Annotated in this window: 45 protein-coding genes and 1 riboswitch (2 of these 46 cut by a window edge); of the genes, 35 read left to right on the top strand and 10 right to left on the bottom strand. The window is 72.8% G+C overall.

Annotated features, from left to right (window positions below; all coding sequences use genetic code 11):
* The 3 genes from ACY8FT_RS02085 to ACY8FT_RS02095 all read right to left on the bottom strand — a co-directional run.
* Positions 1-489, bottom strand: the 5' portion of a protein-coding gene (locus ACY8FT_RS02085) for a hypothetical protein (RefSeq protein WP_462417291.1). It extends 318 nt beyond the left edge of the window; only the first 489 of its 807 coding nucleotides appear in the window; its start codon is at positions 487-489; its stop codon lies off the left edge, out of view.
* A gap of 149 nt (positions 490-638) precedes the next feature.
* On the bottom strand, positions 639-1901 hold the full coding sequence (locus ACY8FT_RS02090) for an Nramp family divalent metal transporter (protein WP_462417292.1): 1263 nt from the start codon (positions 1899-1901) through the stop codon (positions 639-641).
* Between the two features lie 100 nt (positions 1902-2001).
* Positions 2002-2598, bottom strand: a complete 597-nt coding sequence (locus ACY8FT_RS02095) for a TetR/AcrR family transcriptional regulator (protein WP_462417293.1) — start codon at positions 2596-2598, stop codon at positions 2002-2004.
* 155 nt (positions 2599-2753) lie between these two features.
* Here ACY8FT_RS02095 and ACY8FT_RS02100 point away from each other — a divergent pair, with 155 nt between their 5' ends.
* The 3 genes from ACY8FT_RS02100 (at position 2754) to betT (ending at position 8509) form a co-directional block, all read left to right on the top strand.
* Positions 2754-4244, top strand: a complete 1491-nt coding sequence (locus tag ACY8FT_RS02100; protein ID WP_462417294.1) for an aldehyde dehydrogenase family protein — start codon at positions 2754-2756, stop codon at positions 4242-4244.
* Between the two features lie 46 nt (positions 4245-4290).
* Positions 4291-6045, top strand: a complete 1755-nt coding sequence (gene betA, locus ACY8FT_RS02105; RefSeq protein ID WP_462417295.1) for a choline dehydrogenase — start codon at positions 4291-4293, stop codon at positions 6043-6045.
* Between the two features lie 139 nt (positions 6046-6184).
* The gene (gene betT / locus ACY8FT_RS02110) at positions 6185-8509 is read left to right on the top strand and encodes a choline BCCT transporter BetT (protein WP_462417296.1); all 2325 of its coding nucleotides are present in this window, start codon (positions 6185-6187) and stop codon (positions 8507-8509) included.
* Between the two features lie 87 nt (positions 8510-8596).
* Here the strand turns inward: betT and ACY8FT_RS02115 are convergent, their stop codons facing one another.
* Positions 8597-9277 (bottom strand): hypothetical protein, encoded by a 681-nt coding sequence (locus ACY8FT_RS02115; protein ID WP_462417297.1) that lies wholly within the window; start codon positions 9275-9277, stop codon positions 8597-8599.
* Between the two features lie 168 nt (positions 9278-9445).
* Positions 9446-9536: riboswitch (SAM riboswitch) on the top strand.
* Positions 9537-9747: 211 nt separating this feature from the next.
* Here ACY8FT_RS02115 and ACY8FT_RS02120 point away from each other — a divergent pair.
* From ACY8FT_RS02120 to ACY8FT_RS02135, 4 genes are all read left to right on the top strand, one after another.
* Positions 9748-10701: a methionine ABC transporter ATP-binding protein gene (locus ACY8FT_RS02120; RefSeq protein WP_462417298.1), complete on the top strand. Its 954-nt coding sequence runs from the start codon at positions 9748-9750 to the stop codon at positions 10699-10701.
* Positions 10698-11351 carry a methionine ABC transporter permease gene (locus ACY8FT_RS02125; RefSeq protein WP_462417299.1) on the top strand — a complete coding sequence of 218 codons (654 nt, stop codon included), beginning with the start codon at positions 10698-10700 and terminating at the stop codon, positions 11349-11351. Before ACY8FT_RS02120 ends, ACY8FT_RS02125 begins: the two co-directional genes overlap by 4 nt.
* A gap of 147 nt (positions 11352-11498) precedes the next feature.
* A complete protein-coding gene (locus ACY8FT_RS02130; RefSeq protein WP_462417300.1) occupies positions 11499-12350 on the top strand; it encodes a MetQ/NlpA family ABC transporter substrate-binding protein in 852 nt (283 codons plus the stop codon).
* A 79-nt stretch (positions 12351-12429) separates the two neighbouring features.
* The gene (locus ACY8FT_RS02135; RefSeq protein ID WP_462417301.1) at positions 12430-13245 is read left to right on the top strand and encodes a MetQ/NlpA family ABC transporter substrate-binding protein; all 816 of its coding nucleotides are present in this window, start codon (positions 12430-12432) and stop codon (positions 13243-13245) included.
* 3 nt (positions 13246-13248) lie between these two features.
* Here the strand turns inward: ACY8FT_RS02135 and ACY8FT_RS02140 are convergent, their stop codons facing one another.
* Positions 13249-14280, bottom strand: coding sequence for a MauE/DoxX family redox-associated membrane protein (locus tag ACY8FT_RS02140; protein WP_462417302.1), 1032 nt, complete (start codon positions 14278-14280; stop codon positions 13249-13251).
* A gap of 200 nt (positions 14281-14480) precedes the next feature.
* Between ACY8FT_RS02140 and ACY8FT_RS02145 the strand changes: the two genes are divergently transcribed.
* Positions 14481-15092, top strand: a complete 612-nt coding sequence (locus ACY8FT_RS02145; protein WP_462417303.1) for a hypothetical protein — start codon at positions 14481-14483, stop codon at positions 15090-15092.
* An 820-nt stretch (positions 15093-15912) separates the two neighbouring features.
* Here the strand turns inward: ACY8FT_RS02145 and ACY8FT_RS02150 are convergent.
* Positions 15913-17289, bottom strand: coding sequence for an L-serine ammonia-lyase (locus ACY8FT_RS02150; protein WP_462417304.1), 1377 nt, complete (start codon positions 17287-17289; stop codon positions 15913-15915).
* Positions 17290-17499: 210 nt separating this feature from the next.
* Here ACY8FT_RS02150 and ACY8FT_RS02155 point away from each other — a divergent pair, with 210 nt between their 5' ends.
* Positions 17500-18474, top strand: coding sequence for a hypothetical protein (locus ACY8FT_RS02155; protein WP_462417305.1), 975 nt, complete (start codon positions 17500-17502; stop codon positions 18472-18474).
* 30 nt (positions 18475-18504) lie between these two features.
* On the opposite strand, the gene ACY8FT_RS02160 is transcribed toward ACY8FT_RS02155, so the two are convergent.
* The gene (locus ACY8FT_RS02160) at positions 18505-20316 is read right to left on the bottom strand and encodes an AMP-dependent synthetase/ligase (RefSeq protein ID WP_462417306.1); all 1812 of its coding nucleotides are present in this window, start codon (positions 20314-20316) and stop codon (positions 18505-18507) included.
* Positions 20317-20387: 71 nt separating this feature from the next.
* On the opposite strand from ACY8FT_RS02160, the gene ACY8FT_RS02165 reads away from it, so the two are divergent.
* From ACY8FT_RS02165 to ACY8FT_RS02225, 13 genes are all read left to right on the top strand, one after another.
* The gene (locus ACY8FT_RS02165; RefSeq protein ID WP_462417307.1) at positions 20388-21605 is read left to right on the top strand and encodes a DUF445 domain-containing protein; all 1218 of its coding nucleotides are present in this window, start codon (positions 20388-20390) and stop codon (positions 21603-21605) included.
* A 56-nt stretch (positions 21606-21661) separates the two neighbouring features.
* Entirely contained in the window at positions 21662-24673 is a 3012-nt protein-coding gene (locus ACY8FT_RS02170) for a Na+/H+ antiporter subunit A (RefSeq protein WP_462417308.1), read from the top strand.
* Positions 24670-25257 carry a Na(+)/H(+) antiporter subunit C gene (locus ACY8FT_RS02175; protein WP_462417309.1) on the top strand — a complete coding sequence of 196 codons (588 nt, stop codon included), beginning with the start codon at positions 24670-24672 and terminating at the stop codon, positions 25255-25257. Before ACY8FT_RS02170 ends, ACY8FT_RS02175 begins: the two co-directional genes overlap by 4 nt.
* A complete protein-coding gene (locus tag ACY8FT_RS02180) occupies positions 25254-26825 on the top strand; it encodes a Na+/H+ antiporter subunit D (RefSeq protein WP_462417310.1) in 1572 nt (523 codons plus the stop codon). The genes ACY8FT_RS02175 and ACY8FT_RS02180 overlap by 4 nt, the downstream gene beginning before the upstream one ends.
* Positions 26825-27337, top strand: a complete 513-nt coding sequence (locus ACY8FT_RS02185) for a Na+/H+ antiporter subunit E (RefSeq protein WP_462417311.1) — start codon at positions 26825-26827, stop codon at positions 27335-27337. The genes ACY8FT_RS02180 and ACY8FT_RS02185 overlap by 1 nt, the downstream gene beginning before the upstream one ends.
* Positions 27334-27660 carry a monovalent cation/H+ antiporter complex subunit F gene (locus ACY8FT_RS02190; protein ID WP_462417312.1) on the top strand — a complete coding sequence of 109 codons (327 nt, stop codon included), beginning with the start codon at positions 27334-27336 and terminating at the stop codon, positions 27658-27660. The genes ACY8FT_RS02185 and ACY8FT_RS02190 overlap by 4 nt, the downstream gene beginning before the upstream one ends.
* Entirely contained in the window at positions 27657-28022 is a 366-nt protein-coding gene (gene mnhG, locus ACY8FT_RS02195; protein WP_462417313.1) for a monovalent cation/H(+) antiporter subunit G, read from the top strand. Before ACY8FT_RS02190 ends, mnhG begins: the two co-directional genes overlap by 4 nt.
* On the top strand, positions 28015-32190 hold the full coding sequence (gene hrpA, locus ACY8FT_RS02200; RefSeq protein ID WP_462417314.1) for an ATP-dependent RNA helicase HrpA: 4176 nt from the start codon (positions 28015-28017) through the stop codon (positions 32188-32190). Before mnhG ends, hrpA begins: the two co-directional genes overlap by 8 nt.
* Positions 32191-32281: 91 nt before the next feature.
* Complete coding sequence (locus ACY8FT_RS02205; RefSeq protein WP_462417315.1) at positions 32282-33418, top strand: PAC2 family protein; 1137 nt, start codon at positions 32282-32284, stop codon at positions 33416-33418.
* 53 nt (positions 33419-33471) lie between these two features.
* Positions 33472-34191, top strand: coding sequence for an EcsC family protein (locus ACY8FT_RS02210; protein WP_462417316.1), 720 nt, complete (start codon positions 33472-33474; stop codon positions 34189-34191).
* A gap of 85 nt (positions 34192-34276) precedes the next feature.
* Positions 34277-35389 (top strand): DUF4192 domain-containing protein, encoded by a 1113-nt coding sequence (locus ACY8FT_RS02215; protein WP_462417317.1) that lies wholly within the window; start codon positions 34277-34279, stop codon positions 35387-35389.
* Positions 35390-35422: 33 nt separating this feature from the next.
* Positions 35423-35833, top strand: coding sequence for a universal stress protein (locus ACY8FT_RS02220; protein WP_462417318.1), 411 nt, complete (start codon positions 35423-35425; stop codon positions 35831-35833).
* A gap of 234 nt (positions 35834-36067) precedes the next feature.
* Positions 36068-37741, top strand: coding sequence for an RNA polymerase sigma factor (locus ACY8FT_RS02225; RefSeq protein ID WP_462417319.1), 1674 nt, complete (start codon positions 36068-36070; stop codon positions 37739-37741).
* Between the two features lie 178 nt (positions 37742-37919).
* On the opposite strand, the gene ACY8FT_RS02230 is transcribed toward ACY8FT_RS02225, so the two are convergent.
* The 3 genes from ACY8FT_RS02230 to ACY8FT_RS02240 are packed head-to-tail and all read right to left on the bottom strand — an operon-like array spanning position 37920 to position 42563.
* Positions 37920-40277: a transglutaminase TgpA family protein gene (locus ACY8FT_RS02230; protein WP_462417320.1), complete on the bottom strand. Its 2358-nt coding sequence runs from the start codon at positions 40275-40277 to the stop codon at positions 37920-37922.
* Positions 40274-41590 (bottom strand): DUF58 domain-containing protein, encoded by a 1317-nt coding sequence (locus tag ACY8FT_RS02235; protein WP_462417321.1) that lies wholly within the window; start codon positions 41588-41590, stop codon positions 40274-40276. The genes ACY8FT_RS02230 and ACY8FT_RS02235 overlap by 4 nt, the downstream gene beginning before the upstream one ends.
* 16 nt (positions 41591-41606) lie before the next feature.
* A complete protein-coding gene (locus ACY8FT_RS02240) occupies positions 41607-42563 on the bottom strand; it encodes an AAA family ATPase (protein WP_462417322.1) in 957 nt (318 codons plus the stop codon).
* Positions 42564-42881: 318 nt separating this feature from the next.
* On the opposite strand from ACY8FT_RS02240, the gene mraZ reads away from it, so the two are divergent.
* The 13 genes from mraZ to ACY8FT_RS02305 all read left to right on the top strand — a co-directional run.
* Positions 42882-43313, top strand: a complete 432-nt coding sequence (gene mraZ, locus ACY8FT_RS02245; protein WP_462418379.1) for a division/cell wall cluster transcriptional repressor MraZ — start codon at positions 42882-42884, stop codon at positions 43311-43313.
* A 222-nt stretch (positions 43314-43535) separates the two neighbouring features.
* A complete protein-coding gene (gene rsmH / locus ACY8FT_RS02250; protein ID WP_462418380.1) occupies positions 43536-44498 on the top strand; it encodes a 16S rRNA (cytosine(1402)-N(4))-methyltransferase RsmH in 963 nt (320 codons plus the stop codon).
* Complete coding sequence (gene ftsL / locus ACY8FT_RS02255; protein WP_462417323.1) at positions 44495-45100, top strand: cell division protein FtsL; 606 nt, start codon at positions 44495-44497, stop codon at positions 45098-45100. Before rsmH ends, ftsL begins: the two co-directional genes overlap by 4 nt.
* An 18-nt stretch (positions 45101-45118) precedes the next feature.
* Positions 45119-47044 (top strand): peptidoglycan D,D-transpeptidase FtsI family protein, encoded by a 1926-nt coding sequence (locus ACY8FT_RS02260; RefSeq protein WP_462417324.1) that lies wholly within the window; start codon positions 45119-45121, stop codon positions 47042-47044.
* A complete protein-coding gene (locus tag ACY8FT_RS02265; protein ID WP_462417325.1) occupies positions 47041-48465 on the top strand; it encodes a UDP-N-acetylmuramoyl-tripeptide--D-alanyl-D-alanine ligase in 1425 nt (474 codons plus the stop codon). Before ACY8FT_RS02260 ends, ACY8FT_RS02265 begins: the two co-directional genes overlap by 4 nt.
* Positions 48462-49538: a phospho-N-acetylmuramoyl-pentapeptide-transferase gene (mraY, locus tag ACY8FT_RS02270; RefSeq protein ID WP_462417326.1), complete on the top strand. Its 1077-nt coding sequence runs from the start codon at positions 48462-48464 to the stop codon at positions 49536-49538. The genes ACY8FT_RS02265 and mraY overlap by 4 nt, the downstream gene beginning before the upstream one ends.
* Complete coding sequence (murD, locus tag ACY8FT_RS02275) at positions 49538-51157, top strand: UDP-N-acetylmuramoyl-L-alanine--D-glutamate ligase (RefSeq protein WP_462417327.1); 1620 nt, start codon at positions 49538-49540, stop codon at positions 51155-51157. The genes mraY and murD overlap by 1 nt, the downstream gene beginning before the upstream one ends.
* Positions 51150-52445, top strand: coding sequence for a putative lipid II flippase FtsW (ftsW, locus tag ACY8FT_RS02280; protein WP_462417328.1), 1296 nt, complete (start codon positions 51150-51152; stop codon positions 52443-52445). The genes murD and ftsW overlap by 8 nt, the downstream gene beginning before the upstream one ends.
* Positions 52446-52508: 63 nt before the next feature.
* Positions 52509-53609, top strand: a complete 1101-nt coding sequence (gene murG / locus ACY8FT_RS02285; protein WP_462417329.1) for an undecaprenyldiphospho-muramoylpentapeptide beta-N-acetylglucosaminyltransferase — start codon at positions 52509-52511, stop codon at positions 53607-53609.
* Positions 53606-55102 carry a UDP-N-acetylmuramate--L-alanine ligase gene (murC, locus tag ACY8FT_RS02290; RefSeq protein WP_462417330.1) on the top strand — a complete coding sequence of 499 codons (1497 nt, stop codon included), beginning with the start codon at positions 53606-53608 and terminating at the stop codon, positions 55100-55102. The genes murG and murC overlap by 4 nt, the downstream gene beginning before the upstream one ends.
* Positions 55099-55917: a cell division protein FtsQ/DivIB gene (locus tag ACY8FT_RS02295; RefSeq protein ID WP_462417331.1), complete on the top strand. Its 819-nt coding sequence runs from the start codon at positions 55099-55101 to the stop codon at positions 55915-55917. The genes murC and ACY8FT_RS02295 overlap by 4 nt, the downstream gene beginning before the upstream one ends.
* A gap of 261 nt (positions 55918-56178) precedes the next feature.
* Positions 56179-57408, top strand: coding sequence for a cell division protein FtsZ (gene ftsZ, locus ACY8FT_RS02300; protein ID WP_462417332.1), 1230 nt, complete (start codon positions 56179-56181; stop codon positions 57406-57408).
* Positions 57409-57552: 144 nt separating this feature from the next.
* A protein-coding gene (locus ACY8FT_RS02305) for a purine nucleoside phosphorylase YfiH/LACC1 family protein (protein WP_462417333.1) crosses the window boundary here: on the top strand, positions 57553-57671 show its 5' end (the start). The gene runs 733 nt beyond the window's last position; only the first 119 of its 852 coding nucleotides appear in the window; it begins with the start codon at positions 57553-57555; its stop codon lies off the right edge, out of view.

Below are 57671 nucleotides of genomic sequence, written 5' to 3' on the forward strand. Positions count from 1 at the left end.
GGCCCCGGCCACCCACAGGATGATGCCGAGGACGGTCACCAGGAAGGCGAGCCCACCGAGCAGGAGGCCCCCCAGCAGCCCGAGACCACCGAAGGCGAAGCCGTTGGGGTCGACGTGGTCCGTCAGCTTCACGCCGTCCCCGGTGCAGTCCACCCGGTGGGTCCCCGAGTCGTCGACGTCGAAGGCGCCCACGAGCTCCACCTCGTCCTCGGCGGTGTACTCGTCGTCCTCGCTGGGGGTGGTGCCCACTGAGGAGCCGTCCGGGTCGGTCACCGTGCAGGTGGCGCTGCTGTCGGAGTCCAGCGGTGTGGTGAGCAGGTGGTGGTCGCCCTCCTCGAGCTCCACCTCGGTGCTGCCGCTGATGGTCTGCCCCGAGGTGAGGGCCTCGCCCGTCTGGGCGGCCTGGACGACTCCCCAGCCGAAGATCACCGCCCCGATGACGAGCCCCAGCACCCCGAGGGCCGTCAGTACCTGCCCGAAACGCTTCACGAGAGCCTTCCTCCTCAGACGAAAAGTCCCCGGTGCCGGGGCTGGCCACACCCTCACACGTCCGGGGCCGATTCACCCTCCTACCGGCGGGGGACGGTGCACCGGTGCACGTGGTGCCGCGGTGTGTGACAGCAGGAGGGGGCCCCGGCTCAGCCGACGAGCTCGACCAGCTGCTGCACGGCCAGGTAGGCGAACAGCGCCGCGCAGATGGTCAGCATCGTGTTGCTCAGCCAGCCGTTGCGCCAGGCGCGCGGGGTGCGATCGGTGTTCAGGATCCACAGCAGGGTGACGGCCAGGAAGGGCATGAAGAAGGCCCCCAGCACGCCGTAGGCCAGGATCAGCCAGACCGGCTTGCCCAAGAACATCGTGAGCATGGGCGGGAAGGTCAGCCACAGGACGAAGGCCACGTACCAGCGGCCGCCGGCCTGCCGGTCCGGGTGGTCCTCCGGCTTGCCCAGGGCGTCACCGGCGAAGTCCGCGAACATCATGGACACGCCGTTCCACACGCCGAGGATCGAGGACATCGCCGCGGCCCAGAAGCCCACCAGGAAGAGGGTGCCGACGGCCCGGCCGTAGCGATCGGCCAGCACGTCCGAGAGCTGCACGAGGCCCTTGTCGCCGCTGGCCACGGCCTCGGAGGTGGAGTACAGCAGCTCCGCACCGACGATGAGCGTGGAGATGACGAAGATGCCGGTCACCACGTAGGCGACGGTGTTGTCCGTGCGCATCAGACGCATGTGGGCCGGGGTGGTCCACCCCTTCTCCCGGATCCAGTAGCCGTATGCCGCCAGGGTGATGGTGCCGCCGACGCCGCCGGCCACGGACAGCAGGTTCACCAGGCCGCCCTCGGGGACGGTGGGCACCAGACCCTTGGCGAGCTCCGGCAGGTTGGGCAGCGTGAAGGCCGCGGCCACCACCATCACCACGAACATGACGCCGACGAGGGCGGCACAGACCTTCTCGAAGAGCTCGTAGCGGCTCAGCAGCACCAGGGCCATGCCCGCCAGACCGGAGAGGATGCCCCACCAGGCCACCGACAGGCCGGGGAACAGGGCGTGCAGCGGGAAGCCGGTGCCGGCCATCGCGGCCGCGCCGTAGACGAAGCCCCAGATCACGATGTAGGGGGCGAAGTACCAGCTGGTCCAGCGGCCCAGCGAGCGCCATCCCTCGTAGATGGTGTGTCCGGTGGCCAGGCTGTAGCGCCCGGCCCCCTCCACCAGCGCGATCTTGAGGATGCAGCCGGCCACCACGGCCCACAGCAGGGCGTAGCCGAACTTCTGGCCGGCGATGACGGTGGCCACCAGGTCGGCGGCACCCACACCGGTGGCGGCGACGACCAGGCCGGGGCCGATGAGGGAGAACCCGCCCCGCTGGGCGGGACGGGCGTCTGGGGTGGACGGGGAAGCGGACACGACTGCCCTCCTGGACGAGGTGGTGGGGACCTGCGGGGCCGGGACGCGCCCCACGGAGGGCGCATGGTGTCACAGATCACGCCATCACCGGGAGGGGGTCTCAGCCGGTGGGCGCCCCCTGTGCGAGGGCGGCGGCGGCCAGGGCCTCGGCCGTGCGCTCGGCGGTCTCGATGGCCTCGTCCGCGGGGCCGCGCAGCATGAGCGCGAGCATGCCCTCGTAGGCGATCTCGACCTGGTCGGCCAGCGCGCCCGCCAGGGAGGGGCTCTGCGGCAGCAGCTCGTGTGCGGCCAGCAGGAGGCGGCGGCGCAGCTGCTCGCGGTCGGCGACCAGCACCTTCTGCACCGCCGGGACGGGGGAGGACTGCGCCGAGGCCGTGGCGTGGAAGGAGCACCAGCGCTCGCGGAGGCGGGAGTGGTGGTACTCGCGCATGGCCATGAACACCGACAGCAGCCGCTCGGTGGGGGTGCCCGCGTGCTCCCAGTGGCGGTCCCACACCTCGGTCCAGACGGCCAGCCGGCGCTCCAGGGCCTCGGCCAGGAGGCCGTCCTTGTTGCCGAAGTGCGTGTAGAGGCTCGCCGCCGAGGCCCCGGCCTCCTTGAGGATCGCGCCGACGGGGGTGTTCACCGAGCCGTCCACGAACATCATCCGGGTCGCCACCTCGAGGAGGCGTTCGCGCACGGGGGTCTTGGGGGGCATGGGCCGATCCTAGCCGCGATCCGGCCGACATGAAATGTGCATTACTGTGAAACGTCCGTTACTGTGCTGGTGTCACGACGTGGTGAGGACGCCGTCGGCCCCGGGTCGACGCGGCCGTCCCGACCCCGTGCAGCGAACCCACCAGGAGGAACGACGTGTCCGAGCTGTTCATCGACGGTCAGTGGGTCCCCGCCGGATCCGGGGCCACCCGCGAGATCACCTGCCCCGCCGACGGCAGCCACGTGGCCACCGTCGCCGAGGCCGGCGCGGAGGACGTCGAGCGCGCCATCGCCGCCGCCCGTCGCGCCTTCGACGCCGGCGACTGGTCCACCCGGCCCACCCCCGAGCGGGCCCGCCTCGTCTCCGAGCTCGCCGACGCGCTGGAGGCCGAGAAGGAGGAGGTCGCCCGCGCCGAGGCCCTCGACACCGGCAAGCGCCTGGTCGAGGCCCGCATCGACATGGACGACATCATCGGCGTCTTCCGGCACTTCGCCGCCCTGGGCCAGCAGGAGGCCGGTCGGGTGGTCGACACCGGCATGCCGGACGTCGAGTCCAAGGTGGTCCACGAGCCGGTGGGCGTGTGCTCCCTCATCACGCCGTGGAACTTCCCGCTGCTGCAGACGGCCTGGAAGGTGGCCCCCGCCCTGGTGGCCGGCAACACCTTCGTGCTGAAGCCCAGCGAGCTGACCCCGCACACGTCCATCTGGCTGCTGCGCACCCTGGAGCGCCTCGGCCTGCCCGCCGGCGTCGGCAACCTCGTGCTCGGCCCGGGTGACCCGGTCGGTGCCCGCCTGACCGACCACCCCGACGTGGACCTCGTCTCCTTCACCGGCGGACTGCACACCGGCCGCCGGATCATGGCCGCGGCCGCCGACACGGTGAAGAACGTCGCCCTGGAGCTCGGCGGCAAGAACCCCTTCGTGCTCTTCGCCGACGCGGACCTGGACGCCGCGATCGACAACGCCGTCACCGCGATCTTCCTGGACTCCGGGCAGGTCTGCTCGGCCGGCAGCCGCCTGGTCGTCGAGGAGTCCGTGCGCGACCGGGTGGTGGACGAGATCGTCCGCCGCGCCGAGCAGATCCGCCTCGGTGGCCCGCTGGACGAGCAGGCCGAGTCCGGCCCCCTGATCAGCACCGCCCACCAGCAGAAGGTGCACGCCTACGTGCAGTCCGCCGTCGCCGAGGGTGCGGTGCTGCGCTGCGGCGGCGAGGTGCCCGGTGGCGAGCTGGCCGCGGGCTCCTACTACCGCCCGACCGTGCTGGACGGCTGCTCCACCGAGATGGAGTGCGTGCAGACCGAGAGCTTCGGCCCCGTGCTCACCGTCGAGACCTTCTCCGGCGACACCCGGGAGGAGGCCGAGGACGCCGCCGTCGCCCTGGCCAACGACACGATCTACGGCCTGGCCGGCGCGGTGTGGACCGAGAACGCCGGGCGCGCCGCCCGCGTGGCCGGCCGGCTGCGCCACGGCACCGTCTGGATCAACGACTTCCACCCGTACGTGCCGCAGGCCGAGTGGGGTGGCATGAAGCAGTCCGGCATCGGCCGCGAGCTCGGTATCGCCGGGCTGGGGGAGTACGTCGAGACCAAGCACGTCTGGCACAACACCCGCCCCGCCCGCGCCGACTGGTTCGCCGACCGCGGCTGAGCCACCCCGCCCCGAGACCTTTCGACCCCCTGACCCGAGGAGAACGATGAAGAAGCGCTACGACTACGTGATCGTCGGCGGTGGCTCCGCCGGCTCCGTGCTGGCCAACCGCCTGTCCACCGACCCGTCCACCAGCGTGCTGGTGCTGGAGGCCGGCCGGGCCGACTTCGCCTGGGACCCGCTGATCCAGATGCCCGCCGCCCTGGTCTTCCCCAGCGGCAACCCGCTCTACGACTGGGCCTACGAGTCCGAGCCCGAGCCGCACATGGGCGGCCGCCGCGTGAAGCACGCCCGCGGCAAGGTGCTGGGTGGCTCGTCCTCCATCAACGGCATGATCTTCCAGCGCGGCAACGCCGGCGACTACGCCAAGTGGGCGCAGAACGAGGGCATGGAGCACTGGGACCACGCCCACAACCTGCCCTACTTCAAGCGCATGGAGACCTGCCTGTCCGGCGCCGACGCCTGGCGCGGCGGCGCGGGCCCGCTGAAGCTCGAGCGCGGCCCGGCCAGCTCGCCGCTCTTCCAGGCCTTCTTCGAGGCCACGCAGCAGGCCGGCTACCCCCGCACCGACGACGTGAACGGCTACCGGCAGGAGGGCTTCGCGCCCTTCGACCGCAACGTCTTCCAAGGCTCGCGCCTCTCGGCCTCGCGCGCCTACCTGTGGCCGATCCGCAAGCGGAAGAACCTGCACGTGCGCACCCTGAGCCACGTGACCGAGCTGCGCTGGGAGGGCACCCGCGTCACGGGCGTCGACTTCGTCCGCGGCCCGCGCCGCACCCACCACTCGGTGGAGGCCGGGGAGGTCATCCTCTGCGGTGGCGCGTTCAACTCCCCGCAGACGCTGCAGCTCTCGGGCGTCGGTGACCCCGAGACCCTGCGCGCCGCCGGCGTCACGCCGCGCGTCGAGCTGCCGGGCGTGGGCCAGAACCTGCAGGACCACCTCGAGGTGTACCTGCAGCACGCCGCCACCCAGCCGGTGTCGATGGCGCCGTGGCTGGACCTCAAGAAGGCGCCGTACATCGGGGCCGAGTGGCTGTTCCGCAACCGGGGCCCGGGCGCGACCAACCACTTCGAGGCCGGTGGCTTCATCCGCACCAGCGACCGCGTGGACTACCCGAACCTGATGTTCCACTTCCTGCCGATCGCGGTGCGCTACGACGGCACCGCCTCCGGCGGCGACCACGGCTACCAGGTGCACATCGGCCCGATGAACTCCGACGTGCGCGGCGACCTGCGGATCCGCAGCAACGACCCGTTCCAGCACCCGGCCATCCGGTTCAACTACCTGTCCACCGAGAACGACCGCCGCGAGTGGGTCGAGGTCATCCGCGCCGCCCGGCACATCCTGGGTCAGCCGGCCTTCGCCCCGTTCAACGGCGGTGAGATCTCGCCCGGACCGTCGGTGCAGACCGACCAGGAGATCCTGGACTGGGTGGCCCAGGACGCCGAGACCGCGCTGCACCCGAGCTGCTCGGCCAAGATGGGCCGCGACCCGATGAGCGTCGTGGACCCGGACACGATGCAGGTGCACGGCACCCAGGGGCTGCGCGTCGTCGACGCCTCGGTGTTCCCCTCCATCACCAACGGCAACATCTACGCCCCGGTGATGATGGTGGCCGAGAAGGCCGCCGACCTGATCGCCGGCAACACGCCGCTGGCCCCGGAGCACCCGCCGGTCTACCGCGCGAACGCGGGCATGCCGCTGTACCCGCAGGGTGACCCGCGCAACGACGCCTGGGACGCGCTCGAGTCCGTCCCGACCGCCGAGGAGGCCCTCCGCGCTTCCGGCACCGTCGGCTGACGCCCCCCGCGACCGGGGCGGGGACCCCATCGGGGTCCCCGCCCCGGTTCGCATGCCCGCGCGCCGGGGTCAGAGGCCGGCGCACCCCACACACCGCACGCTCACTCCCGCACCGTCGCCGGTGCGGAGGAAGGAAGCCATGAGCTCCGTCATGACCGAGGAACACGCCGCGCCGCCGGGCGAGGAGCAGGAGGGGCCGCGCGTCGTGTGGCCCGTTCTGGTCCCCGCGGGTCTGGTCACCGTGCTCGTCGCCGGGTGGGCCCTGGTGGCCCCGGAGGCGTCCGCCACCCAGCTGGGTCACCTCGTCGGCTGGATCTCCAACTGGTTCGGCTGGTTCTACATCGCGCTGGCCACCGTCGTGCTCGTCTTCGTCGTGTACCTGGCCCTGCGCTACTCGCGCGTCCGGCTCGGCGCCGACAGCGACCGGCCCGAGTTCTCGACCTTCGCCTGGGCAGCGATGCTCTTCGCCGCCGGCATCGGCACCGACGTCATGTTCTTCGCCGTCGCCGAGCCCGCCACCCAGTTCCTCGCACCGCCCGAGGTCGAGGCCGGCTCCATCGAGGCCGCCCGCGAGGCGACCGTCTGGACGATGTTCCACTACGGCATCACCGGGTGGGGCATGTACACGCTCATGGGCATCGCGCTGGGCTACTTCGCCCACCGGCGAGGGTTGCCGCTGGCCGTCCGCTCGGCGCTGCACCCGATCTTCGGGCGCCGCATCCAGGGCCCCGTGGGCCACGCGGTGGACACCGCGACCGTGCTGGGCACCATCTTCGGTGTCGCCACCTCGCTGGGCATCGGCGTCGTCATGCTCAACGTCGGCATCGACATCCTCTTCGGGACCGGGCAGGGGACCGGCGCCCAGATCGGCCTGGTCGTGCTCGCGGTGGCCGTGGCGACCGTCTCGGCGACCACCGGCGTCGACCGCGGCATCCGGCTGCTCTCGCAGCTGAACGTGCTGCTGGCGATCCTGCTCGCCGGCTGGGTGCTGGTCACCGGCGAGACCTCCTTCCTGCTGCGCGCCATCACCATGAACGTCGGGGACTACGTCTCGCTCTTCCCGGGCATGACGCTCAACACCATGGCCTTCGACCACCCGAGCGACTGGATGGGCGCGTGGACCCTCTTCTTCTGGGCCTGGTGGGTGGCCTGGGCGAGCTTCGTCGGCATGTTCCTGGCCCGCATCTCGCGCGGTCGCACCATCGGGCAGTTCGTGTTCGGCACGCTCACCATCCCCTTCTGCTACATCGTCATGTGGGTCTCGGTGTTCGGGAACACCGCGGTCGAGCGCATCCGCGGCGGTGACAAGGCGTTCGGAGAGCTGGCCATGAACTCGCCCGAGCAGGGCTTCTTCACCCTCCTGCAGGACCACCCGCTGCCGATGGTGCTCGTGGGTCTGGCCACCTTCGTCGGGCTGCTGTTCTACGTGACCTCCGCCGACTCCGGTGCGCTGGTCATGGCCAACCTGTCCTCGTACCTGCCGGACCCGGAGCACGACGCCCACCCGGCGCTGCGCATCTTCTGGGCCGTCGCGACCGGTGTGCTCACCATCGCGATGCTGCTGGTGGGCGGCATCCCGGCGCTGCAGAGCGCCACCATCGTGATGGGCCTGCCGTTCGCCGTGGTGATGATCCTGGTGATGGTGGGCCTGCACCGGGCCCTCGAGGCCGAGCGGGCCCGGGCGGACGCGCACCGTGCCTCGCTGACCGGTCAGCTGGCCCGCGGCGAGGAGCACGGTGGCTCGTGGCGCCGTCGACTCGGTCTGGCGCTCGGCTCGGTGAGCGTCGGTCGTGCGACCGCGCGGCTCGACGAGACGGTGCTCCCGGCCCTGGAGTCGGTGGCGACCGAGCTGCGGGGGCAGGGCGTGGAGGCGCGGGTCGAGGCCAGCGAGCCGCTGGAGCGGGGCCGCGTCAAGCGTCGTGCCGCCCTCATCGTGCCGGCGCCGGTGATGGCCGACGGGAGCGGGCCGATGGACCCCTTCCGCTACCCGGTGCAGGTGCGGGTGGTGCCGCAGCCGAGCTACGGCGCCCGCGTGCTGGAGGCCGACGACACGACCACCCGGCTGGAGGTCGCCCTGCCGACCGGTGAGGTCTACGACGTGCTCGGGTACGACGCGGACACCCTGTGCCACGACGTGCTCGACCACTACGAGCGCTGGGCGGCGTACGCGCCGTACCCACCCGGACCCCCGTATGGGGGACCTCCGTACGGGGCCTGCGGGGGCCGGTGGGAGCGGCGTCCCAGGATCCACAGCAGGATGCCGAGGCCGAGCAGCAGCAGGGCCAGGGAGAAGCCGAAGATCGCCCCCAGCATGCCGAAGACGGCCGCGATGATCGCCAGGACGAGGAACACCAGGCCCAGCACGGTGAGGACCTTGCCGGCGCCCCTCATCGGACGCTCCAGAGGCACTGGGCCCCCGCCGACGGTGCGACGGGGGAGGTCCCCCGGAGGGTCTCCCTCCTGACCGGTGTGTGGACGAACGACGAGGAGGGTCCCGGCACACGCCGGGACCCTCCTCGTCGGTGTCGTGCCGCGGGGGCACGGTGTGTGGTCAGCCGCGGGGCGGCGGGGGCGGGGTGTTGTCCCCGCGGTCCCAGGACCGGTCGTCGCGCACCGGCTCGCCGTAAGTCGGCCGGTCGGTGGAGGCGTACGGGGCCGGCGGGGCCTGGTGACCCTGCTGGCTGTACGGGGCGGAGCGGGCGAACTGGTCGGAGTACTCGCCGTTGCTGTAGTGCGAGTAGGTCTGCTGCTTCTGCTTGCGGCGACCGAGGAACCAGAGCAGGCCACCGACCGCCATGAGGAACAGGCCGAGCAGGCCGAAGATGATCGCGGCCAGCGCGCCCAGACCGAGCTTCATGAAGTCGGAGAACTCACCGGGTCCGGAGAGTGCGTAGTCGCTGCCGGGGCAGGTGACCATGACGTCTCCCTCGCCGTCGGCCGTCAGCGTGCCGAGGACCTGGTCGCCGTTGATCTCGAAGTCGGCGTTGGCCGGCATCGCCTCGATGCTGCCGCCGGTCGCGGAGCACTCGGAGGCGTCGCCGGAGCTGTCCCCGAGGAGCATGCGCGACTCGTCGTCGTCCATGGAGACCGAGGTGGCGCCGTTGATCGTCTCCTTCTCGGTGAGGGCGTCGTTCGCCGAGCCGAAGGAGGTGCCGGCCACGATCGCCCCGATGATGCCGAGGACCAGCGACAGGACACCCAGGAAGAACAGGATCTTGCCGAAGGTCTTCATCGGCGTTCCCCTCTCGTGTCAGCGCCCGGGTGTCCCGGGCGGGTGTGCGTGCGGGGCAGGACGCCCCACGGTGGGGGCAACGGTACCGAGCCCGCGGCCGCCTGGCCGCAGGACGAGGCGGGGAGGGGCGCATTTGGCGAATTCCTTCTCGCGGCGTATCTTGAGCGCACTGTATCCAGAGCGGTGGAGAGATCTGGCTCCCTGAAACCGCAGCAACCCCCCGGCAGGGCGAGGGTGCTAACGCCAGAAACGATGGAGGAAACGATGCGCATCTGCTGTATGTGGACGAGGTCCTGAGGCTCCTGCCGGACCATCGACCCCTCACCCCGTGGTGAGTCGTCGTCGGACCCGGTAGTCCCCAGGCCCTCAGAACCCACGCCCCCCTTTTTTCGCCCCCGGCGTCGACCCGGGTCTGCCTCGGCATTCCCAGGTGTCCGTCGGGTCATTCCGTCGTGCCCGGAAGGACCTTCATGATCACCCTGGACAAGGTGTCCAAGACCTATTTCCCCACCGGTGGGGGAGAGCCCGTCCACGCCCTGGACGAGGTCTCCCTGCACATTGACCGTGGCAGCGTGCACGGCGTCGTCGGGCCGTCCGGCTCCGGCAAGTCGACGCTGGTGCGTTGCATCAACCTGCTGGAGCGCCCCACCTCGGGCAGCGTGACCGTGGACGGCCGTGAGCTGACGGCGCTGCGGGCCGGGGAGGTGCGTCGGGCCCGCCGTGAGATCGGCATGATCTTCCAGCACTTCAACCTGCTGGACTCGCGCACCGCCGCACAGAACGTCGCGCTGCCGCTGGAGCTGGCCGGGGTCGGCCGCACCGAGCGGGCCCGGCGGGCCGCCGAGCTCCTGGAGCGCGTCGGGCTCGCCGATCGCGCCGGAGCGCACCCGCGGCAGCTCTCCGGCGGGCAGAAGCAGCGCGTCGCGATCGCCCGGGCGCTGGTCACCGGCCCCGCGGTGCTGCTCTGCGACGAGGCCACCAGCGCGCTCGACCCGGAGACCACCGACGGCGTGCTGGACCTGCTGCGCGAGCTCACTGAGGACCTCGGGCTGACCACCGTGCTCATCACGCACGAGATGGACGTCGTCACCCGCGTGGCTGATGCAGTGACCCTGCTCTCGGCCGGTCGGGTCGTGGAGTCCGGCTCCCTGGCGGAGGTCGCCGCCACCCGGGGGAGCACCCTTGCCTCCCAGCTCGTGCCGCGCCCCGTGCGCCCGCTGGAGGCCGCCGGGCTGCCGCCCGGTGCGCGCCTCCTCACCCTCGACCTGGCCACCCAGGACGAGGACGCCATCATCGCCGAGCTCACCGCCACCGGCCACCGGGTGCAGGTGGCCGCGGCCCGCGTGGAGAACCTCCACGGCTCGCGCATCGGCACCCTCGACCTGCTCGTCACCGAGCCCGCCCGACAGGAGACCCTCGCATGACCACCGACCGCCTCGTCGAGGAGCTCGTCTCCGGCACCCTGGACACCCTCTACATGGTGGGGCTGGCAACCGGGATCGGTCTGCTGGTCGGCCTGCCGCTGGGCGTTCTGCTCGTGGCCACGGCGCCCGGCGGGCTGTTCCCGCACCGCCTGCTCAACGCGGTGGTGGCCGCCGTCGTGAACGCGGGCCGCTCCATCCCGTTCATCATCCTGCTGGTGCTCGTGGCCCCGATGACCAAGGTGCTGGCCGGCACCACCATCGGCCCGACGGCGGCCGCCGTGCCGCTGACCCTGGGCGCCATCCCGTTCCTGGCCCGCCTCGTGGAGACGGCGCTGCGGGAGGTCGACCCGGGCAAGGTGGAGGCCGCCTCCGCGATGGGGGCCAGCCGCGGTCAGGTGATCCGGGCGGTGCTGCTGCCCGAGGCGCTTCCGGGCCTGATCGCCGGCCTCACCGTCACCGTCGTCGCGCTCATCGGCTACTCCGCGATGGCCGGTGCTGTCGGTGGCGGGGGACTGGGCGACCTCGCCATCCGCTACGGCTACCAGCGGTTCGACATGACCGTGACCATCGCCTGCGTGCTGGTGCTCATGGCCCTGGTGGTCCTCGTGCAGTTCGTCGGGGACACCGCCGCCCGCCTCACCCGCCACTGACGGGGAGACGCCGCCGACCACCGGCGGCGTCCTCACCCCCCCCCCCACCCGCCCGGCACGGACCGGGCCCACCACCCGCCACGGCAGACCGCACCCGGTCGTGCCCAAGGCACCCCCTACCCGTGAACCCTCCCGAGAGGACCTGCCATGCCCCCCGCCGAGAGCTCCGCCACCCGTCCCACTCCCTCGCGCACCGCCGTCGCCCTGGCCGGACTGGCCCTGTCCGGGCTGGCGCTCACCGGCTGCGGCCGGGGTGACGCCTCGGCCGGCGACGTGCCGGTCGTGAAGGTGGCCGCGACGCCGACCCCGCACGCCGAGATCCTGCGCTTCGTCGACGACGAGGAGCTGGACGCCGAGAACGGATTCGAGCTGGAGGTCGAGGAGTTCACCGACTACGTGCAGCCGAACGTGGCACTGCACGAGGGCTCGGTGGACGCGAACTACTACCAGCACGAGCTCTTCCTGGAGAGCCAGGAGAAGGCCGCCGGGTACGACTTCGAGATCGTCGACGGGATCTCCAACCAGCCGATGGGCCTGTACTCCGAGAAGGTCGACAGCCTGGACGACCTGCCCTCGGGCGCCCGCGTGGCCGTCCCGAACGACCCCACCAACGGGGCCCGCGGTCTGTGGCTGCTCGAGGAGGAGGGCCTGATCGAGCTGGCCGACACCGGAGACACGCCGCCGACCCCCGAGGACGTGCGGAAGAACCCCCACGACCTCGAGTTCGTGCCGGTCGAGGCGGCCCAGACCGTGCGCTCGGTGGGGGACGTGGACGTCAGCGCCGTCCCCGGCAACTACGCCGTGGAGAACGGCCTGGAGGTGGACGAGGCGCTGGTCCGGGAGGAGCCGGACGACGAGCGCTTCGTCATCAACCTGGTCACCACCGCCGAGGAGGCCGACGACGAGCACCTGGCCGCCCTGGCAGAGGTCCTCCACGGACCCGAGGTGGGCGAGTTCATCCAGGACACCTGGCAGGGGACCGTCGTGCAGGTCGACTGAGCCGTCCGTCCCGGGGGGCAGGCGCCGCCCCCTCCGTCACCCAGCCTCACCACCCCGCTACATCCCACAGGAGAGAACCATGAATCCCACCCACCCCACCCGCCGCACCGTCCTCACGCTGACCGCCGCCTTCGCCTCCTCGATCACCCTCGGTGCCTGCGGCCGCGGGTCCGGGGGCGACACCCTGAGGGTGGGGGTCAACCCCGTGCCCCACGGGGAGATCCTCACCTTCGTCCGGGACGAGCTCGCCGCGGACGCGGGGCTGGAGATCGAGGTGGTCGAGTTCACCGACTACGTGCAGCCGAACGAGGCGCTGGACGCCGGCGACCTGGACGCCAACTACTTCCAGCACCAGCCCTACCTGGACGAGCAGGAGGAGGCCGCCGGGTACGACTTCACCAGCCTGGGCGCCGTGCACCTGGAGCCGCTGGGGGTGTACTCCGAGAAGGTCGACGACCTCGCCGGGCTCTCGAGCGGCAGCAAGATCGCCATCCCCAACGACCCCTCCAACGGTGGCCGCGCCCTGCGGCTGCTGGCCGACCAGGGCGTCCTGGAGCTCGAGGACACCGGGGACGCCGCCCCGACGGTGGGCGACGTGAAGGACGGCGGGCCGGAGATCACCGAGCTCGAGGCCGCCCAGCTGCCGCGCTCGCTGGGCGACGTGGACGCCGCCGTCATCAACGGCAACTACGCCATCGAGGCCGACCTCAGGCCCACCGACGACGCGCTCGCGCTCGAGGAGGCGGAGGGCAACCCGTACGCCAACCTGCTGGTCGTGCGCACCGAGGATGCCGAGGACCCGCGGCTGAAGAAGCTGGCGAAGCTGCTGGCCGGCAAGGAGGTGGCCGAGTTCATCCGCTCCGAGTACGACGGCACGGTCGTGCCCGCCGAGTGAGGCTCACTCGGCGGCGGTCCGCAGCTCCTCGGAGATCTCGTCCATGAAGCGGACGCAGAGGCTGCCGCCGGCGACCGGGCCGCCGGCGAGCAGGCCGTCGGCGCCCATGACGAACGCCGTCGGGGTGCTCCACAACTGCATGGTCTGCCGCAGGCGCTGGTCCTCGTCGTAGGCGACCACCCCGTGCTCCGGGCGGGCCGGGTGGTCGGGTGCCGAGGGAGTGGTGGTGACGGTCAGGACGCCGACGTGCGGGAACTCCTCGGCGAACTCCTCGGCCCGCTCCAGGGCCGTGGTGCAGCCGCCGCAGCCCAGGCTCACGTAGAGCACCAGCCACGCCTTCTGGCGGGCCAGGTCGCGCAGGTGCAGCGGGCCCTCGTCGCTCTCCACCTGCACGTACGGGATGGGGGTGCGCAGGTAGTCGAGCTCCTCCTGCGGCGCCTCCTGGGTGACGGCCTCGTCGCCCGGCTGCGGGTCCCGCACCGCACCGGCGTCGCGGGCCGAGGACGACCCGCCGCCGATCAGCCAGGTGAGGGCCACCGCCGCGGCCAGGACCGGCAGCCACCACCAGAGCCCGGTGCCCGTGAGCAGGCGGCCGATCACGCTGCCGCCGGCGGCCGCGTCCGCGACCGTCACGACGCCCAGCGCGACCAGCACCAGGTTGCGGACGACGGTGCTGCGGGTCACCTCGCCCTGTCCGAGCGCCCCGAAGCAGCCGCAGGTCACCGGCACGTCGAAGCCCAGGGCGCGCACGATGAGCACCGTGTAGACGATGCCGAGCAGCAGGGCGGCCACGGCCGGCAGCCAGTACCAGGGGGCTGGCAGGAGCAGCAGGGCCAGGGCGAGGAGGATCTCGCCGGGGCCCAGCAGGGCGGGGGCCTTCATCCGCACCAGCCAGGCCGGGAGCCGCAGCTGGTGGAAGGCGCTCTCGGTGCTCTCGGGGGCACCCAGCTTGGTCACACCACTGGTGCCGTACATGGCGGCGAGAAGGACCCCGGCTCCGGCGGCGGCATCGGGCAGGAGGGAGGTGTCACTCATGGGGGCATTCTCCCTCAGTCCGGAGGGAGGTCGGTGCGCCGACGTATCCCGGGTCATCATCGCGCCGCAGCCACGCGGACGGCAGGGGCCGACTCGGCGTGGAGCCCGTCCCGGCCCCTTCGGCGGGGCAGGGAGCGAGCCGACCACCGGCACAGGGACAATGGACGCAGTTCGTGAACAGTCGACGAAGGGACACACACATGACCTACCCGCCGCAGAACAACGGCTACCCGCAGCAGGGTGGCCAGCCGCAGGGCTACCCCCAGCAGGGTCACGGCCAGCAGGGGGACTTCCCGAACGCCCCGCGGATGGACGACCAGTACGGGCAGCACGACGGTCGCCGTCCGGTGGGCAAGCCGAAGCCCGTTCGGACCGCCGTCAAGCTCATGTGGCTGGGTGCCGTCCTGTCCCTGCTGGGCCTGCTGCCGGGTCTGTTCATGCAGGACCAGATCCGGGAGAACGCCAAGCAGCAGGCCGAGGCGAGGGGTGAGGCACTGGACTCGAGTGCCCTCGACGCGGCCGTGGCGATCGGCATCGGGACGGCGATCGTCCTCGGCCTCATCGGTGCCCTGCTCTGGGTCCTGCACGCCTGGGCCAACAGCAAGGGCATGAACTGGGCCCGCATCACCGGGACCATCCTGGGCGTGCTGTACATCGTGTTCACCCTGGGCGGTCTGCTCCTGGGCTCTGCCATGGGGACTGGCGGCAACCTCCTGGGCACGATCATCAGCCTGCTCACCGCGGCCCTCGCCGCGGTCATCATCTTCCTGATGTGGCGGCCGGAGAACCGCGCCTTCTACGGCAAGTTCTGACGCACTGACCCCCGGACACGCCCGGTACGCCGGTGGCCCGGTCGAGCGGAACGGCCCGACCCCTCGCCGAGGGGTCGGGCCGTCTTCGTGCGCGGGCCGGCCTCGGCGGCCGTGGGGCGGCCCGTTTCTGCGGTCGCCGTGGGCAGGAGAGCCGGGGCCGTCGGACCCGACCCCCCGGAGATGTGTGCCCACGTTCCAGAACCTCCCCGGAGAACCCGCACCTCTGGAACGCAGACACACTTTTGTGCCGATGTGCCGATGTGCCGATGTGCCGGTGCGTGAGTGAGCGCGGTGCCTGTACGTGGGTTCGGCCCTGGTGGGTGTTGGCGAGCACGGGCGCGGGCTCGGCTCTGATGGGCGTGGGAGCGGGGAGTGAGGAACCCGCGTCGGCCTCGGTCACCGGTGCCGGGAAGCCGCTCGCACGCGGGCCACGAGACGGTCACCCGCGCCGGCGCCCCCGAGATCGGGCCACACGACGCGGACGACACCGAGACCGAGCTCGCGGCGCGCGTCCTCCCGGACCTTCTTCCCGCCCTTGCGCCCCGTCGTACTTGACGGTGCCGTCGAACTCCACGGCGACACCGAGCTCCTCGACCAGCAGGTCCAACCGGTAGCGGCCCCGGCTCGTCTGCACCGTCACCTGCGCACGAGGCGCCAACCCGCCGGCCACCAGTGCCAGGCGGGTGCGCGTCTCCCCGACGGACTCGCTCCGGGCATCGGCCAGGGCGAGCGCCCGCCGAAGGACCACGACGTTGCGCAGACCGGGACGGCGAACGGCCCGGCCCCACCGCGGGGACCGGGCCGTTCCACGTGCGGGGGCTCAGCACTCGATGACGTTCACCGCCAGCCCGCCGCGCGCGGTCTCCTTGTACTTCACCTTCATGTCCGCGCCGGTGTCGCGCATCGTCTTGACCACCTTGTCCAGGCTGACGATGTGCGAGCCGTCCCCGCGCAGGGCGGTGCGGGCCGCGCTGATCGCCTTCACCGAGGCCACCGCGTTGCGCTCGATGCAGGGGATCTGCACCAGACCGCCCACTGGGTCGCAGGTGAGGCCCAGGTTGTGCTCCATGCCGATCTCCGCGGCGTTCTCCACCTGCAGCGGGTCACCACCGATGACCTGCGCGAAGGCACCGGCCGCCATCGAGCAGGCGGAGCCGACCTCGCCCTGACAGCCGACCTCGGCGCCGGAGATGGAGGCGTTCTCCTTGAAGATGATCCCCACCGCGCCGGCGGTGAGCAGGAAGTCGACGACCCCCTCGTCGTCCGCGCCCGGGATGAAGTTGGCGTAGTAGTGCAGGACGGCGGGGATGATGCCGGCCGCCCCGTTGGTAGGGGCGGTCACCACGCGGCCGCCGGAGGCGTTCTCCTCGTTGACCGCCAGCGCGTAGACGGTGATCCAGTCCATGCCCGACAGGGGGTCGGCCGCCTCCTCGTCGGCCTCCTTGAGCGCCTCCCACAGCGAGGGGGCGCGGCGCGGGACCTTCAGCCCGCCGGGCAGCGTGCCCTCGGCGTGCGTGCCGTTGTGCACGCACTCCTTCATGACCTCCCAGATCTCCAGCAGGCCGGCACGGATCTCCTCCTCGGAGCGCCACACCTTCTCGTTCTCCAGCACCACCTGCGGGATCGTCATGCCGGTCTTGCGGCAGATCTCCAGCAGCTGGTCACCGGTGGTGAAGTGGTGGGGCAGGGGGGTCTCGTCCTCGACGATGGAGGAGCTGCCGTCCGCGTTCTCGTTCACCACGAAGCCACCGCCGACCGAGTAGTAGACGTGCTCGCTGAGCACCTCGTCGTCGGCGTCGTAGGCGGTGAAGCTCATGCCGTTGGGGTGCACGGGCAGCGTCTTGCGGCGGTGCAGCACCAGGTCGCGGTCCTCGTCGAAGGTGATCTCGCGCCCACCGTTCAGGGGCAGCCGCTTCTCGGTGCGGATGCGCTCCAGGGTCCCCTCCACGGCGCGCGGGTCGCAGATCTCGGGACGCTCGCCGGCCAGGCCGAGCAGCACGGCCTTGTCGGACCCGTGGCCGACGCCGGTCGCCCCCAGCGAACCGTAGAGTTGGGCGTGGATCCGCTCGACCCGGTCCAGGACACCCTCCTCGCCGAGGCGCTCGGCGAACAGGACGGCCGCGCGCATCGGGCCGACGGTGTGCGAGCTCGACGGGCCGATGCCGATCGAGAACAGGTCGAACACGCTCAGTGCCACTGTCACTCCTTGGGGGGGGGGGGGGGGGGGGGGGGGGGGGGGGGGGGGGGGGGGGGGGGTCGGGGCACCCGCGGTGGCGGGCAGGGAAGAGTCTCCCACCCCAGGTGGGGCACGGGCCACATGAAGAGGCCCGGGTCGGACCGCTGCTCTACCATGGGGCGCCCCGCCTGATGGGGCGCTGCCGCGCCCGCGACCACCCGGAGGACCCCGATGACCCCGCCCTGCTCCCGACCGGGTCCCGTGGCGCTGCGCCGGCGCGTGCTGGCGGCGTCGGCGGCGGCCCTCGCCTCCGGCTGGCTGCTCACCGGGTGCGGCGACGTCTCGATCGGGATCGGCGGGTCGCCGGAGGAGTCCTCGGCGCAGGGCCGGTCGTCGACCTCGGGGGAGGACACGGCGGAACCCACCCGGGACGACGGGCCCTCGACCGACGACTCGTCGCCCGAGCCGACCGACACCACCGACACGCAGGACGGTGCTCCCGACGAGTCCTCCGGGGCGGCCGACCCGTCGGCCCCCGCGTCCACGGAGCCGGAGGACCCGGCGTCGTCCGGTGACGACGCCCAGCCGACCTCCCAGGAGCCGGCACCCGAGGAGTCCCCGGGCGACGAGACCGGTGGGTCGCCGACGAGCGACTCGTCCTCGGACGACTCGTCCGCGAGCGGGTCCGCCTCCGGGGACGGCGAGGCCGCGGACGCCCGCGGCAAGGTCGTCGAGGAGCCCGCGATCCCGCACCGTGGCCAGGCCTACCGTTGGCCGTCGGGCGTCGTCGTCCACGTGACCGAGGGGGAGTCCTACGTCCCCTCGTCGGCCGCGGCCGGCACGGAGGGCTTCAGCCAGTTCGAGCGCTACGAGGTGACGCTCACCAATCGCGCCCCGGAGACCTTCCGGCTGAGCGACTTCCGCCTCGGGGCCCAGAGCGCCGGGGAGCCGGCCTCCCGCGTGTTCGACGCCGGGAACGGCATCAACTCGCTGCCGGCGCGCGACCTGGCCACGGGGGAGACCGCCACCTTCCCGGTGGTCTTCGGCGTCAAGGATCCGGAGGACACGGTGCTCGACGTGGTGCAGGCCTTCGAGCTGTCCGACCGGGTGGTCTTCCTGCCGCCCGCGGACGACGACGAGAGCGCCGACACCGAGAGCACCGAGAGCAGCGACGCCGAGGAGGCCTCCCCGTCGGACGAGGGCTGAGCCGCCCCCTCTCAGTGGCGGAGGCCCCGCTCAGCGGTAGAGCGCGTCGATCTGCGCGGCGTACTTCCCGGCCACCACGGACCGGCGCACCTTGAGCGTCGGGGTGAGTTCCCCGCCCTCCATCGTGAACGGCTCGTCGGCCACCACCACGTGGGTGATCCGCTCGTAGCGGGCCAGCTCCGAGGTCAGCTCCGCCACCCGGTGCGAGACCTCCTTGCGCAGCGTCGCAGGGTCGGTCCCCGGCATCTCCTCGTCCACCGCGGCCCGGTCCAGCGAGACCACGGCCGTCAGGTAGGGCCGCCCGTCGCCGACCACCATCGAGTACTCGATGAGGGCGTCGCTCTCGAGGAGGCCCTCGATGGCCGCGGGCGCGATGTTCCGGCCGCCGTCGGTGACGATCAGCTCCTTCGAGCGGCCGGTCAGGGAGAGGAAGCCGTCCTCGTCGAGGCGGCCGAGGTCACCGGTGCGGAACCACCCGTCCTCGGTGAACGCCTCCGGGCTCGGGTCGGTGCCGTCGGCGTTCGGCAAGTAGCCGGCGAACACGCCGTCCCCGCGCACCTGGATCTCGCCGACGCCGGGCAGATCGGGGGCGTCGGCCTGCGGCACGATGCGCACCTCCATGCCCTCGATCGGCGTGCCCACGGTGCCGAACCGCCACTCCCGCACACCGGGGCAGGCCACCACCGGGGAGGTCTCGGACAGGCCGTAGCCCTGCGAGACGAGCAGGTCCGCGGCCAGCAGGAACTCCTCGACCTCCCGGCGCAGCGCCGCCCCGCCGACGGCCATGCAGGTCTTCGGGCCGCCCAGCACGTCGCGGATGCGGTGGAGCACCACCCGGTCGGCCACCCGGTAGGCGACCTCGGTCAGGGGGTGCACGCGCTCACCGCCGTGGCGGGCCAGGTTGCGCCGCAGGCCCACCCGCATCGCCCAGTCGAAGAGGCGGCGGGTGGCGGCGTTCCGGTCGGCGTTCTGGTGGGCACCGGCGTAGACCCGCTCGTAGAGCCGGGGAACGCTCACCATCACCTGCGGCTGCGCCGCAGCGAGCAGCGGCTGCACCTCGCGCGGGTTGCGGCAGTAGGCGATGGTGAGGGCCTGCTGCACGCCGAAGGCGGTCCATGCGCGCTCGAGCGCGTGGGACAGCGGCAGGAAGCTCAGCGAGCGCTGACCGGGGGTGAAGTCGAAGCGGTCCTCGATGGTGTGGAACTGGGTGGTCAGGTTCCGGTGCGTCAGCGGGACGGCCTTGGGGGTGCCGGTGGTGCCGGAGGTGTAGAGGATCGTCGCGACGGCGTCGAGCTCCGCGTCGGCCACCCGGCGGGTGACCTCCCGGTGCACCTGCTCGGGGGCCGCGTGCCCGGTCGTGATCGCCTCCTCGAGGTCGACCACGGGTACGCCGAGCGCCTTCCTGGCCGTCGCGGTCGCCGCCGGGGAGCACTCGACGGCCAGGACGCCGCGCAGCGCCTCGGCGTCCACCAGTGCGGTGACGCGCTCCAGCTCCTCGTCCCCGAGGACGGCCACCACCGTCGCCCGGCTGTGCTCCAGGACGTAGCGCTTCTGGGCGGTGCTGGAGGTCAGGTGCACCGGCACCACGGTGGCGCCGGCCGACATCGCGCCGTAGTCCACCACGGACCACGCGGGGCAGTTGGGGGAGACGATCGCGACCCGCGCCCCTGTGCGCAGCCCGGCGTCCACCAGGTAGGCGGCGAGGTCCAGGGCGCGGCGCTCGAACTGCTCGTAGGTCCACTCCTGCCAGTCGCCGTCGACCAGCTCCCGCTGCGCGACCACCCCCGGATGGGCCGCGGCGGCGTCGCGGAGGTGCTGGGGCAGCGGGGCGAGCGTCGGCATGGCGACAGGGTACGGGGCGGGTGCCGTCCCCGCCGCCGCGTGGGCCCGCGGGCGCGTGGAACCATGGCGCCATGACACCGGACCGGGCCGCAGTGCGCCGCATGCAGACGGTGGCCACCGGCCTGCTGGTGCTGGCCGCGGTGGTCTTCGTGCTCACCCCCTCCGACGGTCCCTGGGGCTACCTGCACGCCACGGCCGAGGCGTCGATGGTGGGGGCGATCGCCGACTGGTTCGCCGTCACCGCCCTCTTCCGGCACCCGCTGGGCGTGCCGGTGCCGCACACCGCGATCATCCCGCGGCGCAAGGACGAGATCGGGGAGGCCCTGGAGTCCTTCGTGGCCACCAACTTCCTGACGCCCGGCACCGCGGCGGACCGCTGGGTGCGCGCCGGGGTGACCGCCCGCGTGGCTCGGTGGACGGCGGACCCGCCCCACGCGCGGTCGGTGGTCACCGAGGCGCTGCCGGCCCTGCGGCGTGCCCTGCGCGCCGCCGACCGGGCGACGGTCCAGGAGCTGGCCGGCGAGCACCTGCTGCCGCGGCTGGCCCGGGAGCCGCTGGCACCGCTGGCAGGTCGCTGGCTGGAGGAGGTCGTGCGCAGCGGCTCGCACCGGCGGCTGGTGGACCTGGGGGTCGACGAGGTGGTCGCCTGGCTGGAGGCGAACCCCGAGCGGGTGCAGTTCATCGTCCGCACGCGCGCACCGTGGTGGTCGCCGCAGTGGGTCGACGACGCGGTAGTCACCCGCATCCAGGAGGAGCTCCTCGGCTGGGCGCGCGACGTCCAGCGCACGCCGGACCACCGCATCCGGGCCAGCGTCGACGACCTGCTGGCCGACCTCGCCCGGGACCTGCAGCACGACCCGGCCACCGCGGAGGCCATGGCCCGCGTGCAGGAGCGCATCCTCACCGACCCGTCGACCGCCGCCACCGTCGCCGACCTCTGGGAGGGCCTGGCCCTGGTGCTCCTGGAGGCGCTGGAGGACCCCGACGGGCCGCTGCCGGCCCGGCTGGCCGCCGCCCTGGCCGACGGGGCAGGGGGCCTGGCGGAGGACACTGATGCCTGCTCCGCGCTGGACCGCCGCAGCGCGGAGGTCGTGGGCGGTCTGGTGGACCGGCACGGTGCCGAGCTGGCCGGCGTGATCTCCGAGACCGTCAGCCGCTGGGACGCCACCGAGACCTCCCGGCTGCTCGAGGGCTACGTCGGCAAGGACCTGCAGTTCATCCGCATCAACGGCACGGTCGTCGGTGGTCTGGTGGGCCTCCTCCTGCATGTCCTCGGACAGTTGACGTGACCAGCACGTAGACTCCCGGCGTCCCAGACCAGCCCGACCGCCCTTGGGGGTGACCTGTGTTCGCCTTGATCCTGGCGCACCTCGTGGCCGCCCTCTGCGCGCCCGTGCTGGTGCGTGCGCTGGGCTCCAGGGCGTTCCTGCCGCTCTCGCTGCCCTCGGTGGCCGCGGTGGTCTACCTCGTGTCGAAGACGCCCGTCGTGCACGGTGGCGCAGCGGACCACCCGCACCACGCCGTGGGGGAGGGCCTCGGCGCGCTGCCGCCGGCCGTCACCGAGAGCTGGTCCTGGGTGCCCCAGCTGGGCATGGACCTCGTCTTCCGCCTGGACGCGCTGAGCTGGCTGCTCGCGATGGTCGTGGCGGCGATCGGCACCCTGGTGCTGGTCTACTGCGTCGGCTACTTCGAGGACGACGAGCCGGGGCTGGGCCTCTTCGCCGGCTCCCTCACCGCCTTCGCCGGCGCGATGCTCGGCCTGGTCACCACCGACAACCTGGTGGTCCTCTACGTCTTCTGGGAGCTCACCTCGGTGCTGAGCTTCCTGCTCATCGGCCACCGCATCACCTCGCGGCACTCCCGCTCCGCGGCGATGGAGGCGCTCGTCATCACCGCCAGCGGCGGACTGGCGATGCTCGTGGGCATCATCGGCCTGGGGCAGGCCGCCGGCACCTACTCGATCAGCGGTCTGCTCGCTGACCCGCCGGCCGCCGGCACCCTCGTGACCGCCTCGGTGGTGCTGCTGCTGGCCGGTGCCATCACCAAGTCGGCGATGGTCCCCTTCCACTTCTGGCTCCCCGGGGCCATGGCCGCGCCCACCCCGGTGAGCGCCTACCTGCACGCCGCGGCGATGGTGAAGGCCGGCATCTACCTGATCGCCCGCTTCGCCCCGGCCTTCTCCCACCTCGAGGTGTGGCAGTGGACCGTCCTGCTGCTGGGCGGGCCGACGATGCTGCTGGGTGCGTGGCGCTCGCTGCGGCAGGTCGACATCAAGCTCGTCCTGGCCTACGGCACGGTCAGCCAGCTGGGCTTCCTCGTGCTCGTGGTGGGACACGGCACGCAGGACGCGGCCCGCGCCGGCCTCGTGCTGCTGCTCGCCCACGCGCTGTTCAAGGGCTCGCTCTTCCTGGTGGTCGGTGCGATCGACCACTGCACCGGCACCCGTGACCTGCGGCGTCTCTCCGGGCTGTCGCGCTCCATGCCGGTGCTGTTCGTCACCGCGTGCATCTCGGCCGCCTCGATGGCCGGTCTGCCGCCGCTGCTCGGCTTCGTCAGCAAGGAGGGCGCCTACACGGTGCTCAACCCGGTCGAGCACGGCTGGACGACGCCCACCGGGCTGGCCTTCTGGTTCGTCCTCGTCGGCTCGATGATGACCTTCGCCTACTCGGCCCGCTTCGTCTGGGGCGCCTTCCGCACCCAGCGCACCAAGCCGGTCACCGAGGTGCACGCCCCGGGCTTCTTCCTGCAGGCCAGCCCGGTGGTGCTGGCGGTGGGCACCGTCGTGCTGGGTCTGTTCAGCAAGACCCTGCTGGAGCCGGTCGTCGCCCACTACGCGGGCTTCTGGCCGGCCTCGGAGCACCCGCTGCACCTGGGCCTGTGGCACGGCTGGAACGTCGTGCTGCTGTTCACCGCGCTCACGATCGCCGTCGGTGTGGTGCTGCACCTGGCCCGCCGCCAGGTCAACGGATTCCAGCGCGGGCTCGTCGCCCTGGACCTGCCCGGAGCGCAGCGGGGCTTCCTGCTGTCCATGCGCAGCGTGGACCGGGTGGCGCTCGAGGTCACCGGCCTGTTCCAGCGCGGTTCGCTGCCGGTCACCCTCGGCATGATCTTCCTGGTGGCCATGGTGGTTCCGGCCGTCGTGATGGCCGTTCAGGGTGTTCCGCTGCCGACCGACCTGCGCCTCATGGACTCCTGGGCCCAGCTCGGCGTCGCGCTCGTGACGACGGCCGCCGGCATCTGGGCGGCCCGCTCCACCCGCCGCCTGCGCGCCGTCATCCTGGCCGGCGTGACCGGCTACGGCTCGGCCGTGCTCTTCATGCTCTACGGCGCCCCGGACCTCGCCCTCACCCAGCTGATGGTGGAGAGCATCTCCATCGTGGTGTTCATCCTGGTGCTGCGCCGCATGGCGGGACAGTTCCCGGACACCCCGCGCCCGTTGGAGAAGGTCGCCCGGGTGCTCATCTCCGTGGGCGTGGCGGCCGTCCTGTTCGTCGTGGCGCTGGTGGCTGCGAACTCGCGAGGACACGTCCCGGCCAGCCGGGGCCTGCTCGAGACCGCGTACACCAAGGGCGGGGGCCACAACGTGGTCAACGTGATCCTGGTGGACACGCGAGGCTGGGACACGATGGGTGAGATCGCCGTCGTCCTCGTCTGCGCCACCGGTGTGGCCAGCCTGGTCTTCCTCCGCGAGGAGGTGCTGGAGACCGCCCGGGCCGCGGCGTCCTTCTCCCGCAACCGCCGCTCGGTGCACCTGGAGGCCGACACCCAGGGCAGCCGCTGGCTGGCCGACGCGAGCCGCATGAAGACCACCCGCCGCTCGGCGGTGCTGGAGGTGCTCACGCGCCTGGTCTTCCACTCGATGATGCTGTGGAGCCTGTTCGTCCTGCTCGTGGGTCACGACGCCCCAGGCGGTGGGTTCGCCGGTGGCCTCCTGGCCACCCTGGCCCTGACCGTCCGCTACCTGGCCGGTGAGGCCGACGAGCTGCGCGCCGCAGCGCCGGTGCTCTCGGGCACGCTCATGGGCGCGGGGCTCTTCCTGGCCGTCAGCACCGGTGTGCTGGGCATGGTCGCCGGCGGGGAGCCGCTGCAGAGCTGGGTGTTCGACCTGCACCTGCCCCTGCTCGGTGGGCTGCACCTGGTCACCCCGGCCTTCTTCGACATCGGCGTGTACCTCGTCGTGCTGGGCATGGGCGTCGGCCTGCTGACCAGCCTCGGTGCCGGTGTCGACCGCCAGATCGAGGCCGAGCGGGGCGAGAGCCACCGCGACGCCCTGAGCCGCCACGCCGACGACGAGTTCGTCCGCTACGGCCTGCGCCACACCGAGCGCCCCGTCGAGCGTCCGGAGTTCGAGGCATGACCGATCCCATGACCCCCTCGCTGGCCCTGCTGGCCGCCGGCGCCGTCCTCGTCGGGTGCGGTGTCTACCTGCTCCTGGCCCGGTCGATCGTCCGCATGCTCATCGGCTTCGTGCTGGTGGGCAACGGCGTGAACCTCCTGTTCCTCAGCGCGTCCGCGCCTCCCGGGGAGCCGCCGCTCATCGGACAGGTGCCCGCCGAGGACATGGCCGACCCGCTGCCACAGGCGATGATGCTGACCGCCATCGTCATCTCGCTCGGGCTCGTCTCGTTCCTGCTGGCCCTGGCGCACCGCTCCTGGCAGCTCAGCGGCACCGACCGCGTCACCCACGACCCCGAGGACCTGCGCATCGTGCTGCGTGCCGACCGCAACGACATGTCCGGTTCGCAGTTCCAGGGCGACGACGACCTCACCCCGGACGACGTCGACGACGCCGACATCGACGAGGAGGGCGACCACTACATGGAGGCCGCCGTCCGCCGGTTCAAGGAGCGCCGCCGGGAGATCCGCCGCCACCGCGCGCGGGCCTTCCAGCCGCTCGACGACGAGCAGCCGCCGGTCGACTCCCGGGGAGGTGACCGGTGAGCGACGTGAACCTGTCCTTCATCGCCCCGCTGGTGGTGATGCTGCCGCTGCTCGCTGCCGGTGTGACGCTGGCCGTCGGCCGGCACACCGTGGCCCAGCGCGTCATCTCGACCGTCGTGGTGGCGACCTGCCTGTTCGGCTCCGGCCTGCTGCTGTGGGCGGCGGACACCCGGGGGCCGCAGGTGGTGGCGACCGCCGGGTGGATCCCCTACGAGGGCATCGTGCTGGTGGTCGACCGGCTCTCGGCCGTCATGCTCATCGTCGGCTTCACGGTCATCCTCGGGGTGCTCTGGTACTCCAACGCCGAGGGGCGGGAGTCCTTCGACCAGGAGGCCGGCGGCAAGGCCCCGCTGGCGATCTTCCACCCCTCGCTGCTGGTGCTCGCGGCGGGCGTGGCCACCACCTTCGTCTCCGGCGACCTGTTCCACATGTACGTCGGCTTCGAGGTGCTCCTCGGCGCGAGCTTCGTGCTGCTGACCATCGGTGGCACGGCCTCCCGCGTGCGCGCCGGCGTCACCTACGCCTTCGTCTCCCTGCTCAGCTCGACGGTCTTCCTGTTCGCCGTGGCCATGGTCTACACGGCCACCGGCACCGTGAACCTCGCCGAGGTCTCGCTGCGGATGGCCGAGCTGCCGCAGGGCACGCAGGTGATGCTGCAGTCGCTGCTGCTGGTCGGGTTCGCCGTCAAGGCGGCCGTCTTCCCGATGTCGAGCTGGCTGCCGGACTCGTACCCGACGGCACCGGCACCGGTCACCGCCGTCTTCGCGGGACTGCTCACCAAGGTGGGCGTGTACGCGATGATCCGGGTGCAGACGCTCGTCTTCCCCGACGGGATCCTGCAGGACCTGCTGCTTTGGGCCGCCCTGCTGACGATGCTCGTGGGCATCCTCGGCGCCGTCGCCCAGACGGAGATCAAGCGCATGATCAGCTTCACGCTGGTCAGCCACATCGGCTACATGCTCTTCGGCCTGGCCATCGGCACGGCCGCGGGTGTCGCCGCCGCGATCTTCTACGTCGTCCATCACATCCTCATCCAGGCCACGCTCTTCCTGGTGACGGGCATGGTGCAGCGCCGCACCGGCGTGAGCACGCTGGACCGCCTGGGCGGGCTCATCCGCACCGCCCCGTGGATCGCGGTGCTGTGGTTCATCCCCGCCATGAACCTCGCGGGCATCCCGCCCTTCTCGGGCTTCATCGGCAAGGTCGGCCTCATGCGGGCCGGCGCCGAGGTCGGCACCCCGATGATGTGGCTGCTCATCGTCGGCAGCGTGGTCACCTCCGTGCTCACGCTGTACGCGATCGCCAGGACCTGGGCCAAGTCCTTCTGGGGCGCCCCGAGCCGGGCCGAGGGCATGGGCCAGGAGGCCGTGCCGCTGGGGCCGGGGCTCTTCCTGCCCACCGGCACGCTGGTCCTGGTGGGCCTGGCGCTGACGGTGTTCGCCGGGCCGATCTACGGCGTCTGCGAGCGGGCCGCGGAGGACCTGGTGAACCCGGCCGCCTACATCGGGGCGGTCTCCGACGCGGCCTCCGCCATGGAGGCGGAGTACCCGACGGACGGGGGCCACTGATGACGCGTCGCATCCAGATCCTGCCGCTGCTGTGGCTGGTGCTCCTGTGGGTCATCGCCTGGGGCTCCTACTCGCCGATGATCCTGTTCGGCGGGCTGGCCCTCGGGCTCCTCGTGACCCTCGCGTCGCCGCTGCCGAGGCTGCGCCTCAACGCCACCCTGCGCCCCTGGGCGCTGGTGGTGCTGGTGGCGGTCTTCCTGAAGGACCTCGTGAAGGCCGTGTGGGACGTGAGCCTGCTGGTCCTGCTGCCGGGGCGCAGCACGGACGCCGCCGTCGTGGTGGTGCGCTTCGCCGCGGACGAGGAGCTGTTCCAGACCATCACCTCGGAGATGATCACCCTGGTGCCCGGCACGATGGTGATCGACCTGGACGAGCAGACACGGGTGGCGCACGTCCACTGCCTGGGGGTCCGCGACGCCGCGGACGCCGAGACCGTCCGGCAGGAGTGCCTGGAGCAGGAGCGGAGGGTGCTGGCCGCCTTCGACGCCGACTACCGCCGGGAGGACCGATGAACGAGATCACGACCTGGCTGCTGGCCGCCTCCGCCGGGGTGCTGGTGGTGGCCGCCGCCGTGGCCATGGTGCGCATCCTGCGGGGTCCCACGGCGCTGGACCGCATGGTGGGCTCCGACGTGCTGGTCAGCGTGCTGCTCGGCTTCTTCTGCCTCATCGGTGCCTGGTGGCTGGTGCCGCAGGTGACCACCGTGATGGTCTCGCTGTCGCTGGTGGCCTTCCTGGGTGCCGTGGCGGCCGGCCGGTACGCCGCGCGCGACCGGGACCGCGGCTGGGCCAAGGACGAGCGGGTGGACATGTCCGCGGACGGGAGGCCCTCGTGAACGACGTCCTCCAGGTCCTCGGCGGCGTGCTCATGCTGCTGGGCTCCCTGCTCTCGGTGATCGCGGCGATCGGGCTGCTGCGCTTCCCCGACCTCCTGACCCGCATGCACGCGGCCACCAAGCCGCAGACGCTCGGCCTGGTGCTGCTCGGGGCGGGGCTGGCCCTGTTCATCCGCGAGTGGCCGGTCTGGGGTGCGATCTTCCTGACCGTCCTCTTCCAGTTCCTCACCGCCCCGGTGGCCGCCCACATGGTGGGCCGAGGGGCGCTGCGCACGGGGCAGGTGCGTCTCCCGCTGTACGAGGACGCCGAGGTGGCCACGGAGTCGGAGGCCGCCGACTCCGTCGCCCGGACCCATGACTGAGGGGGCGCGGGGACGCAGGAGGCCGGACGGCGACCAGGGGCAGGGCCGCAGGGGTGCCCCCGGTCGCAGGGGTGGTCGTGGACGCGGTCGCGGGCGGGGCCGTGGTCCGGGTGGCCCGCGGCGTCGTGGCCCGCGTCCGCTGACGCCGGAGCAGGTCGAGGCGCGCCGGGCGTCGGTGCCGGAGCTGACCTGGCCCGACCTGCCGGTGGTCGACCGCAAGGACGACCTGGCCGCCGCCATCCGCGACCACCAGGTGGTCGTCGTCGCCGGTGAGACCGGCTCGGGCAAGACCACGCAGCTGCCCAAGATCTGCCTGGAGCTCGGGCGCGGTGTCACGGGCACGATCGGGCACACCCAGCCCCGGCGCATCGCGGCGCGCTCGGTGGCCGACCGCATCGCGCACGAGCTGGGGGTCGAGCTCGAGGACCCGACCGGCCCGGTCGGCTACCAGGTGCGCTTCACCGACATGACCAGCCCGCAGACGCTGGTCAAGGTCATGACCGACGGCATCCTGCTCAACCAGATGCAGTTCGACCGCGACCTGCGCGCCTACGACACCCTCATCATCGACGAGGCGCACGAGCGCAGCCTGACCATCGACTTCATCCTGGGCTACCTGCACCAGCTGCTGCCGCGGCGCCCGGACCTGAAGGTGATCATCACCTCGGCCACGATCGACCCGCAGCGCTTCGCCGACCACTTCGCCGAGGCGGTCGGGGGAGAGGTGCCGGTCGTCGAGGTCTCGGGGCGCACCTACCCGGTGGAGGTGCGCTACCGCCCGCTCAGCACCCTGGACACCTCCAACCCGAACGCGCTGGAGGACCCCGAGGGCTACGACGAGAGCACCTACTCCGAGGAGGAGATCGACCAGGTCACCGGCATCGCCGAGGCGGTGCAGGAGCTCTGGACCGAGGCCGTGCCCGCCGACGACCCGCGCCCGCAGGACCGCGACATCCTGGTGTTCTGCTCCGGTGAGCGGGAGATCCGCGACGCGGTCGACGGGCTGGAGGGGCTGAAGCTGCCGGGCACCGAGATCGTGCCGCTCTACGGGCGCCTCTCGGCCGCCGAGCAGCAGCGCGTCTTCAAGCCGCACAACAAGCGGCGGGTGGTGCTGGCCACCAACGTGGCCGAGACCTCGCTGACCGTGCCCGGCATCCGCTACGTGGTGGACACCGGGACCGCGCGCATCTCGCGCTACTCCCAGCGCCTGAAGGTGCAGCGCCTGCCGATCGAGAAGATCTCGCAGGCCTCGGCCAACCAGCGCGCGGGCCGCTCGGGGCGCGTGAGCGCGGGCATCTGCATCCGCCTGTACTCCCAGGAGGACTTCGAGGCCCGGCCGGAGTTCACCGACCCGGAGATCCAGCGCACCTCGCTGGCCAGTGTCATCCTGCAGATGGCGCACCTCGGGCTGGGTGACGTCCAGCGCTTCGCCTTCGTCGACGCGCCGGACGCCCGGCAGGTGACCGACGGTCTGCGGCTGCTGCACGAGCTCGGGGCGGTCACGCGTCAGACAGCCTCCACGGGGGGAGTGGTGCGGCTCACCGAGGAGGGGCGCCAGCTGGCCTCCATCCCCGCCGATCCGCGGCTGGCCCGCATGCTCCTGGAGGCCCACCGGCGCGGGGCGCTGGCCGAGGTGCTGGTGATCGTGTCCGGGCTGTCGATCCAGGACCCGCGCGAGCGGCCGGCCGAGAAGCGCGAGCGTGCCGATCAGCTGCACGCGCGGTTCAAGGACGAGAACTCCGACTTCGTCGCCCTGCTGAACCTCTGGGCCTACGTGCGGGAGCGCAAGGGCAGCCTCTCGGGCTCGGCCTTCCGCCGGATGTGCCACGCCGAGTTCCTGCACTACCTGCGTCTGCGCGAGTGGGTGGACGTGCACCACCAGCTGCGCAGCGTGGTCAAGGGCCTGGGCTGGGAGGACTCCTCGGTCGGCGTCGAGGCGGACCGCACCCGCGGCCGCGACGACGGCTTCGCCCCCGTGGACCCGGCCAAGGCGGAGGTCGTGCACCGCAGCCTGCTGCCGGGCCTGCTGAGCCAGGTGGGCCTGCGCGACCGCGAGGCGCGCGACTACCTCGGGGCCCGCGGGGCGCACTTCTCCATCCAGCCGGGGTCCGGGCTCTTCCGCAGCCGGCCGGACTGGATCGTCTCGGCCGAGCTGGTGGAGACCACCAAGCTGTGGGCGCGCACGAACGCGACGATCGACCCGGCCTGGGTGGAGGACGCCGCCGCGCACCTGGTCAAGCGGCAGTACTCCGAGCCGCGGTGGTCGTCCAAGCGCGGCTCGGCGGTCGCCGACGAGCGGGTGACGCTGCTGGGCATCCCGCTGGTCGCCGGGCGGCAGGTGGGGCTGGCGAAGGTCGACGCGCCGCTGGCCCGGGAGCTGTTCATCCGTCACGCTCTGGTCGAGGGTGACTGGTCGACCGGCCACGCCTTCTGGGGGCACAACAAGAAGGTGCTGGCCGAGGTCGAGCAGCTCGAGGCCCGGTCCCGCCGGCGCGACCTGCTGGACGACGAGGCGCTCTTCGCCTTCTACGACCAGCGCGTGCCCGAGCAGGTCGTCTCGGCCGTGCACTTCGACTCGTGGTGGAAGAAGACCCGCCGCGAGCAGCCCGAGCTGCTGGACCTCTCGTTGGAGGAGGTGACCGGGGAGGACTCCACCGAGGTCGACCTCGCCGACTTCCCGAGCACCTGGGTGCAGGGCGAGCACGAGCTGCCGCTGACCTACCAGTTCGAGCCCGGTGACGAGGCCGACGGGGTGACCGTCCACCTCACGTTGAGCCAGCTGAACCGGGTGCGCGACGAGGGCTTCGACTGGCAGGTCCCGGGGCTGCGCGAGGAGCTCGCCGTGGCTCTGCTGCGCTCCCTGCCCAAGGCGGTCCGGCGCTCCTTCGTGCCCGCACCGGACCACGCCGCGGCGGCCTTGGGCGACCTGGGCGAGGAGCTCGGGGCCGCCGGGGAGGGCGTGGGCAGTCCGCCGCGGGGGAGCGGCGGGTTCGCCGCCGCGCTGGCACGTGCCCTGCACCGGCGCACCGGCACGCCGCTGGACCCGGCAGACTTCGACGCCGCCGCCGTGCCGCCGCACCTGCGCATGACCTTCCGGGTCACCGAGGACGCGCCCGGGAGCGCTGGTGGACCCGCCGGCAAGGGCAAGGGCTCCCGCGGCAAGGGCCGGCGCCGCCGTCCGAAGGTGCTGGCCGAGGGCTCCGACCTCGGTGCCCTGCAGGCGCAGCTGGCCGGGTCGCTGCAGGAGGCGGTCTCCGGCGCGGCGGCCGAGCTCACCGCCTCCGGGCTGACCGACTGGACCATCGGGGAGCTGCCCGACCACTTCGACGACGGTGCGGTGCAGGGCTGGCCGGCCCTCGTGGACGAGGGGTCGACCGCCGGCGTGCAGGTGTTCGCCGACCCGCGCCGGGCCGCGCACGAGCACGCGCTGGGGCTGCGGCGGCTGGTGCTGGCCGGGTTCACGCCGCCGTGGAAGCGGATCCTGCGCAGTGTGGACGACCAGACGAAGCTCGCCCTCGGCGCGGCCCCGCACGGCTCCACCCAGGCGCTGCTCGACGACGCTCTGGCTGCCGCGGTGGACTCGGTGATCGCCGAGCGGCTGGCGAGCGCGGGTTCCGTGCGCACCGCGGAGGCCTTCGAGGAGGTGGCCGCCACCGCCCGTCAGCAGGCAGCGCCCCGCATCCTGGAGATGGTTTCGGCCGCCGGGCAGGTGCTGACCGTCGTCCCGGTGGTGCAGCGGGCCGTCGAGGCCATGACCGCCCCGCGCGTGGAGGCGCTGGCCGCGGACCTGCGCGGCCAGCTGGTGGGGCTGGTGCACCCGGGCTTCCTCACCGAGGCCGGCTACGACCGGGTCAGGCACCTGCCGCGCTACCTGCGGGCGATGGAGCACCGGGCCACCAAGGCACCCACCGACCTCGCGCGCGACGCCGACCGGCAGGCCGTCATCGAGACCGTCGAGCGGGAGCGGGCCGACCTGCTGGCCGGCCTGGACGACGCCGAGCGCCTGCGCCCGGACGTCCGCGCGCTGCGGTGGATGACCGAGGAGCTGCGCGTCAGCCTCTTCGCCCAGCAGCTCGGCACCGCCCACGCGGTGAGCGAGAAGCGCATCTACGCGGCGATGGACGCCGTGGAGTCCGCGCTGGAACAGAGCCGGGGCGCGCGGCGTTGACCTGACACGGCCCGCCGCCCCGCGCGACGGGTCCTCGTCCGGCGGCGAATCGACCGGACGACCGCAGACCATGACCCAGAGGGAGGCCCGCGTGCAGGATCCCACCGCACTGTTCCGGATCGAGGACCCGGCGGACGTCGACCCACGCTCGGTCCGCACCGAGACCCTGTGGCTGGCCACCGGGGGACTGGTGGACGCCGGCGACGTGGAGAAGAACGCCATCGCCCACGTGCTGTCCACGATGGAGTCCCGCGTCGTCGCGACCTTCGACGTCGACGCGCTGCTGGACTACCGGGCCCGCCGCCCCCTGCTGACCTTCCAGCGGGACCGCTACATCTCGGTGCAGATGCCTACGCTGGTGGTGCACCGCGTGACCGACCCGAGCGGGCGGCACTTCCTGCTGCTGGAGGGCCCCGAGCCGGACTACCAGTGGGAGCGCTTCATCGCCGCCGTCCTGGTGATCGCCCGCGAGTTCGGCGTGCGCACGCTGGTCTCCGCCCACGGCGCCCCCATGCAGGTGCCCCACACGCGGCCGACGGGGCTCACCGCCTACGCCTCGGACGCCCGGCTCATTGCCGACCACGCCTCGGTCTTCGGCACCATGCAAGTGCCGGGCAACGTGGACGGGCTGGCACACCTGCGGCTGGGCGAGGAGGGCTTCGACACCGTCGGCTTCGCCATCCACGTGCCGGGCTACCTGGCCGACCGGGAGCTTCTGGACGGCACGGTCGCCGCGCTCCAGTCGATCTCCGAGGCCACCGGCATCGAGTTCCCGATGGAGGAGCTCGAGCGCCGTGCCGAGGTGAACCGGCGCGAGCTGGACGAGCTGGTGGAGCAGAACCCGGAGGCGCTCGAGGTGGTGCGCACCATGGAGCAGCAGTTCGACGAGTTCATGAGCTCCCAGCAGCGCCGCAGCCTCACTGCGCACGAGGTGGCCAAGCTGCCCAGCCCCGACGAGATCGCCTCCGACCTGGAGCAGTGGCTGGCCTCCGGCGCGACGATGGACGACGCCCCGAGCGAGCCGGGGGAGGAGGAGAACGGGGAGCCCGCTCCGCAGGAGGAGCAGCTCGACGTCTCCCCGGCCGGTGAGGCCGAGGACGCCGCCGTCCCGGGCGACCCGCAGGCGCCGGACGCCACCCGCGACCCCGACGGTTCCGAGGGGGAGGCGCAGGACGACTCCGACGGTCGGGAGCCCCCGGCCGCGGGCGGCTCCACGGCGTGGAGCTGATCGGTCGGTTAGATTCGAGCACCGGACCCGCTCCCGCCACCCAGGAGGACACCATGGGTATTTTCTCGCGCAAGAGCAGCAAGGACCAGGAGATCGAGCGTCGCGCCGCGGCGGCCGCCCAGACCGAGGACCCGGGCATGCTCGACAAGGCAGCCGACGCCCTGGCGCACCGCCTCATGAAGGTGGGCATCGACGGCGTGGGCCCGGTGGACGGTGCCCAGAAGGTCGCCGAGGACGCCCTCGTCGCGGCCGGTGGTGACCGCGCCCGCGCCGAGGACATCATCGCGAAGTCCCACTTCAAGAAGGTCGCCGGCGGTGGCTTCGTCACCGGTCTGGGCGGTCTGCTGACCATGCCGGTGGCGCTGCCGGCCAACGTGGTGGAGTTCTACCTGCTCACCACGCGCGCGGTGGCCGCCATCGCCCACCTGCGCGGGCACGACCTGACCCAGCCGGAGCTGCGCTCGGCCATCCTGCTGACGCTGGTGGGTGCCGACGCGCGCGACATCCTCACCTCGGCCGGCATCCCCGGCACGCTGGTCTCCGGCGGCCGTCTGGCCTCGCTGGCCAGCCGACAGCTGCCCGCCCCGGTGCTCATGGTGGTCAACAAGGCCGTCGGCTTCCGCCTGCTGGCCCAGACCGGGCAGAAGGTGCTCACGCGGCTGGGCAAGGCGGTCCCGCTGGCCGGCGGGGTCATCGGTGCCGGGCTGGACGTGTACCTGCTCAACCGCATCCTCGACCACGCCCGCGAGGAGTTCCCCCACCGCACGGCCTGATCGGCTTCCGCTGCTGATCCCGTCACCCACAGGCACGGCCCCGTGACCACCCGCGAGGTGGCACGGGGCCGCTGACATGGGGGACATGACGACGATCCCCCGTGTCCGTGACCTGCCCGACCTCCTCACCGTGGTGCCCCTGCTCGCCGGGTTCACCCCCTCCGACTCCCTCGTGCTCGTGTGCCCGGCCCCGACGGGGCGGGTGGCCCTGCAGCGCGTGTGCCTGCCCCCTCCCGAGCAGTGGGACCTGCCCGAGCTCGACGCCGCGCAGGTCGTTTCCTCGGTGCTGCCGGCGCTGCTGCACGCCGGCCTCGACCGGGTGACCCTGGTCGGCTACCTGTCCGACCCGATGGACGAGGGGTACGTCGGTGCCCTGGTGCGCGAGGCGTCCGACCAGCTCGAGGAGGCGGGCGTCGAGGTGCTCGCCGAGGCGCTGGTGTGCGAGGGCTCCTGGTGGAGGCCCGACTGCCCGTGCGGGGACCCCGAGTGCGGCGAGCCGCGCCCGGTGCCCAGCCTGCACGAGTCCGCGGCCGCGACCGCACTCATCGCGGACGGGGCGATGGTGCACTCCTCGGCCGAGGAGCTGCTGCTGCCCTGGGTGGAGGGGCCGCAGGCGGAGGTGCCGGCTGACGAGCTGCGGGAGGCCCAGAGCCGCTGGAAGGGGCGCAAGGGTCGGCCCCGTCTGCAGCGGGAGGCGCTCGCGCAGTGGCGTCGGGTGGTGCACGAGCCGGCCGCCGAGCTGACCGTCGAGGAGCTCGGGGCCGCCCTGTGGGCGCTGCAGGAGGTGCAGGTGCGCGACGCCCTCATCTCCTGGCTGACACCGGGGGACGTGCCCCTGGAGGTCGTCGACGCGGCGGCCTGGGCCGCGGTCGAGAGGGCGCTGGGCGACCCGTCGGAGCACCGGCAGCCCGAGCTGTGGACCGCCTGGACGGTGACGGCCAACCTGCGCGTGCTCACCAGCCGGGTGCCGGCCACCTGCGCCGCCCCGCTGCTGAGCGTCGCGGGGCTGTGGGCCTGGTGGAACGGCGACGGGGTGGTGGCGCGCTTCCTGCTGGAGCGGGCCCTGGACGCCGAGCCCGGGCACACGCTGGCCGGTCTGCTGCTGCGGCTGGTGCACCACGGCATCCCGCTGCAGGGGAGCCGCTGCGGCGCGGCGGGCACGACAGGTGCGGGCGCGGGCGCCCGCGGCCTAGGCTGAGCCCACCGTCAACCCCTGCAGGAGGCCTGGACCATGGCAGTCATCGTTGGATACATCGCGTCGGACGAGGGCCGTGCGGCGCTCCGCTACGGGGTCGCCGAGGCGATCCGTCGGAAGGAGCCCCTGCAGGTGGTCCACTCCGAGCGCACCAGCCGGGGTGCGGGGTCGGACTCGTCGGGCGCCTTCGCGCGGGAGATGGAGGACGCCCAGCGCGCCCTGGAGGAGGCCGGCGTGGCGCTGGAGCGCCTGGACTTCGACCGCGGCAACGAGCCGTCGGAGGACCTCGTCGAGGTGGCCGAGTCCGCGGGTGCCAACGGCAAGGACGCGGTGATCGTCATCGGCCTGCGCCGCCGCACCCCGGTGGGCAAGCTGCTGCTCGGCTCGAACGCCCAGCGCATCCTGCTCGAGGCGCCCTGCCCGGTCATCGCGGTGAAGGCCGGCTGACCACCATGGGGCCCGGCCCCGGGACCACCCCGCGCGACAGGTCGCGGGGTGGTTTTTTATAATGGGGGTGTTCCGCCAACGTCGAGGTGGTGGTGAACGGCAGCGGTGACGCACCACTGGCCGTTCGTCGACCACCGGGCGGCCCACCCACTCGGGGTGGACCGCAGAATCCCCATGATCTCGTGTCCGGTGGTTCGCCGTGCCCGTGATGTCACCCGGAAGGACCCGTACTCCGTGACTCCCCCCGTGTCGGAGAAGACCGACGAGACACCCGCCGTCAGCGAGCCCGTCACCGCGGTGCTCGGCAAGCAGATGCTGGAGAAGCCGGGGCTCATCGAGTTCGTGGAGACCGCCGTCGCGAACGGCAAGGTGGCCACCAACAAGGCCCAGGAGGCCATCGTCGGCGCCTCGCTGACCCCGACCCAGGCGCAGCGGCTGCTGAAGAACCTCCGCTCCCAGGGCGTCGAGGTGCACTTCGACCAGGACACCGCGGCAGAGCTGGCGCAGGAGCAGCGCGGCGTGAAGCCGCGGGCCAAGCGCACCACCAGGAAGTCGACCGGCACGAAGAGCAGCACGTCGTCCTCGACCACCAGGTCGACCGCGAAGACCACGACGAAGTCCGCGGCGAAGTCGACCACCAAGAGCACCACCAAGTCCTCCGGGACCGCCAGCACGACGCGCAAGGCGACCACGGCGGCCAAGGGCTCGGCGGCGAAGTCCACCGGCAAGGGTGCTGCCGCCAAGACGGCGACCAAGACCAACGCCCGCAACGCGGCGGCCGATGCCCCGGAGCTCGACGAGATCGCGGCCGAGGACGAGGCCGAGGAGCGCGCCAAGCTCGAGGGCAAGGACACCGTCGAGCTGGTGGCCGGCGAGGAGTCGCAGGCGGCCCCGCAGCGTGCCAAGGAGAAGACCTCCGAGGAGTCCGAGTCCGGTGGGTTCGTCCTGCGCGCCGACGACGAGGCGGACGCCCCGGCCCAGCAGGTCGTCACCGCCGGTGCCACGGCTGACGCGGTGAAGGACTACCTGAAGCAGATCGGAAAGGTCGCGCTGCTCAACGCCGAGCAGGAGGTGGACCTCGCCAAGCGCATCGAGGCCGGTCTGTTCGCCGAGCAGAAGCTGAACTCCGACGAGAAGATCGACGCCAAGCTCAAGCGCGAGCTGTGGTGGATCGCCTCGGACGGCAAGAACGCGAAGAACCACCTGCTCGAGGCCAACCTGCGCCTGGTCGTCTCGCTGGCCAAGCGCTACACCGGTCGCGGCATGCTCTTCCTGGACCTCATCCAGGAGGGCAACCTGGGCCTCATCCGTGCGGTCGAGAAGTTCGACTACACGAAGGGCTACAAGTTCTCCACGTACGCCACCTGGTGGATCCGTCAGGCGATCACCCGCGCCATGGCCGACCAGGCCCGCACCATCCGCATCCCGGTGCACATGGTCGAGGTCATCAACAAGCTGGCCCGCGTGCAGCGCCAGATGCTGCAGGACCTGGGCCGCGAGCCCACCCCGGAGGAGCTCGCCAAGGAGCTCGACATGACCCCGGAGAAGGTCGTCGAGGTGCAGAAGTACGGTCGCGAGCCGATCTCGCTGCACACCCCGCTGGGCGAGGACGGCGACTCCGAGTTCGGTGACCTCATCGAGGACTCCGAGGCCGTCGTGCCGTCCGACGCGGTGAGCTTCACGCTGCTGCAGGAGCAGCTGCACTCGGTACTCGACACCCTGTCCGAGCGCGAGGCCGGCGTGGTCTCCATGCGCTTCGGCCTGGCCGACGGTCAGCCGAAGACGCTCGACGAGATCGGCCGCGTCTACGGGGTCACCCGTGAGCGCATCCGCCAGATCGAGTCCAAGACCATGAGCAAGCTGCGCCACCCGAGCCGCTCCCAGGTCCTGCGGGACTACCTGGACTGAGGTTCCGACCGGTCCGCCCCAGCCCGGTCCGGCTGGGGCGGCGGCCCCGGCTCCCGGCGCGCTGGGTCCACCGAAGGCGCCCTCCCCCCCCCGCGGGGAGGGCGCCTTCGGTGTGTCTGGGGACCAGCCGACCAGTGGTCCAGGGGAGCGGCCCCGCCGCGCTGGGCCGGGCCGGCCCTCAGCGGCTGGCGGAGGCCGGGAAGAGGGTCCGCTTGAGGCGGCTGGTCCCGGACTCGCTCGCGTCGAGGGACTCGAGCACCCGGTCGCGCAGGGCCGTCGCCTCGGTGGGGTCACCCGCGGCCTCGGCGTCGGGGCGCGCGTAGCGCGAGCCCTCGGTCCGCTCCGCGAGCTCGGTCAACGCGGCGGCGTCGACGTCACCACGCTGGGCGGCCACGGCGCGCGCCTGCGAGCGCACCGAGTCGGATGCCCGGGTGCTGACGCCCCGGTCGAGCAGGTCGAGTCGCAGGGTCTCCCACGTCGCCGACCAGGGGGACTCCTCCTGCTCCCGGACGGCCGCGCGGGCCCGGCCGGCGCGCCACGGCAGCCAGGCCAGGGCGAGGGCCGCCAGGAGCAGCAGCCCGAGCACCAGCAGCGCGACCTTCCACCAGCCGGAGCCCGCCTCCTGCTCCTCGGCGTCGTCCTCCTGCGACTCCGAGGCAGACGGGGAGGCGTCCGAGGAGGACGGGGACGGGGACGCCTCGGACTCCGACGCGGAGGGTGACGGCGAGGGAGAGGCCTCGGACTCCGAGGGCGACGGGGACGCGCTGGCGTCGCTGCCCACCGGCTGGCTGTAGTCCGGCACGGTCGCGGCGCGCTCGGAGGGGGTGGGCTCGAAGCGGATCCACCCGATGCCCTCGAAGTAGAGCTCGGGCCAGGCGTGGGCGTCCTTCCGCAGCGACCGGCGCTCGGGGCCGACGTCGGAGCCCTTGCCCAGCTGCTCGTCGGTCTCCTCGCCGGGGAGCAGCCCCATGGCCATGCGGGCGGGGATGCCCTGCTGACGCGCCATGAGGATCATCGTCGTGGCGTACTGCGTGCAGTACCCGCGCTTCTCGCGCAGGAAGGCCTCGACCATGGACTCGCCGTCCTTCGCCTCGGCGGCGTCGAGGGAGTACTCGAAGTCCCCGTTGCGCAGCCAGGCCTGCATGGCCCGTGCCTTGTCCAGCGGGGCGTCCTGCGGGTCCACCACCTCGCCGTTCACCTGCTCGATGGTGCCGGCGAGCTCCTCGGGCACCTCCAGGGCGCTCTCGGACGGCTCCTGGGCCTGCTGGCCCCGGGGCATCGTCTCCGGCACCTTCGGGTCTAGCGCGGCTCCCTCGTAGTGGCGGGCGGTCTCGTCCACCCAGACCGAGTCCGTCTGCGCGTCGCCGGTGACGGCGACGGGGGAGCGCAGGTCCACCGGGAAGGAGGGGGTCGCCAGGAACGGGGCGGTGATGCCGTTGGCCGTCACCGCGAAGTCCTGCTCCTGGGCCGGGAGCACGTCCGCCCAGTCGACGTGCGGCAGGCGGTCGGCCACGGCGCCGTCGACGGCGTCCGGGTCCTGCAGGACGTCCTGCGCCTCGCGCCCCTCCTCGGGCGTCCACCGGTCGTCCCGGAACCGGTCGGTGGCCGTGATGCGCAGCGGGCCGGGGTCGTCCGACGAGCTGTGCCACAGCACGACCGGGCGCTCGTCGTCACTGCTCAGGTCGGACTCGAGATCGAGGGTGTCGGTGAAGTCGACGGTGGCCATCTCCGTCTGGCCCGCCAGCCCCCGGCCGGACAGCTGCTGGTCGCGTGCCGGCAGCACCTGCGGCACCACGAGGGCGGTGGCCACGCCGCCGGCGGTGAGCACCGCGGCGGTGCCCAGCAGCGCACCCCGGCCGGGTGCTCCGAGCAGACCGCGACCGCGCGCACCGGTGGCCGACGCGGCCTCGTCGGTGTGGTGCAAGGCCAGCAGCCCGACCCAGAACGCAGCCAGCAGCAGGAACCACCACCACGGCTCCGAGGTGGTGCGGTTGGCCGCCAGCACCACGAACACCAGCAGGGGCGCCACCGCGGCCAGGACCACCGAGCGCACCACGTGCACCGCGGAGTCGGTCAGCACCGTCACCAGGGCGAGGGCGGTCAGCAGCGCGAAGGTGACTCCCGGGGCGGCGGGTACCGGGGCCGCGCTCTGCGAGAGCAGCTCACCCGCGGAACGCAGCAGGTCCGCCGCCTGCCGGGCGGTGGCGGGGGTGGGGACGACGCCGGCGGCCAGGGTGTCCCCGAGCTGGGCGCGCAGCAGGTACACGGCAGCCGTGACCACCTGCACCACGCCGCCCAGCAGCGCGGAGCCGGTCACCAGCCGCACCAGGGCCGCGACGCCCACCAGCAGCAGGACCAGCCACACCGCGGAGGACCACCACCCGCCGTCCTCGAAGAGCTGGCGGCCCGGCCAGACGGTCGTCAGGCAGAGGCCGGCCACGAGCAGCGCGGACACCGGCTCGGTGCGCGCCCACAGGCGCGCCGGCCCGCCCGGTCGGGCCGCGGTGCCGTCGTCGGGGGTCAGCGGGGCGCTCATGCGGTCTCACCTCGGGTGCTCGTGCGCGTCAGGAGATCCAGGGCCCGGCGGACCCGGTCGTCGGCGGCCGGCTCCTCGCCCGCGGCCTCCGCGGCGGCGGACGGGTCCCAGGGCTGCACGGTCCACCCACCGCGCTGCAGCCCGAAGACGGCGGAGTCCCGGCGGCCGGCGGCGGGCTCCTCGTCCCGCGTCACCACCAGGGCGGTGCCGGCGTGCCGGGGGCGGCGCTCGGCCAGGCTCCCGACGTCGGCCAGGCGGTCACCGGCCGTCAGCAGGAAGCCCAGCCCGCCGGCGCGCCCCGCTGCCAGCACCTGGTCGGCGAAGCCGGTCGGGCGCGTCTCCCGCGGGGCCACGCCCGCCAGGTGGTCCAGCGCCTCGCGGGTGCTCAGGGTCCGCTGGTGCAGACCCTGCTCCAGGCCGTCCGCGGTGAGCAGCCGCACCTCGAGGCCGGCGCGGGAGGCGGCGCGCACCAGACCCGCGGCCACCCGCACCGCGGCCTCGAACGCCGGAGGTCCGGGGTAGGGGCCGTTCGCGTCCGCCGGGGGATCGCCCCAGGCCGCGGCCTCGTCCAGCGCGACGAGCAGCCACGGCTGGGCCTCGGTGTCGTCGTGGCGCACCATCAGGTCGCCGGTGCGGGCCGTGCTGCGCCAGTGGATGCGGCGGACGTCGTCCCCGCGCCCGTACTCGCGCACGGAGGTCGCGTCGACCGTGTCGGAGGTGTGCCGCACGGTCGCCGTCCGGCGGGTCGCGTCCTGCACCAGGCGCCGCACCCGGGCACCGGGGTAGTCGACCACCCGGGGCCGCACCGCCACCGGCAGGGGATCACCGGAGCGGGTGAGCGCCTGCCGCGTGAGGCCGAAGGGGTCCGTGCGGTCGAGCAGGACCGGTCCGATCTCGTAGCGACCGCGGGCCGTGGGCGTCAGCGTGAGCTCGCGGACGGCGCCCTCGCCCTGCAGCGGCAGGATGCCGAGCTCCGCCGTCCGCCCCCAGGTCCGGTGGACCGGCAGGTGCCCGACCACCGGGGCCCCCGGCAGCGGCGAGGTGGAGCGCGTCCTCACCCGCAGCCGCACCGGTTCGTCGACCGACGCCACCTCGGGGGTGGCCGTCAGCTCGGTCCGGGTGGTGCGCACCGAGCCCAGACCCAGCAGCCAGGTCAGCGCCGTCAGCACGACCAGCAGCACGCCCAGCCGGCTGAGGTCGGTGAGCCCGAAGTACTGCCCGACCCCGACCAGGACGAGTCCGGCGAAGAGCAGGACCCACCCGCGCATGGTGAGGCCGGGCAGGGTGCGGGAGGCGGCGGCGGACGAGCGCATCGGTGGTGGACCGGCCTCAGGCGCCGGCGCGGTGCACCGGGACCGCCGACAGGATCCCGCGCACGACGTCCCGGGCGGCCACGTCGTGCTCCACGATCAGGCGGTGGGTGAGGCACCACGGCGCCACCCGCTGCACGTCGTCGGGGGTGACGGCGTCGCGCCCCTGCAGCGCGGCGTGCGCCGAGGCGGTCCGCAGCAGGTGCAGCGAGGAGCGGGGGGAGGCGCCCAGCACCACGTCGCGGGAGGTGCGGGTGGCGTGCACCAGGTCCACCACGTAGCCGCGCAGGGCGGGGGAGGCGTGCACGCGGCGGGCGGCGTGGACCAGGTCGTGCAGGTCGTCCACGGACATCACCGGCTGCAGGCGGGTCAGGGGGTCGTCGCCCGCCTGCTCGTCCAGCATCGCGATCTCGGCCTCGCGGCTCGGGTAGCCCAGCGAGGTCTCGCAGGCGAAGCGGTCGCGCTGCGCCTCGGGCAGGGCGTAGGTGCCCTCCATCTCGATGGGGTTCTGCGTCGCCATCACCAGGAAGGGCTCGGGCAGGCGGCGGGTCGTGCCGTCCACCGTCACGGTCTGCTCGGCCATCGCCTCCAGCAGCGCCGACTGGGTCTTGGGCGAGGCGCGGTTGATCTCGTCGGCGACCACGACGTTGGCGAACACCGGGCCGGGGTGGAACTCGAACTCGCTCGCGTCGGCCCGCCACACGCTCACGCCGGTGACGTCACCGGGCAGCAGGTCGGGCGTGAACTGGATGCGGCCGACGGTGCCGCCGGTCGCGGTGGCCAGGGCCCGGGCGAGCGTCGTCTTGCCGACGCCCGGGACGTCGTGCAGCAGCAGGTGACCGCCCGACAGCAGGGTCACCAGGACCGTGTCGAGCACCTCCTCGTCGAGGTGGACCACCGAGGAGACGGCACGACGCAGCGCGTCGGCGCCGGTCCGGACGTCCGAGACCGAGCGGGACGTGAAGGGAGTCGACATGCGCACATGGTGCCTCACCGCCTCCGGCCGCGGCGTCCCCCGGTTCCCCCACTTCGCTCCACCACCTGCCACCCGCTGACGAGGGGTGGCGGTTTCTCGTGCTCCTCGGGCGTTCTCGAAACGGCGTGGGGCAGCGCGCCACGCCTCGGCGGACCCTGAAAAGCACAGTGCTGCAGTAATCTTCAGAGACAGTGGGGAAGCGAGGGTTGAATGGGGGTGGTGGTGGAGCGAAGTGGAGTAGGGTGGCGACACCAGCACCAGCATCGGCACCTGCGGCCCTCGGGCCCACCGCGACCAGGAGACGAGGTGAGCCGCCCCATGTTCCTCGGGACGTACACGCCTCGCCTCGACGAGAAGGGTCGGCTGATCCTTCCCGCGAAGTACCGGGACAAGCTCGCCCACGGGCTGGTGATCACCCGTGGTCAGGAGCGCTGTCTCTACGTCTTCCCGATGGCGGAGTTCGAGCGGATCGCCGGTGCCATGCAGTCGACGCCGGTGAGCAGCAAGGCGGTGCGTGACTTCCAGCGCGTCTTCCTCTCCGGTGCCTCCGACGAGGTGCCCGACAAGCAGGGGCGCATCGTCATCCCCCCGGCGCTGCGCGAGTACGCCGGGCTCAGTCGTGAGTGCACGGTCATCGGCACGGGCAACCGGGCCGAGATCTGGGACTCGACGGCCTGGGACGAGTACCTCGACAGCACCGAGCAGTCCTTCTCGGAGCAGTCCGAGGAGGTGGTCCCCGGCCTGCTGTGACCACCTGGTGGCCCGGCCTCCGCCGCGCCGCCCCCGGCACACCTTCCCCGGTGCCGGGAGCCGCGCGGTGGGGACCGGCCCACCAGGCGACCACCGGCCGCCTGACCACCCGACGACCCGACCGACCAGCCCCGCACCGCACGCACCGACCGAGCACCGAGAGGAGGACCCGTGACCGACGACGCACCCGCCCGCCCCACCCACGAGCGCCACGTGCCCGTGATGCTGCCGCGCATCCTCGATCTCCTCTCCGACGCGCTGGAGTCCTCCGACCGGGAGGGCGGCCCCGTCCACCTGGACGGCACGCTCGGGATGGGCGGTCACGCCGAGGCCGTGCTCGAGCGCTTCGATCACGTGCGGGTGGTCGGCATCGACCGCGACCCGCAGGCGATCCAGCTCGCCTCGGCCCGCCTCGCGCGCTTCGGGGACCGCTTCGTGGCCCACCACGGCACCTACGACGAGGTCGCCGAGGCCCTCTCCCTGCACGGGGTCGAGGAGGCCGACTCGATGCTCTACGACCTGGGCGTCTCCTCCCTGCAGCTGGACGAGGTGGAGCGCGGCTTCTCCTACGCGCGCAACGCGCCGCTGGACATGCGCATGAACGCCTCCGTGGGGCAGACGGCAGCCGACGTCCTCAACACCTACGGCCACGGGGAGCTCGCCCGGGTGCTCAAGGAGTACGGCGAGGAGCGCTTCGCCGGCAGGATCGCCAGCGCGGTGCTCCGCGAGCGCGAGCGCGAGCCGTTCACCGACTCCGCCCGGCTGGTCGAGCTGCTGGAGCGCACCGTCCCCGCCGCCTCGCAGCGCACCGGGGGACACCCCGCCAAGCGGACCTTCCAGGCCCTGCGCATCGAGGTGAACAGCGAGCTGTCCATCTGGGCCACGACCGTGCACCGGGCGCTGGGCCACCTGGCCGTCGGTGGCCGCCTGGCGGTCCTGTCCTACCACTCGCTGGAGGACCGGCTCACCAAGCAGGCGCTCGCCGGGGGCGCCAGCTCGAGCGCCCCGCCCGGGCTGCCGGTCGAGCTGCCGGAGCACGCCCCCTGGCTGCGCCTGGTGACCCGTGGGGCCGAGCAGCCCGACGAGTCCGAGCGCGCCGCCAACCGCCGCTCGAGCTCCGCCCGCCTCCGCGTGGCCGAGCGCACCCGCACCACCGACCGTCCGTCCCGGAGGGAGACCCGATGACCACCGCACCGTGGAGTGGCCCCCGCGCCCTGCGTGGGCTCCGTGACCGTTCGCTGCCGACCACCCCGGCGCTGCAGCCGCGCGAGTGGGGACGGACCGTCGGGACCGCTGCCGGGGCCGGTGTGCGCACGGCGCGCGGGTACGTCACCACCTGTTCGCGCACGGCCTTCGCGGTGCTGTGCGCCCTGGTGGTGCTGGCGGCCATGGTCGCCTCGCTGTTCTTCAACACCGCCCGCGGTGAGGGCGCCTTCCGCCTGGCAGAGGCCGAGACCTCGCAGCGCCAGGCCGCCGAGACGCGCCTCTCGCTGGAGGCCCAGGTGGACGAGATGAGCTCGCCGGAGCAGGTGTCCTCCCGCGCCGAGGACCTCGGTATGGTCCCGGCCGGCACCATGGGCTACGTGGACCCCCGCGCCGACGCCGTGATCGGCGAGGCCGAGGAGGCGCCCGCCGCCTCGGAGAAGAAGGGGTCCGGCTCCTCCGGGAAGGAGAAGGCCGACGACGAGCGCCCGGCGAAGGAGAAGGGTGCCGCGAAGGACGACGACAAGGGCAGCAAGGACAAGGCCTCGAAGAAGGACGCCGAGGACTCGCCCGCCCGCGACTGAGCACCTCGGGAGAACAGCATGGCCACCACCCGCCGCCGGCCAGCCGGTCGGCGCAGCACGAGCAGCGCGGCGCCGGGGCATCCCGTGCGCCGTGCGCGCTGGATGCTGGTGGCCGCCACCTTCGTGCTGAGCCTCTTCGTCGCGCAGCTCTTCCGTCTGCAGGCACTGGACGGCCCGGCGCTCGCGCAGACCGCCACGGCCTCGCGCATGGTCACCGAGCGCGTCCCGGCGCTGCGCGGTGACGTCACCGACGACTCCGGCACCGTCCTGGCCCGCAGCGTGTCCACCCGGCACGTGACCGCGGACCCCGAGCTGCTGCAGGACTACGAGGGGGACGAGGAGGCCGGCATCGCCCCCGGTGTGAAGGGGGCCGCCGAGGCGATGGCCGAGGTGCTCGACGAGGACCCCGAGAAGCTGCGCCGCCGCATCGACGCCGCGGACGGCCGCTTCGTCTACGTCGCCAAGGACGTCACCCCGGCGGACTGGCGCACCGTCGACGAGCTCGACCTGCCCGGTGTGCGCTCCGAGCCCTCCAGCGTCCGCACCTACCCGCTCGGCTCCACCTCGGCGCCGCTCATCGGCTGGGTCAACTCCCAGCAGGTGGGCTCCGGAGGCATCGAGTCGATGGCCGAGGAGACGCTGGCCGGCACCCCCGGCACCATCGCCTACCAGCGCTCGGCCGCCGGCGGGCGCATCGCGACGACGGCCACCGACATCAGCGAGGCCGAGCCGGGCCGCGACGTGCAGCTGACCATCGACAGCGACGTCCAGTTCAAGGCCGAGCAGCTCATCGCCCAGCGGGTGAAGGACATGGGCGGCGTCTCCGGCTCGGCGATCGTGCAGCGCACCAACGGCGACGTGGTGGCCGCTGCGTCTTATCCCGGCTTCGACCCGAAGAGCAAGGTGGAGGACCCCACCGAGCGGCAGAACCCGATCTTCACCGAGGTCTTCGAGCCGGGCTCCACCGGCAAGGTCATCACGGCCGCCGCCGCGATGGAGGAGGGGCTGGTGGCCCCCGAGACCAAGCTCGTCATCCCCAACCGCCTGCCGCGCGCGGACAAGGAGTTCAAGGACTCCCACGACCACGAGCAGCTGTACCTGACCTTCGCCGGGGCGCTGGCGACCTCCTCGAACATCGGCACGATCATGGCCGGCGAGGAGCTCGGTCGGGACCGCCTGCACGACTACCTGGGCGCCTTCGGCATGGGGGAGGCCTCCGGCCTCGGCTTCCCGGGCGAGTCCGCCGGCCTGCTCGCGGACCCGGAGAAGTGGAGTGACACGCAGTACTACACGATGATGTTCGGCCAGGGCGTCTCCGGCACCGCCATCCAGCAGAACTCGGTCTTCCAGACCCTCGCCAACGGCGGCGTGCGGGTGAAGCCGCGGCTGGTCTCCGCCACCCGTGAGGACGGCGGCACCTGGGAGGAGACCGAGCAGGACCGGGGACGCCGCGTCGTCAGCGAGCGCACCGCCGAGGAGCTCACCCGCGTCCTCACCGCCGTGCCCACCGAGGAGGGGACCGCCCCCGAGGCGGCCGTGCCCGGGTACGCGGTGGCCGGCAAGACCTCCACCGCCCAGCGCTACGACACCGAGAAGGGCGGGTACGACGGCGTGACCGCGTCCTTCGTCGGGTACGCGCCGGCGGACGACCCCGAGCTGATCGTCTCGGTCGTCGTGCAGAAGCCCGAGGTCTCCCCGTGGGGTGGTGTCGTGGCCGGCCCGGTCTTCTCCGACCTGATGGGCTTCGCCCTGCGTCACGAGGGCGTCGCGCCGACCGCGGGGAAGACCGAGCACCCCCCGCTGGGCTACGACCCGCGGGAGCTGCTCGACGACGCAGACGGCAAGGGGGGCAGGAAGTCCGGGAAGGGCGGTGGTGCGCCATCGTCCCCCTCGGGAGACAATGCACCGACCACCGACCCCAGCCACCAGGAGTCCACCCCGTGATTTCGTTGACCTCCAGCCAGCTCGCCGAGGTCGTGGACGGCACCCTCGTGGGGGACGACGTCGTCGTCGACGGCCCCGTCGTCACCGACTCGAGGCTGGCCCGGACCGGGTCGCTCTACGTGGCCCGGCGCGGGGAGACCGCCGACGGTCACGAGTACACGGCTGCCGCCCGCGAGAACGGCGCGGTCGCCACGCTCGCCGAGCGCGAGGTCCCCGGCACCCACGTCCTGGTGGAGGACACCCAGACCGCCTTCGCGCGGCTGGCCCGCTGGATGGTCGACGGGCCGCCCGATCTGCAGGTGGTCGCGGTGACCGGCTCCTCCGGCAAGACCTCCACCAAGGACCTGCTGGGCCAGGTCCTTGGTGACGCCGCGCCGACGATCGCGCCGATCGAGTCCTACAACTCCGAGGTCGGCGTGCCGCTCACCGTCTGCCGACTGGAGCCCGACACCCGCTACCTCGTGGCCGAGATGGGTGCCTCCGGCCCCGGCCACATCGCCTACCTCACCGCGATCGCGCCGCCCACCGTCGGCATCGTGCTGAACGTCGGCTCGGCCCACCTGGGCGGCTTCGGCAGCCAGCAGGGCATCGCCGACACCAAGGCCGCGATCGTGGAGGACCTCCCCGCCGACGGGCTCGCCGTCCTCAACGCCGACGACCCGCTGGTGGCCGCGATGTCCGAGCGGGTGACCTCCGGCACCGTGCAGTACTTCTCCCTGGACCCCGAGCGCGCCGAGCGGGACCCGGCGGTCACCGCCTGGGCCGAGGGGCTGGAGCTCGACGAGGCCGGTCGGCCGCTGTTCACGGTGGGCCTCCGCGGCGAGGACGGGGTGGAGCGCCACCCGGTGCACCTGCGCGTGCGGGGCGCCCACATGGCCGCCAACGCCCTGGCCGTCCTGCTGGCCGTCCGCCACGTGGGGGTGCCGGTCGCCGATGCCGTCGCGTCGCTCGGCCGGGCCGAGGCCCAGAGCCGGTGGCGCATGGAGGTCACCGAGCGCGAGGACGGCGTGACCGTCATCAACGACGGCTACAACGCGAACCCGGAGTCGATGACCGCCGCCCTGACCGCCCTGCGGGACATGGCCCACGGCCGCCGCACCTGGGCGGTGCTCGGCGGCATGCTCGAGCTCGGCCCGGACTCCGCCGAGCACCACCGCAGCGTGGGCCGCCACGCCGTCGGGTGCGGCATCGACGTGGTCGTCGCCGTCGGCGACACGGCGCGCCCCGTCGCCGAGGGCGTCCACGACTTCACCCCGGCCGCCGGGCAGGATGGGCCCGAGGTCATCACCGCCGCCGATGCCGAGGAGGCACGCACCATGCTGCAGGAACGCCTGCGCCCTGACGACGTCGTGCTGTTCAAGTCCTCCCGTGACTCCGGCATGCGCGTGCTCGGGGACCAGGTCGCAGGGGTGGTCGCGTGATCGGGGTCGTCGTCGGTGCGGCGGTGTCGCTTCTGGTGGTGCTGTTCGGCATGCCGACCTTCATCCGCTACCTGCAGGCGAAGCGCTACGGCCAGTACATCCGCGACGACGGGCCGACCTCCCACCAGGTGAAGCTCGGCACCCCGACCATGGGTGGCTTCGTCATGGTCGTCGCCGCCGTCCTGGGCTACGCGGCCGCGATGCTGGCCCGCTGGGACGCGCCCTCGTGGTCCGGCCTGCTCGTCATGTTCCTCATGGTGGGCATGGGCTTCATCGGCTTCCTGGACGACTACCTGAAGATCGCCAAGAAGCACAACCTCGGCCTGACCTCCGGGCAGAAGCTCGTCGGCCAGTTCACCGTCGGCACCGTGTTCGCGGTGCTGGCGCTGCGGAACCCGAACGGCGAGGGCATCACCCCGGCGAGCACCGCGGTCTCCTGGGCGCGGGACACCCCCTTCGACCTCGCGGCCGTCGGCACGATCGGCGGACTGCTGCTCTTCGTCGTGTGGGCGAACCTGATCATCGCCGGCATGTCCAACGGCACCAACCTGACCGACGGGCTGGACGGGCTCCTCACCGGCATCGCGGGCATCGTGTTCGCGGCCTACATGCTCATCACCTTCTTCCAGTACTCGCAGAACTGCGCGATGGTCGACTCCAGCGCCTGCTACCAGGTGAGGGACCCGCTCGACCTGGCCGCCATCTGCGCCTCCATCGCCGGGGCCTGCATCGGCTTCCTGTGGTGGAACGCCTCCCCGGCCAAGATCTTCATGGGGGACACCGGCTCCCTGGCCCTGGGCGGCGCGCTGGCCGGCATCGCGATCGTCAGCCGCACCGAGCTGCTCGTGGTGGTGTTGGCGGGCGTGTTCGTCCTGGAGACCCTGTCGGTGATGCTGCAGGTGGCCTCCTTCAAGGCCACCGGCAAGCGCGTCTTCCGGATGGCGCCGGTGCACCACCACTTCGAGATGGTGGGCTGGCCCGAGGTGAATGTCGTGATCCGCTTCTGGATCCTCGGCGGGCTGTTCGTCGGTGCCGGTCTGGCGCTCTTCTACACCGACTGGCTGGTGCGCTGATGGCCCGGCTGGTTCCGACCGAGACGGACTTCACCAGTCCCGAGCCGCGCGACGGCTCCCTGACCAGCCGCGAGGCCGACTGGTCCGGTCTGCGTGTGCTCGTGGTGGGGCTGGGGCTCAGCGGCTTCGCCGCCGCCGACGCGCTGCTGGAGCAGCGGGCGGTCGTCACCGTCGTCGAGGGCCGCACGCCGGAGCCGGAGACGGACCTGGGGGAGCGGGCGCGCCTGCTCGACATCCTCGGGGCCGAGCTGGTCACCGGGCCGGAGGCCAGCGACTGGTTCGCTACCGACGAGGGGGCCGTGGAGGCCTGTGGCGAGCGGCTGGCCGCCGCGGGCACCGAGGTGGTCGTCACCTCGCCGGGGCTGCGCCCCTCCACGCCGCTGCTCGAGGCCGCCCGCCGGGCCGATCTGCCGGTCTGGAGCGAGGTCGAGCTCGCCTGGCGCATGCGCCCCGCCGAGGGTGCGGCGCCGTGGCTGTGCGTCACCGGCACCAACGGCAAGACCACCGTCGTGCGCATGCTGACCGCGATGCTCGAGGCCAACGGCGAGCGCGCCGTGGCCGCGGGGAACGTGGGCAAGCCGATCATGGAGGCGATGCTCGACCCGACCCCCTTCGGGGCGATCGCGGTCGAGCTGTCCAGCTTCCAGCTGCACCACACGTGGACCGTCTCGCCGCAGGCCTCGGCGGTCCTCAACATCGCCGCCGACCACGTCGACTGGCACGGCAGCATCGAGGAGTACGCGGGAGACAAGGGCCGGATCCACCACAACGCGCAGGTCGCGGCGGTCTACAACCTGGCCGACGAGGTGACCCGCACCCTGGTGGAGCAGGCCGACGTCGTCGAGGGGTGCCGGGCAGTGGGCTTCGGCCTGGGCACGCCCGCCCCGTCGGAGCTGGGGCTGGTCGAGGACGTGCTGGCCGACCGCGCCTTCGTCGCCGACCGGCAGAACGCGGCCGCCGAGGTCGCGACCGTGGCCGACCTCACCCGCGGCGGCGTGCCGCCGGCCCCGCACCTGGTGGCCAACGCGCTGGCCGCAGCCGCGCTGGCCCGAGCCCACGGGGTGTCGCCGGCCGCCGTCCGTGCCGGGCTGCGCTCCTTCCGTGCCGACCCGCACCGGATGGAGGCGGTCCTGGTCGCCGAGGGCGTCACCTGGGTCGACGACTCCAAGGCCACCAACCCGCACGCCGCGGCCGCCGCGCTGACGGCCTCCGACCGGATCGTCTGGGTGGCCGGGGGAGACCTCAAGGGTGCGGAGGTCGACGAGCTCGTCGCGGACGTCGCCGACCGGCTGGCCGCCGTGGTGCTGCTGGGCCGGGACGCCGGGGTGATCGCCGAGGCGGTGGCCCGCCACGCACCCGAGGTGCCGGTCGACCGCATCGAGCACACCGACCCGGCGCAGGCCATGACCGACGCCGTCGGGGCGGCCCGGGCCCGCGCCCGCTCCGGTGACCTCGTGCTGCTGTCCCCGGCGGCCGCGTCCATCGACATGTTCAGGGACTACGGCGAGCGCGGCGACCTCTTCGCGCAGGAGGTCCGCCGCCTGCACGGCGAGGACACCATCGGTGGAGCGGCGTCCGACCAGGACCCCCGGACCGGTCCCGACGCACCCGATGCCTGATCGCTCCACCCCGTCCGTCCCCTCGCGCCGGGAGGCGTTCGTCAGCTGGCTGGAACGGCCCGTCACGGTGGCCCGGCTGGCTGCGGGCGCCCCGCTGGCGCTGCTCGTGCTGGGACTGGTGATGGTGCTGTCGGCCTCGTCCGTGGCCTCCTACTCCGAGCACAACTCGAGCTACGCCGAGTTCACCAAGCAGGGCGTCTTCGCGGCGCTGGGCCTGGCCGTGGCGACGGTGCTGGCCCTGCTACCGGTCGACTGGATCCGGCGGCTGGCCGTGCCGGGGCTGCTGTTCGCGCTCGTGCTGCAGATGCTGGTGTTCACGCCGCTGGGCGTCGCGGCCAAGGGCAACCGCAACTGGGTGCTCATCGCCGGGCAGACGCTGCAGCCCTCGGAGATCCTCAAGCTCGGTCTGGTGCTCGGCGGGGCCTTCCTGCTGGCGCACAAGGTGCCGCGGCTGCGAGAGCTGCTGCACCTGCTCGTCCCCTTCGTCGTGCCGGTGCTCGCCATCTGCCTGGGCCTCGTCCTGGGCGGCAAGGACCTCGGGTCCGGTCTGGTGCTGCTGGCCATCGGGGTCGCCATGCTCTGGGTGGCCGGTGCCCCGATGGTGTGGCTCGGTGGCGGCATGGCCGCGGCCGTGGTCATGGCCGGCGTGCTGGCGGTCACGAGCAGCAACCGCATGGGGCGCATCGCCGTCTGGCTGAACGACTGCTCGGACGCCCAGGAGGCCAACTGCTACCAGAAGGTCCACGGCGAGTACGCCCTGGCGGACGGCGGCTGGTGGGGCGTCGGTCTCGGGGCCAGCCGCGAGAAGTGGTTCTACCTCCCGGAGCCGCACAACGACTTCATCTTCGCCGTGATCGGCGAGGAGCTCGGGATGCTCGGTGCCTGCGGCGTGCTGCTGCTCTTCGCGGTGATCGGCTTCGTCTGCTACCGCGTCATCGCGGGCACGCGGGACACCTTCGTCCGCATCGCGACCGCCGGGATCATGGCGTGGCTGCTGGGGCAGGCCATGATCAACATCGGCTCGGTCATCGGCCTGCTGCCGATCATCGGCGTGCCGCTGCCGCTGGTCTCCTCCGGGGGGTCGGCGCTCGTCGCGGCACTGGCGGCCTGCGGGGTGCTCGTCTCGTTCGCCCGTGAGCAGGTGGTGGCCCCCCGCCGGGCCCGGTCCGGCCGCCGGGCACCCTCCTCGCGGTCGGGCCGGCGTCCGGCAGGTGGTCGCCCGCGCGGTCGGGGTGGCTCCCGGCCGGCGAGGACGCGGTCCGTCCGGCGCGTGCGGCGCCGTGCCTGAGAGACTGTTGATCGTTCCACCGGGCCGGGTGTCCGGCTGTCGACAGATGCACAGGAGGCATCCATGACCTCGTTGAACTCGGTCGTCCTGGCCGGAGGTGGGACGGCGGGCCACGTCTCGCCCCTCATCGCCACCGCCGACGCGCTGCGCCGCGAGCACCCCGACGTGCGGATCACCGCCATCGGCACGGCGGAGGGCCTGGAGGCCCGGCTGGTCCCGGAGCGTGGCTACCCCCTGCGGACCATCCCGAAGGTCCCCTTCCCGCGCCGCCCCGGGGGAGCGATGCTGCGCCTGCCCCGTGCGCTGAAGCAGGCCGTTGACGCGGCCGGCCGCGTGCTCGACGACACCGGCGCGCAGGTGGTCGTCGGCTTCGGCGGCTACGTCTCCACACCGGCCTACCTGTCGGCCCGTCGGCGGCGGATCCCGGTGGTCATCCACGAGCAGAACTCGGTGGCCGGCCTGGCCAACCGCCTCGGGGCCCGGATGACGCCGCACGTGGCCACCACCTTCAGCCAGACCCGGCTGCGCGGCTCGCGCCTGGTCGGCATGCCCCTGCGCACCGAGATCACCGAGATCGACCGGGACGCCCTGCGGGCGGAGGCGCTGGCCTTCTTCGGCCTGACCGACCACCGGCCCACGGTGCTGGTCACCGGTGGATCGCTGGGGGCCGCCCGGCTCAACGAGTCCTTTGCCGCCTCGGCCGACGCCCTGCTGGCCGCGGGCGTGCAGGTGCTGCACCTGACCGGGTCGGGCAAGGTGCCGGCCTCGCTGCTGGAGCGGCACGACGTGGGCGAGGGGCCGCGCTACGTGGTCCGGGAGTACTGCGACCGGATGGACCTGGCCTATGCCGCGGCGGACCTGGTCGTCTGCCGTGCGGGCGCGAACACGGTCACCGAGCTCTCGACCGTCGGCCTGCCCGCGGTCTTCGTGCCGCTGCCCATCGGGAACGGGGAGCAGCGGCTCAACGCGACCGACGTGGTGAACGCCGGGGGTGGTGTCGTCGTGGACAACGACTCCGTCACCCCGGAGTGGGTCACCGGTGAGCTCGTCACGCTGGCGACCGACGCCCCTCGGCTGGAGGCGATGTCGCGCGCGGCGTCCTCGCTGGGCTCCGGTCGGGCGGCCCTGGACCTGGTGCACATGATCGAGGAGGCCGTCCGATGACGGAGCAGCCCCAGCAGGCCGGCGGGACGATCGCCGGCGTCCCCACCCGCTTCGACTTCCGGGCCGAGCTCCCGGCGCTGGCGGAGTGGCAGCGCATCCACCTGCTCAACGTCGCCGGCTCCGGCGTCTCCCGCGTGGCCCGGCTGCTGGCCGCCCGCGGCATCGCGGTCAGCGGGTCGGACCCCGCGGACCTGCCGGTGATGGACTCGCTGCGCACTGCCGGCGTGGACGCCCGCGTGGGCTGGGACCCGGCCCGGGTCGAGGGGGCCGACGCCGTCGTGGTCTCCAGCGCGACCAAGGAGGAGGTCCCGGAGCTCGCGGCCGCGCGCTGCCTCGGGCTGCCCGTGCTGCACCAGGCCCAGGCCCTCGCGCTCGCGACCCAGGGACGGCGTCGCGTCGTCGTGGCGGGGGCGAACGGCAAGACCTCCACCTCCGCGATGGTGGCCTGGACGCTGCAGGCCACGGGACGCGACTGCGGCTTCGCCGTGGGGGCCGAGCTCGTCGGCCGGGGCAGCAACGCCGAGGCGGGGAGTGCCCCGGAGTTCGTCATCGAGGGGGACGAGTCCGACGGCTCCTTCCTCTGCTACCGCCCGGAGGTGGCGGTGCTGACAAACGTGCGACCGGACCACCTCGACCTCTACGGCACCTTCGAGACCGTGCAGCGGGCCTACGACGAGTTCCTCGACACGATCCCTGACGGCGGTGTGCTCATCGCCTGCTCGGACGACCCGGGCGCCCGTACCGCGGCCGACCGTCAGCGGGGGCGCCTGCGGGTGATCACCTATGGCTTCGGGGTGCCGGAGGCACCCCGGCCCGACCTGCAACTGGGGGAGGCCTCCCACCAAGGCATGGACTGGCAGAGCAGCCTGACCGACGCCCTCTCGGTTCGGACCGTCGACCTGAGGGTGAAGGTTCCGGGGGTCCACAACCTGCTCAATGCCGCCGCGGCCTACGCCGTCGCGGTGCACGCGACGATCCACGGTGACAAGGGTTCATCTGAGGTGGAGGGTGAGGCTCTGGCGGGCCTCGCGGACTTCGCCGGGGCGAGCCGCCGCTTCCAGGTGCGTGGTCGGGCCGGTGGGGTGCTCGTCGTGGACGACTACGCCCACAACGCGGACAAGGTGACTGCCCTGGTGCGCACCGGTGCCGCACTGGCGCACGAGTCCGGGCACCGCGTGGTCGTCGCTTTCCAGCCGCACCTCTACTCCCGGACCCGGGACTTCGCAGCAGGCTTCGCATCCGGTCTCGACGCCGCCGACGAGGTGCTCCTGCTGCCGGTCTTCGGGGCCCGCGAGGAGCCGATCCCGGGCGTCGACAGCTCGTTGGTCGGCGACCTGCTGACGACCCCCTGCCGCCTGCTGGACGGTCTGGACCAGCTGCCCGGGGCGGTGGCGGAGGCTGCCGCCCCGGGTGACCTGGTGCTGCTGGTCGGTGCCGGTGACATCACCACCGCGGGGGAGCCGGTGCTGTCCGCCCTGGACGCGGCCCGGTGACGGGGAGCGCCCGGCCCGGCCCGCGCGACGGCTCCCGGCAGCGGCGGGTGGTCCGCCCCGAGCCCGGCACCCGGCAGAGGTCGCCGCTGTGGTGGGTGGCCCCTCTGCTGGCCGTGCTCCTCGGCCTGGCCGGGGCCTGGGTGGCCTACGGCTCCGGCTGGTGGGTCGTTCGCTCGGTGGACGTGCAGGTGGAATCCCCGGGTGCGACCGAGCCGTGGGCCGACGAGGTGGCGGACCCGGCCGCCGTCCAGCGCGCCTCGGGCATCCGGGTGGGGGACCGCGTGGCCACCCTCCGCCCCGAGGAGGCCCGGGAGGGTGTGGAGGCGCTGCCGGGGGTGGCCTCGGCCGAGGTCGGGCGCGGACTGACCGGTTCCGTCGACCTCCGCGTGGAGCTCGAGGAGGCGGTCGCGCGGTACGACACCGGCTCGGGCCAGGAGGTGCTGGGCGCCTCGGGGGAGCCGATCACCTCGCTGCCCGCCGATGCCTCCGGCAAGGGGGTGGACCGGCTGCCGGAGATCGAGCTCGCCGGCGGGCTGAAGGGTGGGAAGGCCGACCGTGCGCTCGCCCGGGCCGTGCCCACGCTGGCGCTGCTCTCGGACGGCGTGCAGGAGGAGGTGCGCACATACCGGGCCACCTCCGCGGGGCTGGAGACCGAGCTGCCCGACAGCCGGGTGGTGCGCTGGGGGCACGTCACCGAGGCCGGTGACATGCGCGAGCGCGAGTCCGCGGTGGAGGCGATCCTCGCGGAGCAGCCGCCGTCCGCCGGGGCCACCCTGGACGCTCGGCAGAAGGGGGCGGTGGTGGTCCGGGAGTGACCTCCCGGGTTGCTCGCCGGTGAGTGACCCTCAAGTGGACGATGAGAGTGGCGACGACACGAACCGCGACATAGTGTTCAGCCATCACCCGGGACCCGGGGTCGACGGCGTACAGTGCACCGAACGGTGAGTCGCGCTCGAGATACCGCGTCCCCGCGCGGTGCAGCACTCTCACCGTGAAGTAGACGGTTGATCCCTCGACGGGGTCGCCCCAGACCCGGTAGCCAGTCCGGCGCCCGACACAGGAAAGGCCACCCCTCCATGGCAAACCCGCAGAACTACCTCGCCGTGATCAAGGTCGTCGGTATCGGCGGCGGCGGTGTGAACGCCATCAACCGCATGATCGAGGTGGGCCTCAAGGGCGTCGAGTTCATCGCCGTCAACACCGACGCGCAGGCGCTCCTCATGAGCGACGCCGACGTGAAGCTCGACGTGGGCCGTGAGCTCACCCGTGGCCTCGGCGCTGGTGCGGACCCGGAGGTGGGCCGTCAGGCAGCCGAGGACCACGCCGACGAGATCGAGGAGGTCCTCAAGGGGGCCGACATGGTCTTCGTGACCGCCGGTGAGGGCGGCGGCACGGGCACCGGTGGTGCGCCGGTGGTGGCCCGCATCGCCCGCTCCCTGGGTGCCCTGACCATCGGTGTGGTCACCCGCCCGTTCACCTTCGAGGGCCGCCGTCGGGCCAACCAGGCGGAGTCGGGCATCGGGGCGCTGCGCGAGGAGGTCGACACCCTCATCGTCATCCCGAACGACCGCCTGCTGTCGATCAGCGACAAGGGCGTCACCATGCTCGACGCCTTCCGCAGTGCCGACCAGGTGCTCCTCTCGGGTGTGCAGGGCATCACGGACCTCATCACCACGCCGGGCCTGATCAACCTCGACTTCGCCGACGTGAAGTCGGTCATGCAGGGAGCCGGCTCGGCCCTCATGGGCATCGGCTCGGCCCGTGGCGACGACCGTGCGGTGGAGGCCGCCGAGCTGGCCATCTCCAGCCCGCTGCTCGAGGCCAGCATCGACGGTGCCTACGGCGTCCTGCTCTCGGTGCAGGGTGGCTCCGACCTCGGCCTGTTCGAGATCAACGAGGCCGCCCGCCTGGTGCAGGAGGCCGCGCACCCCGAGGCCAACGTCATCTTCGGAACCGTCATCGACGACTCCCTCGGCGACGAGGTCCGTGTCACCGTCATCGCCGCCGGGTTCGACGGTGGGGAGCCCACCCCCCGCGAGGACGCCGGCAACGGCACCGCCGGTCGGGTCGTCCAGAACGCCCAGGGCGCCGGTGGTCACCTGGGTGCCGGCTTCGGCAGCCAGTCCCGTCCGGCCCCGCAGCGCCCGGCCCAGCAGCAGCCGCAGCAGCAGAAGGCTCCTGCCGCCCCCGCCCAGCAGGGCGCCCCGAAGCGCCAGCAGCGCCCGGCCCAGCAGCAGCCGCAGCAGCAGAAGCCGCAGCAGGGTCAGCGCAACAGCGACCTGGACGTGCCCGACTTCCTGAAGTGACGTCGCGGCAGGACCGCTGATGACCGACGCCGCTGGCCCCGGGGGAGCACCCCGGGGCCAGCGGCGTCTGTGCATCCGACCGGCCGTCCCGCCCGGGGCCTGCACAATGGGGTGTCCCGTGCCGTCGCGATGGAAGGTGTCGCCGTGTCCCCGTTCCACCCCCAGACGAACGACGCCGTCGCACCCGTCTGGTGGCAGGAGTCCCTGCCGCCGGCCGACGACCTGTGGGGGGTCGAGTGGCTCTTCACCCGTCGTGCGGTCGA

The organism is Kytococcus sp. Marseille-QA3725 (assembly GCF_054950055.1).

Excerpts from the sequence above, each read along its gene's own strand:
- betA (WP_462417295.1), top strand. The coding sequence starts at position 4,291 with ATGAAGAAGCGCTACGACTACGTGATCGTCGGCGGTGGCTCCGCCGGC.
- ACY8FT_RS02220 (WP_462417318.1), top strand. The coding sequence starts at position 35,423 with ATGGCAGTCATCGTTGGATACATCGCGTCGGACGAGGGCCGTGCGGCG.
- ACY8FT_RS02155 (WP_462417305.1), top strand. The coding sequence starts at position 17,500 with ATGACCCCGCCCTGCTCCCGACCGGGTCCCGTGGCGCTGCGCCGGCGC.
- ACY8FT_RS02165 (WP_462417307.1), top strand. The coding sequence starts at position 20,388 with ATGACACCGGACCGGGCCGCAGTGCGCCGCATGCAGACGGTGGCCACC.
- ACY8FT_RS02115 (WP_462417297.1), bottom strand. The coding sequence starts at position 9,277 with ATGAAGACCTTCGGCAAGATCCTGTTCTTCCTGGGTGTCCTGTCGCTG.
- ACY8FT_RS02160 (WP_462417306.1), bottom strand. The coding sequence starts at position 20,316 with ATGCCGACGCTCGCCCCGCTGCCCCAGCACCTCCGCGACGCCGCCGCG.
- ACY8FT_RS02240 (WP_462417322.1), bottom strand. The coding sequence starts at position 42,563 with ATGTCGACTCCCTTCACGTCCCGCTCGGTCTCGGACGTCCGGACCGGC.
- ACY8FT_RS02185 (WP_462417311.1), top strand. The coding sequence starts at position 26,825 with ATGACGCGTCGCATCCAGATCCTGCCGCTGCTGTGGCTGGTGCTCCTG.
- ACY8FT_RS02260 (WP_462417324.1), top strand. The coding sequence starts at position 45,119 with ATGGCCACCACCCGCCGCCGGCCAGCCGGTCGGCGCAGCACGAGCAGC.
- mraZ (WP_462418379.1), top strand. The coding sequence starts at position 42,882 with ATGTTCCTCGGGACGTACACGCCTCGCCTCGACGAGAAGGGTCGGCTG.
- ACY8FT_RS02130 (WP_462417300.1), top strand. The coding sequence starts at position 11,499 with ATGCCCCCCGCCGAGAGCTCCGCCACCCGTCCCACTCCCTCGCGCACC.
- ACY8FT_RS02145 (WP_462417303.1), top strand. The coding sequence starts at position 14,481 with ATGACCTACCCGCCGCAGAACAACGGCTACCCGCAGCAGGGTGGCCAG.
- murG (WP_462417329.1), top strand. The coding sequence starts at position 52,509 with ATGACCTCGTTGAACTCGGTCGTCCTGGCCGGAGGTGGGACGGCGGGC.
- ACY8FT_RS02230 (WP_462417320.1), bottom strand. The coding sequence starts at position 40,277 with ATGAGCGCCCCGCTGACCCCCGACGACGGCACCGCGGCCCGACCGGGC.
- ACY8FT_RS02135 (WP_462417301.1), top strand. The coding sequence starts at position 12,430 with ATGAATCCCACCCACCCCACCCGCCGCACCGTCCTCACGCTGACCGCC.
- murD (WP_462417327.1), top strand. The coding sequence starts at position 49,538 with ATGGCCCGGCTGGTTCCGACCGAGACGGACTTCACCAGTCCCGAGCCG.
- ACY8FT_RS02125 (WP_462417299.1), top strand. The coding sequence starts at position 10,698 with ATGACCACCGACCGCCTCGTCGAGGAGCTCGTCTCCGGCACCCTGGAC.
- ftsW (WP_462417328.1), top strand. The coding sequence starts at position 51,150 with ATGCCTGATCGCTCCACCCCGTCCGTCCCCTCGCGCCGGGAGGCGTTC.
- ACY8FT_RS02095 (WP_462417293.1), bottom strand. The coding sequence starts at position 2,598 with ATGCCCCCCAAGACCCCCGTGCGCGAACGCCTCCTCGAGGTGGCGACC.
- ftsL (WP_462417323.1), top strand. The coding sequence starts at position 44,495 with ATGACCACCGCACCGTGGAGTGGCCCCCGCGCCCTGCGTGGGCTCCGT.
- ACY8FT_RS02120 (WP_462417298.1), top strand. The coding sequence starts at position 9,748 with ATGATCACCCTGGACAAGGTGTCCAAGACCTATTTCCCCACCGGTGGG.
- ACY8FT_RS02190 (WP_462417312.1), top strand. The coding sequence starts at position 27,334 with ATGAACGAGATCACGACCTGGCTGCTGGCCGCCTCCGCCGGGGTGCTG.
- rsmH (WP_462418380.1), top strand. The coding sequence starts at position 43,536 with ATGCTGCCGCGCATCCTCGATCTCCTCTCCGACGCGCTGGAGTCCTCC.
- ACY8FT_RS02175 (WP_462417309.1), top strand. The coding sequence starts at position 24,670 with ATGACCGATCCCATGACCCCCTCGCTGGCCCTGCTGGCCGCCGGCGCC.
- hrpA (WP_462417314.1), top strand. The coding sequence starts at position 28,015 with ATGACTGAGGGGGCGCGGGGACGCAGGAGGCCGGACGGCGACCAGGGG.
- ACY8FT_RS02140 (WP_462417302.1), bottom strand. The coding sequence starts at position 14,280 with ATGAGTGACACCTCCCTCCTGCCCGATGCCGCCGCCGGAGCCGGGGTC.
- ACY8FT_RS02215 (WP_462417317.1), top strand. The coding sequence starts at position 34,277 with ATGACGACGATCCCCCGTGTCCGTGACCTGCCCGACCTCCTCACCGTG.
- betT (WP_462417296.1), top strand. The coding sequence starts at position 6,185 with ATGAGCTCCGTCATGACCGAGGAACACGCCGCGCCGCCGGGCGAGGAG.
- murC (WP_462417330.1), top strand. The coding sequence starts at position 53,606 with ATGACGGAGCAGCCCCAGCAGGCCGGCGGGACGATCGCCGGCGTCCCC.
- ACY8FT_RS02235 (WP_462417321.1), bottom strand. The coding sequence starts at position 41,590 with ATGCGCTCGTCCGCCGCCGCCTCCCGCACCCTGCCCGGCCTCACCATG.
- ftsZ (WP_462417332.1), top strand. The coding sequence starts at position 56,179 with ATGGCAAACCCGCAGAACTACCTCGCCGTGATCAAGGTCGTCGGTATC.
- ACY8FT_RS02210 (WP_462417316.1), top strand. The coding sequence starts at position 33,472 with ATGGGTATTTTCTCGCGCAAGAGCAGCAAGGACCAGGAGATCGAGCGT.